Source organism: Microbacterium sp. MTN4-26 (assembly GCF_042846595.1).
GTDB lineage: Bacteria > Actinomycetota > Actinomycetes > Actinomycetales > Microbacteriaceae > Microbacterium > Microbacterium luteum.
Genome location: NZ_BTGO01000004.1, coordinates 165,029 through 219,555, shown reverse-complemented (window position 1 = coordinate 219,555; position 54,527 = coordinate 165,029). Strand labels below are relative to the sequence as shown.

The following is a 54,527-nucleotide window of genomic DNA, read 5'->3' as shown; positions in this document are numbered from 1 at the left end:
TCGCGGAGCGTCCTCGCAAAGAGGGATCTCCTCTCGAAGCGGGGCCGGGGGGACGGGCCCGGCTCGAAACGAAGAAGCGCTGCACCCCTCGGGGAGCAGCGCTTCGTTCGGCGGAGGATAGGGGATTCGAACCCCTGAGGGCTTGCACCCAACACGCTTTCCAAGCGTGCGCCATAGGCCACTAGGCGAATCCTCCCGGGCCCCGAAGGGCCGCGGACCATCCTAACGCACGCGCGGCGCGGGTCTCACGCGCGGGCGCGGGTTCCCGCCCCGGCGAAGGCGCTGCCCGGGCGCATGACGAGCGATCGGGGTGCGACGACGGCGAGGATGCGCCGCGCGACGGGTGCGTTGCGCAGCAGCGCCGCCGACGAGGCGGCGGCCGCGTCCGCGAGCGCGTCGGGGTCTCCGGCGGCGACCGTGCCCGAGGGTGCGTAGCTGGCTCGCTCGAGGGCGTCGGCAAGGGTCGCCATGGCCGCCTCGGGCGCACCGTGGCTCTGCGCGAGGCGCGCAGCCAGAGTGCGCGGGGTCTCGCTCGCGGGAACAGGAATGCCGAGGTCGATCGCCGTGTCCTGCACGACCAGCCACGCCGCGGCCGCGTCTCCCCGCCGTGCGGCGAGCATGAGGCGACGCGCTCGCACCGACCTCAGCGAGGCCGGCGCCGCCAGCAGCAGCACGAGGGCGGCGATCACACCGAGGGTGGGGAGGGCGTCGTCGGTGCCGCTCGTCGTTCCGAGGGCTTCGCCGCTCTCCTCAGCCTGTTCCTCTTCGGGCAGGAGGGTCGGCGTCGGGGTCGGCTCCGTCTCCTCGGTCTCTTCGGTCTCCGTGCCGCCGGACTCCGGACCGGCCAAGGACAGTGCCGCGGAGAAGCTGGTCGGCGTGCCGAGGCTGTTGGTGGGCTCGAAGGAGACCCACCCGAGCCCGTCGAAGTGGACCTCCGGCCAGGCGTGGAGCTGCGACGACGAGACCGAGTAGACCGTCTCGCGCTCGATCGCGTCGGTCGTCGAGGAGCCGGGAAGATAGCCGACCACGATGCGGCTGGGCATGTCGAGGGCGCGGGCCATGAGGGCGAAGGCGCCGGCGTAATGCACGCAGTACCCCTCCTTCTGCTCGAGGAACTGCGCGATCGCCTGCGCGCCCGTGCCGTCGAAACCATCCTCGACCGGCGCATCGAGCGAGTAGCGGAACTCCGGTCCGCGGAACCAGCTCTGCAGCGCGATGAGCGCGTCGTAGTCGTTCGTGGTCCCCTCTGTCACTTCGATCGCGAGGTCTTCGACGATGGCGGGCAGATCGTCCGGCAGCTGGGTCAGCTCCGGGCTGAGCCCGTCGGGGGAGGCCTCGTCGGCGCGGATCTGCTCCCGCGTCGGCCGCGGCACCTGCGTGACGACCTCGTAGTCCTGGTCCTGCGTGCGCGCCCCGTCGCTGACGACGGTGCGGTTGTAGGGCACGGTCGACCAGTCGCCCTCGAGCCCGCTCACACCAACGGCCGGGAACGGCATCGGCAGCCACGTCGAGGAGAGGCTCTGGATCGACACGTCGGTGGTGTACTCCTCCACGCGCACGTCGGGGGGGACCGAGACCGGCTCCATGGCGGTCTCGTCGTCGAGCACGGCCGTCTCGTCCTCGTCGGGAAGCCAGACGGCGCCGTCGAAGGTCGACAGCGTCGTCGCGCGCAGGTACGGCGGCAGCGGAGCGCTGCTGCGCACGCGGAGCACCTCGACCTCGCGGGGCCTGCGCAGGTCGTCGCCGAGCTGCAGCGTCGCATCGATGCCGCTGCCGACGTTCAGGCCGCCGGGGAGGCTCCGGGCGACCGGCTGCGGAAGGGCCGGGGCGACGACGAGCGTGACGACGACCGCGACGGCGCCGATCCCGACCGCGGTGGCGGGGATGCCCGCTCCGCGGGTGGCCGCACGGGCCGCGGGCGCCTGGCGGGAGAGCGTGTCGACGCGCATCAGGAAGAGGATGGAGGCGGCCAGCAGCACGAAGGCGACGACATCGAGGTCGTCGGGCACGACGATCGACGGGATGAGCGAGACCGCGATGAGGGCGATGCCGGCCAGCAGCGGCATACGGGCGGTCACGACCACGTGGTCGACGATCACCGTCAGGAGTCCGACCGAGGCGACGATGAGGAACGCCAGGGCGGGGCCGGCGCGGAGCGGGGCTGCGCCGTACGTGATCTCCTCCGCCGCGGTCGCGAGGAGCTGCACGAGCTCGTCGGCCGTACCGGCGGTGGGGATGATCCACAGCAGCGCGGTGTCGCGGAGGAAGACGAGCATCATGAAGGCCGCCCAGACGCCGGTCTCGATGAGCGTCACCGCGAGCGCGGCCAGGCCCCCTCGGCGCGCCAGGAAACCGGCCGCCAGCACGAGGAGGACGAGGGTGAGCGTTCCGGGCATCCACTGCGCCGGAAGCACAACGCGCGCGAGGGGGAGGAGCGCGGCGACGATCGCCGCGGCGATGCCCAGCGGCAGCATCAGCGCGATCCTCAGCCGGTCGCGACCGGCGACGGTGGACTCAGCCGACACGGTCACCCACCAGCCTCTCGCCGACGGCCGACCACGCCGCGGCGAGGTCCGCGTCCTCGGGGATCGCGGCGGCAAGCCAGCCCGCCTCCTCGGCGCGAAGGAGGACGTCGCCTCGGGGGGTCACCGCCAAGAGCATGGGAAGGGTGCTGTGGTGGGCGATCGGAGCGATGGCGCTCACGTCGGCGGGATCGATCCGACCCACGATCAGCACGACGGGGCCCGTCATCCCGCCGGTGAAGACGGGGGAGAGGCGCGCCAGGTGGTCGTCGGGGCGCGCCAGGAGGCTGGCGAAGCGGGCGGTCATCGCCTCCACCTCGATCACGTCTCCGCTGTCGAGGCGGTCGGTGAGGGTGGCTCCGTCGCTGTCGATGACGTCGACGCCGTAGCCGTCATGGACGAGGCGGGACACGACCGAGACGCACGCCGACACCGCGGCTTCGAAAGCCGGATCCGACCCGGGCGCGGTCATCGCCTCGGGTGACCACCGGAGCACCCCGAGATCGAGCACGACGGTCGCCTCGGGCGTGGACTCCTGCTCCTCCTGCCGCACCATGAGCTCGTCCCGGTGCGCGGTGGCGCGCCAGTGGATGCGCCGCATCGAGTCGCCGGACTGGTACGGCCGGGCGACGAGGTTGTCGGCGCCCTGACCGAGGTGCAGGTCGACCGTGAGTCGGCTCCCGCCGGATGCGCCGCCGGCGTCGGGGATGCCGGGCAGCTCGACGACGGCCGGCGTCACGGTCACCGCGGTGCGCTCGCCGCGCACGGTGCGGCGGCGGGCGAGGCCGAACGGGTCCGTCGTCGTGAGGGCGAAGGGGCCGAGGTCGTGGATGCCTCGGGTGAGGCCGGTGACCGTGTACGACCGCTCGACGGCGCGCTGCGATCCGCGCAGCCCGGAGGCGAGTGCGGGGAAGGAGCCGGTGGCTGTGCCTCCGAGTCCGCGCGGGAGGGTGTCCTCCCAGGTGCCGGGAGGGGTCGGGACCGCCGTGCGCACCGTCACCCGCGCGGTGACGACGGCGGTGTCGCCGACGCCGACCGATTCGGGGATCATGGTGCGCTCGACCGCCCCGGTGCGGCGGGTGAGGAACAGCGACAGCACCGCGGCGACCAGAACGGCGATCAGCAGCACGCCGAAGTAGAGCAGCTCCACCAGGCCGAGTTCGTTCGCGGCGATGAGGCATCCGACGGAGAGGATCAGCGCGCCGGTACCGCGGACGGTGAAGGGCCAGAGACGTCGCACGGTCACCTCATCCGCGTGTCGCCAGAGGCACCCGCACCGACCCGGCGATGGTCTCGAGGATGTGGGCCACCGCGTCGGCGCCGGACCGCGCCCGCGCGCCCCCGGCGGCCCGCGTCGGAATCAGACGGTGCACGAAGACGGGGGCGAGGAGTGCGGTGAGGTCGTCGGGGATCACGAAGCCGCGACCGTCGAGCGCCGCCCACACCTTCGCGGCGCGCACGAGCTGCAGCGTGGCGCGCGGGCTCGCCCCGAGCCGCAGGTCGGGATGGGTGCGGGTGGCGGAGGCCAGAGCGACGGCGTACTCCTCGATCGCCGGAGCGACATGCACGCGCCGGGCCCAGGAGATGAGGTCTTCGACCTGGGCCGCACTGACGACCGGCGTGAGTCCGCGCAACGGGTTCACCGTCTCGCGCTGCCGCAGCATGAGCGCCTCCGACGCGGGGTCGGGATAGCCCATCGAGATGCGCATCATGAACCGGTCGCGCTGGGCTTCGGGAAGCGCGTACGTGCCTTCCATCTCCAGCGGGTTCTGCGTCGCGACGACGAGGAAGGGCTCCTCGAGCTCATGGGACCGGCCGTCGACGGTGACCTGGTGCTCCTCCATCGCCTCGAGCAGTGCCGATTGGGTCTTGGGGGAGGAGCGGTTGATCTCGTCGGCGATGACGATGTTGGCGAAGATCGCGCCCGCCTTGAACTCGAACTCGCGCGCGACCGGATTGAAGACGCTGACCCCGGTGACGTCTCCGGGAAGAAGGTCGGGGGTGAACTGGATGCGCCGCACGCTGGCGTCGACCGACGCCGCGAGGGCGCGGGCGAGCATGGTCTTCCCGACGCCGGGAACGTCTTCGATGAGCAGGTGCCCCTCGGCCAGCAGGCACACGAGCGCGGAACGGACGGCGGCCGGTTTGCCGTCGATCACCCGCTCCACGGAGCCGATGATCGCGCGGGTCGCGTCGGTGAAGCTCTCGGCGGAATCGATCGCGCTCGCACCGGACGCGGTTCCGATGGTGGTCGTGTCTGTCACTGGGACTCCCCTCGCCCGCGGTGCGCGAGCATCCTCGCCCACGGCTCGATCGTAACAATGCGCATCGGCCACGGGGCCGGTCCGGCGCCGACTCGACGCGCGCACGAGAACCGTTAGACTGGGGGCAGCTCTCCGCGAGGCGGCATCCAGGCCAACTCCCCCAGGACGGAAACGTAGCAAGGGTAACCAGGCTCTGCCGGGTTCGCGGAGAGTCTTTCTTTTCCGGTGGGGATCTCCGGCGCGCTCGGCCTGTCTGCTCGGTGGAACATCCAGCGAACTCCGATGACCGCCGCGATGCCCGGCTCTAGGCTGGGAGCGTGGCGCAGAGCATCTACATCACATCCGCCGAGGGACACTCCGGCAAGTCCACCGTCGCCCTCGGAGTCCTCGAGACCCTGGGGCATGCGACCCCGCGGGTGGGGGTCTTCCGCGCGATCGCACGGTCGACCAAGGAGCGCGACTACGTGCTCGAGATGCTGCTCGCGCACGACGGCGTGGATCTCGCCTACGACGACTGCGTCGGAACCACCTACGACGACGTGCGCCGAGACCCCGACGCGGCCCTGTCTACGATCGTCGAGCGCTACAAGGCGGTCGAGGCGAAGTGCGACGCGGTCGTGATCGTCGGGAGCGACTACACCGACGTCGGCAGCCCCGCGGAACTCGCCTACAACGCGCGCATCGCCGCGAACCTCGGCGCCCCGGTCCTGCTCGTGCTCGGAGGACGCGCCGCACAGGGACAGCCCGAGCAGCTCGGCTCGACGGTGCCGCGCACGCCCGACGAGATGGGACAGATCGCCGCGCTCGCCGTCACGGAGCTGCTCCACGAACGAGCCGAGGTCTTCGCCGTCGTGGCCAACCGCGCGGGTGAAGACCTGGTCGCCGAGACCGCTGAGGCCGTACGCGCATCCGTGGCGGCCTCCATCGCCTCGCACCCGCGCGCGGATCAGGCCGCGGTCCCGGTGTGGGCGATCCCGGAGGACCGCTTCCTCGTCGCCCCGTCGATCCGCGGCATCATGCGATCCGTCGACGGCGAGCTGCTGGCCGGAGACCCCGACCTGCTCACGCGGCCCGCCCTCGGCGTCGTCGTCGCGGCCATGTCGATCGTCAACGTCCTGCCGCGTCTGTTCGAGGGCGCCGTCGTGGTGATCCCCGCCGACCGCGCCGAAGTGCTCCTGGCGACGCTCCTCGCGAACGCCTCGGGCACCTTCCCCTCGATCGCCGGCATCGTGCTCAACGGCGGGTTCGACCTCGCCGAACCCGTGCGACGTCTGCTCGACGGCCTCGGCTCGAAGGTCCCGATCATCACCTCCGATCTCGGCACGTACGAAGCGGCCGTGCGCATCATGTCCACGCGCGGGCGCCTCGCCGCCGACTCGCAGCGTCGGTACGACACCGCACTGTCGCTGTTCGAGAACCACGTCGACACCACCGAGCTGCTGCGCGCCTTCGGCGTCGCACGGGCGACCGTGGTGACCCCCCTCATGTTCGAGTTCCAGCTCATCGAGCGGGCGCGCGCCGGGCGCAAGCGGATCGTGCTGCCCGAGGGCGACGACGACCGCGTGCTGCGCGCCGCGGCGACGGTGCTCAAGCGCGGCATCGCCGATCTCGTCATCCTGGGCGAGCCGTTCGAGGTGCGTGCCCGCGCCCTCGAGCTCGGCATCGACATCCAGGCGGCGGAGGTGCTCTCGCCGTTCGATGCCGTGCACGTGCACAAGTTCGCCGACGAGTACACGCGACTGCGCGCGCACAAGGGCATGACCTTCGAACGAGCCGCCGACACCGTCACCGACGTGTCGTACTTCGGCACGATGATGGTCCATGCCGGCCTCGCAGACGGCATGGTCTCCGGAGCAGCGCACACGACCGCTCACACGATCCGCCCCGCTTTCGAGATCATCAAGACCAAGCCCGGCGTGTCCGTGGTCTCGAGCGTGTTCCTCATGGCGCTCGCCGATCGCGTGCTCGTGTACGGCGACTGCGCGGTCATCCCCGATCCGACGAGCGAGCAGCTCGCCGACATCGCCGTCTCCTCGGCGGCGACGGCGGCGCAGTTCGGCATCGAGCCGAAGGTCGCGATGCTGTCCTACTCCACCGGCGAATCCGGAACGGGAGCTGACGTCGACAAGGTGCGGGCCGCCACCGCCCTCGTGCGCGAGCGCGCCCCGGAACTGCTCGTGGAGGGACCGATCCAATACGACGCCGCCGCCGATGCGGCGGTGGGAGCCGCAAAGCTTCCGGGGTCGGAGGTCGCCGGCCGCGCCACGGTCTTCGTCTTCCCCGACCTCAACACCGGCAACAACACCTACAAGGCGGTGCAGCGCTCGGCCGGCGCCGTCGCGATCGGCCCCGTGCTGCAGGGACTGAACAAGCCGATCAACGACCTCTCGCGCGGTGCCCTCGTGCAGGACATCGTCAACACCATCGCGATCACGGCCATTCAGGCGCAGGGGGAATGAGATGACACCCGTCCTCGTCATCAACAGCGGCTCGTCGTCGTTCAAGTACCAGCTGATCGACATGGCGGCCGAGAACGTGCTCGCGGCGGGACTCGTCGAGCGCATCGGCGAGGAGACCGGGTCTGCCACGCACACCGTCTTCTTCTTCGCCGAGGAGGGCCCGGCGCCCGCGGTGCGCAAGGCCACCTCCACTCTCACCGAGCGTATCCCCGACCACACCGCAGGCTTCGACCTGATGATCCGGGCCTTCGCCGAGCACGGGCCGTCGCTCGACGACGAGCCGCCGATCGCCGTCGGCCATCGCGTCGTGCACGGCGGCGCGCGGTTCTTCGAGCCCACTCTCATCACGCCGCTGGTCGAGATCAACATCGACGAGCTGTCGGTGCTGGCTCCGCTGCACAACCCGGCGAATCTTCAGGGGATCACCGCGGCGAAGAAGGCCTTCCCCGAGGTGCCGCACGTCGCCGTGTTCGACACCGCGTTCCACCAGACCCTTCCCGCTGCTGCGTACACGTACGCGATCGACGCGGAGCTCGCCGCCGCGCACCGCGTGCGCCGGTACGGATTCCACGGCACATCGCACAAGTTCGTGAGCGAGGCGGCGGCCGACTTCCTCGAGCGGCCCCTGGAGCAGCTGCGCCAGATCGTCTTCCACCTCGGGAACGGCGCCTCGGTCGCGGCGATCGACGGCGGTCGCTCGATCGACACCTCGATGGGACTGACGCCGCTGGAAGGGCTCGTGATGGGCACCCGCTCAGGTGACCTGGATCCGGCCGTGCTCCTGCACCTGTCACGACGTGCGGGGCTGTCGACGGACGATCTCGACACCCTGCTGAACAAGCGCAGCGGCCTGCTCGGTCTCGCCGGCGCCTCGGACATGCGCGACATCCAGGCCGGCGTCGACCGGGGCGACGAGACCGCGACGCGCGCGTTCGAGGTCTACGTCCACCGCCTGCGCGCCTACGCCGGCGCCTACCTCGCCCAGCTCGGCGGCGTCGACGTCATCGTCTTCACCGCCGGTGTCGGCGAGAATGCGCCGGCCGTGCGCGAACAGGCCCTCGCGACCCTCGGATTCGCGGGCGTGCGCATCGATCCGGAGCGGAATGAGGCGCCCGCGCGCGGCATCCGCACCATCTCCGCCGACGACTCCGCAGTGACCGTGCTCGTCGTGCCCACAGACGAGGAACTCGAGATCGCGCGCCAGAGCCTCGAGGTCGCCCGCGGCTGAGACCGAGGCTGTCTCGGGCGTGCCCCCGATCCCCCTAAGCTGGCCACAGGCGCGAAGGTGTGCCCACCCCGTCCGCCCCCGCGAGGAGGTCCCGTGTCTTCCCCCGCCCTGCCCGACCTGACGACCTACGACGCCGTGCTGTTCGACCTCGACGGGGTGCTCACCCCGACCGCCGAGGTGCACATGCACGCGTGGCGCACCATGTTCGAGGAGCTCTTCGCCCAGTGGGGGATCGAGCCGCCGTACACCGAACGCGACTACTTCGACCACCTCGACGGCAAGAAGCGCTACGACGGTGTCGCCGCGCTCCTGCGCAGCCGTGACGTGGAGGTGCCGTGGGGCGACCCGTCCGACCCGACGTCGGCTGACACCGTGTGCGGCATCGGCAACCGCAAGAACGACGTCTTCGCCCGGGTGCTGCGCGCCGAGGGCATCGCCCCCTACCCCGGGTCGGTCCAGCTGCTCGACGCGCTCGCCGCCGTCGACATGCCGGTCAGTGTCGTGTCGAGCTCGAAGAACGCCGAGGAGGTGCTCACTGCGGCAGGGATCCGCGACCGCTTCCCGGTCGTCATGGACGGCGTGATCGCGGAGCGCGACCACCTGGCCTCCAAGCCCGCCCCCGACGTGTTCGTGACGGCGGCGAGAATGATGCAGGTCGACCCCGCGCGCAGCGTCGCCGTCGAAGACGCCATCAGCGGGGTGCAGTCGGCCGCCGCGGGCGGTTTCGGTCTCGTCGTGGGTGTGGACCGAGGTGCGGGTGAGGATGCGCTGCTCGCCGCCGGCGCCGACGTCGTCGTCTCGGACCTCGCCGAGTTCGTGCCGGAGGTATCCGAATGATCGATCGCGATCGTTTCCCGGCCGATCCGTGGCGTCTCATCGAGACCCGTTTCGACATGTCCGACATCGGGGTCACCGAGACGCTGTTCGCCGTCGGCAACGGCTACCTCGGACTGCGCGGCAACCTGCCCGAGGGGCGGCACGCGCACGAGGACGGCACGTTCATCAACGGCTTCCACGAGACCTTCCCGATTCACCACGCCGAACGCGCATACGGATTCGCCGAGGTCGGTCAGACCATCGTCAACGCCCCCGACGCGAAGGTCATGCGCGTCTACGTCGACGACGAGCCCCTCTCGCTCGACCTCGCCGACGTGCGCGAGTACGAGCGGGTGCTCGACATGCGCGAGGGCGTTCTGCGTCAGCGCATCCTCTGGGTCACGCCCTCCGGCAAGGAGGTGCTCATCGAAGACGAGCGGATGGTGTCGTTCGGCGAGAAGCATCTCGCGGCGATGCGCCGCACGGTCACGGTGCTCAACTCCGACGCGCCGGTCACGATCTCGTGCCAGCTGCTGAACCGGCAGGACGGCGAAGACGTCTACGGTGGAACGCCGAACGCCACGAAGAAGTCGGGATGGGATCCGCGCAAGGCCGAGCGCATCCAGGACCGGGTGCTCCAGCCGCAGGAGTACTGGCAGGACCACAACCGCTCGGCGCTGTCGTTCCGCGTGTCCGAATCCGGGATGACGATCGCCGTCGTCGCCGATCACGTCGTCGAGACCGACAACGAGTACGACGCTCGCCGCCTCATCGAGCCCGACATCGCCAAGAACGTCTTCCGTGTGGACGCTCGGGCCGGCGTGCCGACCACCGTGACGAAGTTCGTGAGCTATCACACCTCCCGCGGTGTGCCGGCTCGCGAGCTCGTCGACCGCGGCCGTCGGGTGATCGACCGCGTGCTCGGGCGCGGGTACGGCGAGCTCATCGACGGTCAGCGCGCATGGCTCACCGACTTCTGGGACCGCTCCGACGTGCGCATCGGCGGCCAGGACGACATCCAGCAGGCCGTGCGCTGGTGTCTGTTCCAACTGGCGCAGGCAGCGGCTCGCGCCGACGGGATGGGCGTTCCCGCGAAAGGCATGACCGGCTCCGGCTACAGCGGCCACTACTTCTGGGACACCGAGGTGTACATCATGCCGTTCCTGGCATACACCACCCCGCTGTGGGCGCGGAACGCGCTGCGGATGCGCTACCTCATGCTGCCGGCCGCACGCCGGCGCGCGCGTCAGCTCAACGAGGCCGGCGCGCTGTTCCCGTGGCGCACGATCAACGGCGAGGAGGCGTCGGCCTACTACGCCGCCGGCACCGCGCAGTACCACATCAACGCCGACGTCGCCTTCGCCGTCGCGAAGTACGTGCGCGCGACCGGCGACGAGGACTTCCTCTACCGCGAGGGCGTCGACATCGCCGTCGAGACGGCGCGGCTGTGGACGACACTCGGATTCTGGCGCTCGAGCAACGGCCACGGCGAGGACTCGTTCCACATCCATGGCGTGACCGGGCCCGACGAGTACACGACCGTCGTCAACAACAACCTGTTCACCAACGTCATGGCGCGGTTCAACCTGCGGTTCGCGGCGCGCACGGTCGAGGAGATGGCCGAGAACGACCCCGACGCCTACCGTCTGATGGTCGAGCGGCTGCGGCTCGACCCGGCGGAGGCGGAGATCTGGGATCGCGCGGCCGAGGCCATGCACATCCCCTACAGCGAGGCGCTGGGCATCCACCCGCAGGACGAGGTGTTCCTGGACCGCGAGGTGTGGGACCTCGAGCACACGCCGCGTGAGCAGCGGCCGCTGCTGCTGCACTTCCATCCGCTGGTGATCTACCGCTACCAGGTGCTCAAGCAGGCGGACGTCGTGCTCGCGCTCTTCCTGCAGGGCAATCACTTCTCGCCCGAGGACAAGCTCGCCGACTTCGAGTACTACGACCCGCTGACCACGGGCGACTCCACGCTGTCGGCCGTCGTGCAGTCGATCCTGGCCGTCGAGGTCGGATATCAGGAGCTGGCGCTGGAGTACTTCGTCCAGTCGCTGTTCGTGGATCTCGCCGATCTGCACCACAACGCCGCCGACGGTGTGCACGTCGCGTCGGCGGGCGGGGTGTGGACCGCGCTCGTCTCCGGCTTCGGGGGCATGCGCGACCACTTCGGCGAGCTGTCGTTCGATCCGCGTCTGCCCGCCGACTGGCCGGAGCTCGCCTACACGCTGCACTGGCAGGGCACACGCCTGGACATCACCGTGCGTCATCACGAGATGCGCGTCGACGCGGGGGAGGGGAGCCCCGTGGCGTTCACCGTGCGGGGCGCGTCCTATGTCATCGAGGGCGGGGGCGTGGTCGTCGTGCCGCTGCCGGATCAGGGGCCGCTCATCTCGGGCCGCCCGTCGTTCCAGAGCTTCCTCGACGCGCGTCGCGAGGACGGCACGCTGATCTCTGCCTCCGTTCCGGCCATGACGACGAGCATCCCGGTCATCGGCGACGAGGAGCAGGTGCCCTCGGAGCACGGCGTCGACGCCTGACAGGCAGCCCATCCCTGTCTCGTCCGCTCTCCCCATCCGCCCGCCCGGTCTCCGATGTCGGAGATTCGGCCCGAGGTCGGAGGATCTGGGCCGAATCGTCCGACATCGGCGCGATTCTCCGACGTTCGCGTGGCGGGCTGTGGCGGGCGCCGACACGATGTCGGAGCGACGCCGTAGGCTGTCGGGGTGACCACCGCCCTCTACCGCCGCTACCGCCCCGAGGCGTTCGGGGAGATGATCGGGCAGTCGCAGGTCACCGAGCCGCTGATGACCGCGCTCCGCGGTGATCGCGTCGGTCACGCCTACCTCTTCTCCGGCCCGCGCGGATGCGGCAAGACGACGTCGGCGCGCATCCTCGCCCGGTGCCTGAACTGCACCGAGGGTCCCACCGACACCCCGTGCGGCACGTGTGAGAGCTGTGTCGAGCTCGGCCGCGGGGGAGGGGGTTCCCTCGACGTGGTCGAGATCGACGCAGCCTCCCACAACGGTGTCGACGATGCGCGCGACCTGCGCGAGCGCGCGATCTTCGCGCCGGCGCGCGATCGCTTCAAGATCTTCATCCTCGACGAGGCGCACATGGTGACCCCGCAGGGATTCAATGCGCTGCTGAAGCTCGTCGAGGAGCCCCCTGACCACGTGAAGTTCATCTTCGCGACGACCGAGCCCGAGAAGGTCATCGGCACCATCCGTTCGCGCACGCACCACTACCCGTTCCGGCTGGTGCCGCCGGCAGCGATGCTCTCCTACGTCGAAGAGCTGTGCGCGAGTGAGAACGTCGATGTCGAGCCTGGCGTTCTGCCGCTCGTGGTCCGTGCCGGCGGCGGCTCTCCCCGCGACACGCTGTCGCTGCTCGACCAGCTCATCGCCGGGTCCGATGTGACGGACGAGCGCGTCGCGGTGCGGTACGAGCGCGCTGTCGCCCTCCTCGGCTATACGCACGGCGAGCTCCTCGACGAGGTGATCCACGCGCTCGGCGCCCGCGACGCGGCGGCCGCCTTCGGGGCCGTCGACCGCGTCGTGCAGACCGGTCAGGATCCGCGTCGATTCGTCGACGATCTCCTCGAACGGCTGCGCGACCTCATCATCATCGCCGCGACCGGCGACGGCGCATCGGCCGTGCTGCGCGGCCTGTCGGGCGAAGAGCTGCAGAACTACACGCGCCAGGCCGACGCGTTCGGTGCGGCCCGCCTCTCCCGCACCGCCGACGTCGTCATCGCCGCTCTCGACGAGATGACGGGAGCCACCTCTCCCCGTCTCCAGCTCGAGCTGATGGTGGCGCGGGTTCTCACCGCCGCAGACGCTGCGGCCGGCGCTGTGGTGAACGGCGCTGTTGCGACCGGTGCTGCCGCTCCCGTCGCGATCGCGGAGGGCCCGGTGGTGCCGGCGCCCGCGTCAGCACCCGCCGTCTCCCCCTCGTCCGGCGTCTCGTCGTCGCCGCAGTCGCCGTCGTCGCAGCCGGTTGCGTCGGCGCCATCCGCGCCGCCGGCACCGGAGCGCGAGCCTGCGCCCGAGCCGCCGTCGGGCCCGATCACCACCGAGGTCGTGCGAGCCCATTGGGATGCGGTCCTCGGCCGTCTCGAGTCGATCAGCCGCTCATCGTGGCTCGTCGTGCTCGGCGCCCGCGTCGCCGATCTCACCGATGACGTGCTGACGCTGGCGTTCACGAGCGCTGCCGACATCAGCCGGTTCAAGCAGCGCACCGCGGGTGCCGGACCCAGCGAAGACCTGCGGCAGGCCATCGTCGCCGTGCTCGGCGTGCGGGTGAAGTACCTCGCGAACCTCGACGACGGTGGTTCCGGCCCCGGCGGCGGGTCGGCTCCCGAACCGTCAGCGCCCCCGGACGGCGATTCCGCGCCGCCGCCTCCCGACCCCGCCGACACGGCACCGCCCCGCTCGCGCGGACCCGCGCCGGCCCGGGCAGCGGCGAGCGCGGTGACCGACTGGGCCGTCGCCCCCATCCCGCGCGACGAGCCCCGGCCCACCGACGCGCCCTCCTCGCACGCGCCGTCGCCGGGCGCGCCGCTCGGCCAGCTCGCCGTCGACGACGACCCCGAAGACGCGCGTGCGGCCACGCGGACCGAGGTCCTCGCTCCCGCGAGGGAGGGCGACGTGCTTCCCCGCGAGGACGTGGCGCCGGTCGCCGACGACGATGGCGACGAAGACGAGCTCGACACCGACGTGCGACCCGACGATGCCCCCGCCCCGCCGATCGTCGTTCCGCGTCTGACGCCGTCGGGCCCGGAGACGACCGCGCGAGCGCGCGTCGGCGGTGGGCAGCGCTACGGCGAGGCCGTCGTGCGGCAGGTGCTCGGCGCGACCTTCGTCCGCGAGGAGCCCTACGACGCACCGACGAGGTTCGCCTGATGTACGACGGCATCGTCCAAGACCTGATCGACGAGTTCGGACGCCTCCCCGGCATCGGGCCGAAGTCGGCACAGCGCATCGCGTTCCACATCCTGCAGACGCCGGGTTTCGACGTCTCGCACCTCGCGCAGCTGCTGTCGGAGGTGCGCGACAAGGTGCGCTTCTGCGAGATCTGCGGGAACGTGTCCGAGCAGGAGCGGTGCGGCATCTGTCGCGACCCGCGGCGCACCCTCAGCGTCATCTGCGTCGTCGAGGATGCCAAAGACGTCGCGGCGATCGAGCGCACGCGCGAATTCCGCGGCCTCTACCACGTGCTCGGAGGCGCCATCAGCCCGATCGCGGGCATCGGACCGGATGACCTGCGGATCACGCAGCTCATGCAGCGTCTCGCCGACGGCACCGTGCAGGAGGTGATCATCGCGACCAACCCGAACCTCGAGGGGGAGGCCACCGCGACCTACCTCAGTCGTCTGCTCCAGACCCTGCAGATCTCCGTCACGCGCCTGGCCTCGGGCCTCCCCGTGGGCGGCGACCTGGAGTATGCCGACGAGGTGACGCTCGGGCGCGCGTTCGAAGGTCGGCGCGCCATCGGCTGACCCAGCGGACCGTCGGCGTCCAGCCGCCGTCCGGGTCAGCGGCGAAGGCGCACCCGAGTCCGAGACACCGAGCCGAGCGAGGCGCGCACCGGTTGGCCGACGTAGATGCCGAGCGAGGCGCCGACCGCCAGGCTGATGCCGACCACCGCGGCGCCCACGAGGTTCTCGAAGCCCACGATCATGAGGGCGCCCTCGTCGCCGGCCTCGACGATGCTGAGGAGGCCCCGGAACACCGCGGCACCGGGCACCATCGGAAGGATCGCGGCCGTGGTGATCGCGATCGAGGGCACGTGCAGGCGGAAGGCCACGACGACGCCGACGAAGCTGCCGACGAAGGCGCCGAACCCGCTCGCCGCGGCCGTCTCCAACCCGACGGCGTCGGCGGCCAGGTAGCCCAGCCAGGCGACGAGACTCAGCCCCGTGCTCACGACGATGATGCGTCGCCCGGCGCCGTTGTAGACGGCGACGGCCACGGCCACCAGCGCGGCTCCGAGGAACTGCAGGGGCACAGGTCCCAGGGGAAGCGCCTCGCTCGGTGGTTCCATCGCCTGACCGACCACGCGCGCGACCTCGAGAGCGGCCAAGATGCCCAGCACCACGCCGAGCGTGTGAGTGATGAGTTCGAGGATGCGGCCCATCGCCGTGAGTGCGAAGCCGTCGATGGCGTCTTGGGCGGCCCCGACGACCGTGAGTCCCGCGAGCATGAGCACGATGCCGGAGGCGACGATCACCGACGGGCGGATCTCCTGTGCGCCGGGGAGCGGCGTCATGGCGAGCAACGGGCTGAAGGCTGCCGTCAGGGTGAGGACGAAGGCGCCCGCGATCTGGCTGAAGAAGTACGGCACACGGGCCTTGGCGAGAGCGTACTGCGTCAACGCGGCGAGGATCGCGGCGACGAAGGCCAGCACGATGACGATCCACGGCGCACCGAACATGACCGCCACGCCGACGGCCAGCATGCCCTGGGCGACGACGACGGCCGGCGGGCGGTATCGGAAGGCGGTGCGCCGGATGCGTCGGTAGCGCTCGGCGGCGGTCTGCGGATCCAGCCCCGCCCGGATGTCGGCCACGAGGGCCTGCACGCGCTGCAGCCGCTCGTAGTCGGGTGCCGCCCCGCGGACGACGCGCATCGAGGTGATCGGCCTCGCGGCTCCCGGGCGGTGGTAGGTCGCGGTGATGGAGTTGTAGGTGACGTCGACGTGCACCTGATCCAGCCCGTAGGTGCCGGTGACGCGCACGATGGTCAGCGTCACCTCGCTCGCCGGGGCGCCGGCGACGAGCATCGTCTCGCCCATGCGGATCGCGAGCTCGACGATCTGAGCGGCGAGCGCGTCGTCGATCACCGGGAGCGCTTCGGTGAGGGTGTCGGTGGGGACGTCGCTGTTGACGAGGTCGCGAAGGCTCGGCAGCAGGCGTCGGCGGCGAGGGGGCATGCGGGTGCATCCTCCGGGTGGTGCGAGGTGTGTGGTGCGTCGATGAATCGGCCGCGTCGATGATTCGGCCGCGTTGGCCGACTCGATCCTAGATCTCGGATGCTGTGCGCGAACAGTGTGCGCCGGGCGGCCGACCGGTGCGTCCGTCACATGGCGAAGAGGGCATGGGCCCGTCCGTAAGATGGTGGGTCGGGCGTGCCTTCGTCCGACCCATTCTTCGTGCCCGCGCAACCCGGGAGATCCAACGTGGCGCTGATCGTCCAGAAGTACGGCGGTTCGTCCGTCGCCGACGCGGAGAGCATCAAGCGAGTCGCCAAGCGCATCGTGGATGCCCGTCGTGCCGGTGACGACGTCGTCGTCGCCGTGAGCGCCATGGGTGACACCACCGACGAGCTCATCGACCTCGCCGGGCAGGTGGCGCCCATCCCGGCGCCGCGCGAGATGGACATGCTGCTCTCCAGCGGTGAGCGCATCTCGATGGCGCTGCTGGCGATGGCCATCCACTCGATGGGCTTCGAGGCGCGCTCCTTCACCGGCAGCCAGGCCGGCATGATCACCACGGCCGACCACGGCTCGGCGCGGATCGTCGACGTCACCCCCATCCGCCTGCGCGAGGCGCTCGATGACGGGGCGATCGTGATCGTCGCCGGGTTCCAGGGTTTCAACCGCGACACCCGCGACATCACGACCCTCGGGCGCGGTGGCTCGGACACGACCGCGGTGGCCCTGGCGGCGGCCCTCGACGCCGACATGTGCGAGATCTACAGCGACGTCGACGGGATCTTCACCGCCGACCCTCGCGTGGTGCCCAAGGCCAGGAAGCTGTCCGTCGTCGGCGCCGAGGAGATGCTGGAGCTCGCCGCCAACGGCGCGAAGGTGCTGTACATCCGCGCGGTCGAGTACGCGCGTCGTCACGGCGTGCTCATCCACGCCCGCTCCACGTTCAGCTCGGGCGTGGGAACCTACGTTCTGGGTCCGGGGATGACCGTTCCCGACGGCGAAGAGGGAGAGACCATGGAAGAGCCGATCGTCGCCGGAGTCGCCACCGACCTCGGTCAAGCCAAGATCACCGTCATCGGCGTGCCCGATGTGCCCGGCAAGGCGGCGGAGATCTTCAAGATCGTCGCGAAGTCCGGTGCGAACGTCGACATGATCGTGCAGAACGTCTCCGCCGCATCGACCGGTCGCACCGACATCTCCTTCACCCTTCCCAAGCCCGACGCCGCCACGGCGATCAAGGCCCTCGCCGGAGAGCAGGACGACATCGGCTTCGCGAGCCTGGTGCACGACGATCAGATCGGAAAGCTCTCGGTCGTCGGCGCCGGGATGCGCACGCACTCGGGCGTCTCGGCGACCCTCTTCGAGGCACTGAGCACCGCGGGCATCAACATCGAGATGATCTCGACCTCCGAGATCCGCATCTCGGTCGTGCTGCGCGGGGACGATCTCGCGGATGCGGCACGCGTCGTCCACACCGCCTACGGCCTCGACGGCGACGCCGACGCGACCGTCTACGCCGGCACCGGCCGCTAAACTCGGCCCTTCCACCCGTTCCGGCCGGATGCGTCCGGCCCTCCCGCTCCCCGAGCTCGACCCGAACCGAGGAACCGTCATGACCCGTATCTCCGATTCCGGACTCTCCGTCGCCGTCGTCGGCGCCACCGGCCAGGTGGGAACCGTGATGCGCGAGATCCTCGCCGAGCGGGCGTTCCCCATCCGTGAGCTGCGCCTGTTCGCCACCGCGCGTTCGGCCGGTCAGGCGATCAACTTCGCCGGCCAGAGCATCGTGGTCGAAGACATCGCGACCGCGGACCCCGCCGGTGTCGACATCGCGCTCTTCTCCGCCGGAGCCACCGGAAGTCGTGCGCACGCGCCGCGGTTCGCCGAGGCCGGTGCGCTCGTGATCGACAACTCCAGTGCGTGGCGCATGGACCCCGAGGTGCCGCTGGTCGTCAGCGAGGTCAACCCGCACGCGATCGACGATGCGGTCAAGGGCATCGTGGCGAACCCGAACTGCACCACGATGGCCGCCATGCCGTTGCTGAAGGCCCTGCACGCCGAGGCGGGTCTGGAACGACTGATCGTCAGCACCTACCAGGCCGTTTCCGGATCGGGTCTCGCGGGGGCACAGGAGCTTCTCGGTCAGATCGAAGGCGTTCTCTCGCAGGGGGACACCCTCCGCCTCGTGCACGACGGTTCAGCCGTGGACTTCCCGCAGCCGGAGAAGTACGTCGCGCCGATCGCGTTCGACGTCATCCCGCTCGCCGGATCCGTCGTCGACGACGGCCTGAACGAGACCGACGAGGAGAAGAAGCTCCGCAACGAGAGCCGCAAGATCCTCGAGCTCCCCGACCTCCGCGTCGCGGGAACGTGCGTGCGCGTGCCGGTCTTCACCGGCCACTCGCTGTCGATCAACGCCGAGTTCGCCCGCGACATCACGCCCGAGCGGGCCCGCGAGGTGCTGGCGGATGCTCCCGGGGTGCGTCTGGAAGAGGTTCCGACCCCGCTGCAGGCTGCCGGTCAGGACCCGAGCTTCGTCGGCCGCATCCGGCAGGATCAGTCCGCCCCCGAAGGCCGCGGTCTCGTGCTGTTCATCAGCAACGACAACCTGCGCAAGGGGGCGGCGCTGAACGCCGTGCAGATCGCCGAGGTCGTCGCGGCCCGTCGCGGCGTCACGGCGTGAGTTCGGCGCTTTCCGCCCGCGCGCCTAGAATCGACGGGTGACCGAACCCGCCGACGTCGTGCTGATCGGTGGTGGCATCATGAGTGCCACCCTGGGCACGCTCATCTCCGAACTGCAGCCCGACTGGAAGATCGTCGTCTACGAACGGCTGAGCGATGTCGCCGAGGAGAGTTCGAACGCCTGGAACAACGCCGGCACGGGTCACGCTGCGCTGTGCGAGCTGAACTACATGCCCGAGGCGAAGGACGGCACCGTCGACCCCGCCAAGGCCATCTCGATCAACGAGCAGTTCCAGCAGAGCCGGCAGTTCTGGACATCCCTCGTCGACGCCGGAGTGCTCGACGCCCCCTCGACGTTCATCAATGCGACGCCGCACATGACCTTCGTGCGCGGCGAGAAGGACGTGGCCTACCTCAAGAAGCGCTACGAGGCGCTGAAGGACCAGCCGCTGTTCGCCGGGATCGAGTACAGCGAGGACTCCCGCGTCATCAATCAGTGGGCGCCGCTGCTGATGGACAAGCGTCGCGCCGGTGAGCCGTTCGCGGCCACGCGCGTCCCCGCCGGAACCGACGTCGACTTCGGGGCGCTCACGCGCCAGATGTTCGCCGCGCTCCGCGAGCGGGGTGTCGAGGTGATCACCAACCGCGAAGTGCGCAAGGTCAAGCGTCGCGGCGACGGCTCGTGGCGCATCCATTGGCGGGACACCATCGGCCGCACCCCCGGCACGAGCGATGCGAAGTTCGTCTTCGTCGGCGCGGGCGGCTGGGCGATCAAGCTGCTGCAGTCCTCGCGCATTCCCGAGATCTCCGGCTACGGCGTGTTCCCGATCGGCGGTCAGTGGCTGAAGACGTCGAATCCGGCGATCGTCGCCCGCCACCGGGCGAAGGTGTACTCGCAGGCCTCCGTCGGCGCACCCCCCATGTCCGTCCCGCACCTGGACACCCGCGTCGTGGACGGTGAGACCTCGCTGCTGTTCGGCCCCTTCGCGACCTTCAGCCCGAAGTTCCTCAAGAACGGACGCTGGTTCGATCTGTTCGCGCAGGTGCGTCCCGGCAACATCCTGCCGATGCTCAAGGTCGCGATCGACAACCCCGGCCTCATCAAGTACCTCGTGAGCGAGCTGCTGAAGAATCACGCGCAGAAGGTGGCGAGCCTGCGTGATTTCATGCCCACAGCCAAAGACGAGGACTGGGAGCTGCTCGACGCCGGCCAGCGCGCCCAGGTGATGAAGAAGGACCCCAAGAAGCTCGGCGTGCTGCAGTTCGGCACCGAGGTCGTCACGAGCGCGGACGGGTCGATCGCCGGTCTTCTGGGAGCCTCGCCCGGCGCCTCGACGGCGGTGTCCATCATGCTCGGGCTGCTGAAGACCTGCTTCCCCGACCGCGTGTCGGAGTGGGAGCCGCGGCTGCGAGAGCTCATCCCGAGCTACGGCGAGACGCTCAACCCCCGCCCGGAGGCGGCGGACGCGGTGCTGGACACGACCGCCCGGGTTCTCGCCATCCAGCGATGATCCGCGCAGCGGGCATGTCCGCAGCGACGGGCACGGTCGGACGCCGGTAGGAGGAGGAGTCGTGGCGAAGCTCTACTTCCGCTACGGGGCGATGAACTCCGGCAAGTCCACCGCCCTGCTTCAGGCGGCGTACAACTACGAGGAGCGCGGTCAGCGCGTGCTGCTGGCCAAGCCTGCCATCGACACCAAAGACGCCGATCGCGTCTCGAGCCGTCTCGGCGTCACGCGGCCGGTCGACTTCCTGATCCGTCCCGATGAGGACCTGCGCGCTCTGTTCGCCGAGCATCGCGCGCGCGTTCAGGCGGAGGCGCGGGAGAGTCTGCTCCCCGATGAAGACCCACCGCGGCGCGCCGACGTGGCGTGCCTGCTGCTCGACGAGGCGCAATTCCTCACCCCGGCTCAGGTCGACGATCTGATGCGGATCGTCGTCCTCGACCGCATCCCGGTTCTCGCCTACGGCATCCGCACCGATTTCCGCACCGAGGCGTTCCCCGGCTCGCGACGCCTCATGGAGCTGGCGCACAGTCTCGAGGAGCTGAAGACCATCTGCCGCTGCGGACGGAAGGCGCTTTTCAACGCGCGCCTGGTGGGCGGGAGGTTCGTCTTCGACGGCGACCAGGTCGCGATTGACGAGCTGACGGCGGACCGCGTGACCTACGAGTCGATGTGCGCGGAGTGCTACCTGGGTGAGTCGGGCGGACGGCTGGACGGACGCTGATCGCCCGCCGGGGCGGTGCTGGCTAGTCTGGAGGCATGCGAGTACTCCTTGCCGGCGGGGCCGGCTACATCGGCGCGCACACCGCCGTCTCCCTGCTCGACGCCGGACACGAGGTCGTGCTGCTCGACGACCTGTCGGGCACGAGCGCCGTCGCGGCGCAGCGCGTCGAGCGGATCACCGGCAAGAGCGCCCCGCTCGTGGTCGGGAACGCCGCCGACGACGAGGTCGTCGAGAGCGCGTTCGCCGACCACGGCCCGATCGACGCCATCATCCACTTCGCCGCCTTCAAGGCGGTCGGGGAGTCGACCCAGAAGCCGCTGGAGTACTACGCCAACAACCTCGACACCACCTTCGCGCTGCTGCGCGTCGGCCTCGCACACGGCATCCGCTCCTTCGTCTTCTCGAGCACCGGAACCGTCTACTCCGACCCCGCCGACCTGCCGTTCACCGAGGAGTCGACCACGAGCGTCGACCTCTCGAACGCCTACAGCAAGTCCAAGCGCATGAACGAGGTCGTGCTGGCGGATGTCGCGCGCGTGAACCCCGACGTCAATGTCACGGTGCTGCGGTACTTCAACCCGGTGGGCGCGCACACGAGCGGCCTGATCGGCGAGGACCCCACCGGCATCCCGAACAACCTCATGCCGTACGTCTCGCGTGTCGCCATCGGAGCACTTGAGCGCATCGGCGTCTTCGGCGATGACTACGACACCCCCGACGGAACGGGACTCCGCGACTACATCCACGTCGTCGATCTCGCCGACGGGCACGTCTCCGCGCTCGAGAAGGCCGCACCGGGATACGCGGTGTACAACCTCGGCACGGGTCGGCCCGTGAGCGTGCTCGAGCTGATCTCCTCCTTCGAGAAGGCCGTCGGGCGCAAGCTCCCCACCCAGATCCTGGACCGCCGCCCCGGTGACGTCGCGGCGACCTACTGCGACCCGGCGAAGGCGGAACGCGAGCTCGGGTGGAAGGCGCGATTCGGCATCGACGAGGCGTCGCGCGACTATTGGACCTGGCAGTCGCAGAACCCGCAGGGATACGCGACCGCCGAGTAGTCACCGCGCCGCCTCGGCAGACGGCTTCCGTGGTCTGACCACAGTGTGTACGATGGTCAGACCACGGAAGGAAAACGTTTCATGGCGGAACCGTCGACGCCTGCACCGTCGCGTGCGTGGCAGGTCGTGCTCGAGAAGATCGAGAACGATCTGCTCGAAGGGCGCCTCGGGCCGGGGGACCGGCTCCCCGCCGAGCGGGAGCTCGCCGGGAGCCTCGGCGTCGGCCGCTCGAGCGTGCGCGAGGCGCTTCGCGTGCTCGAGGTCATGGGACTCATCCGCACCGGCACCGGATCGGGCCCGGCATCGGGCGCGATCATCGTCGCCGCCCCGACGGGCGGCATGCAGGCCCTCCTGAGACTGCAGGTCGCCGCACAGGGCTTCCCCCTCCACGACGTCGTGCGCACGCGGCTCGCGCTCGAGGAAGCCGTCGTCGACACGCTCGCGCGGGACCCGGATCGGAGCATCCGGGAGTCCCGCCGCGTGATGGCGGCGATGGCGGCGACCGATCTGACGCCGGGGGAGTTCCTCGCGCTCGACGCGCAGCTGCACCTGAGCCTGGCCGAGGCATCGGGCAACGTCGTGATCTCCGCGATGATGGCCGGGCTCCGCACATCCATCGAGTCCTACGTTCGCCGGGGCGCCGACAACATCGACGACTGGGATGCGACGGCGGCGCGCCTGCGCGACGAGCACGCCGAGATCCTCGCGGCCGTCGACGACGGCGACCCCGCTCGCGCCCGCCGTCTCGTCAACGAGCACATCTCCGGCTACTACGCCCACGCGGGGCTGTCCCGCTGATCGTCCATCGCAGAAGGAAAAGGAAACCATGGTCCAGCGTCAGCTGCCCAAGCCCGCCGAGCTCCTCGAACTCATGCAGTTCAAGAAGCCCGAGCTGAATCCCACCCGGCGTCGTCTCGAGGGTGCCCTCACGATCTACGACCTGCAGCGCATCGCCAAGAGGCGCACGCCGAAGGCCGCTTACGACTACACCGACGGTGCCGCCGAGGGGGAGCTGTCGCTGGCGCGAGCGCGTCAGGCGTTCGAGGACATCGAGTTCCATCCTGACGTGCTGCGCCCCGCCGAGCACGTCGACACCTCGACCGAGGTGCTCGGGGGACCGAGCGCGCTGCCGTTCGGCATCGCGCCGACCGGCTTCACGCGTCTCATGCAGACGGAGGGCGAGACGGCCGGGGCGGGTGCTGCCGGAGCCGCCGGCATCCCGTTCACGCTGTCGACGCTCGGCACGACCTCGATCGAAGACGTCAAGGCCGCCAACCCCACCGGGCGCAACTGGTTCCAGCTCTACGTCATGCGCGACCGCGACATCTCGTACGGCCTCGTGCGCCGAGCCGCCGAAGCAGGCTTCGACACGCTCATGTTCACGGTCGACACGCCCATCGCCGGCGCGCGACTGCGAGACAAGCGCAACGGATTCTCGATCCCCCCGCAGCTGACGGTCGGCACCATCCTCAACGCCATCCCGCGCCCATGGTGGTGGATCGACTTCCTCACCACCCCCAAGCTGGAGTTCGCGTCGCTGTCGACGACAGGGGGAACGGTCGGCGAACTGCTCAACGCCGCGATGGATCCGACGATCAGCTACGAGGATCTCGAGATCATCCGGCAGATGTGGCCGGGGAAGATCGTCATCAAGGGTGTGCAGAACGTCGCCGACTCCAAGAAGCTCATCGACCTCGGGGTCGACGGCATCGTGCTCTCCAACCACGGTGGCCGTCAGCTGGACCGCGCACCCGTACCGTTCCACCTGCTCCCGCAGGTGGTGCGCGAGGTCGGCAAGGACGCCACGATCATGGTCGACACGGGCATCATGAACGGCGCGGACATCGTCGCATCGATCGCGCTGGGGGCGAAGTTCACCCTCATCGGCCGCGCGTACCTCTACGGCCTGATGGCCGGCGGGCGCGCCGGCGTCGACAAGACGATCGACATCCTGCGCACCGAACTCACGCGCACCATGGCCCTCCTCGGCGTCTCGTCGCTGGAGGAACTCGAGCCGCGTCATGTCACGCAGCTGCAGCGCATGACCCCGATCGCCGCTCCGGGAGCCCGGACCGCACCCCGCACGCGGTCGACGGCGTCGAAGGCCGGCGCGAAGGCTTGACCCCGCCCGCCCGTTCGCAACTCCTCAAGACCGTGCCCGTGGCGGCCCCGTTGGGCGAGTTCGGCGCTCCGCGGCGCGGTTCTTGCGGAGTTGCGAACACGCGCGGCGGCCCTTGGCGGGCCCGGTGGGCCGTCTGTCAGCGCGAGGGAAGGGTGGGGATGAGAGCGTCGAGCACCTCGGCGGTCTCCTCCCACCCGTCCACGGCCTGGCAGGCCACGCCCATGGCGAGCACCGGGTAGTCGTTCCCGTCGGGGTCGAGGCGGTCGCCGATGAAGAGCATGTCGTCCAGGCTGATGCCCGTCTGCTCCGAGAGCCGGCGCATTCCGTACGCCTTGTCGATCCCGCGGTGGGTGATGTCCACCGAGGTCGAGCCGCCCGAGCGCACCTCGAGGTCGGGGATGCGGTCGGCGACGGCCTGACGCAGCGCGTTCTTCTTTTCGCCGGTGGGATCCCAGGCCTTTTTGGCTTCGAGCGGCGCCGTCTGCCCGAGCGCGGAGAAGGTGATCTGCGAGCCGCGGTCTTCGAGGATGGGCCCCCAGGTCTCGCTCTCCCAGAGACCGAGGCGGCGAGCCTCTTCTTCGACGGCGGCGAGGGCGCGGGTCTTCTCGTCGGCGGTCAGGCTGTGTGCGTAGACGGTCTGCACGTCGCCGTCGCGGAGGCGGTAGTACTGGGTGCCGCAGGTGGGCAGCAGGTGCAGGTGCTCGAGCGTCTGCGGGTCGGCCTCCGGCAGGCGTTCGACGACCTGACGGCGGAACTGCGTGAGCTGTCCGCCGGAGATCACGGCGACCTCGACGCGTTCGGCGAGCGCGATCAGCAGGTCGCCGATGCGCGGGTCGATGGCGCTCTTCGAGGGGGCGAGGGTGTCGTCGAGGTCGAAGGCGACCAGTCGGATGCTGTCGGGCACGATTCTCCACATCGTCGATGTTCACCGCACTCGAGGCATGCCGCGCACGCCCCTACAGGAAAGGCCCCACCCGAAGGTGGAGCCTCTCTGCGGTCGGGGTGACAGGATTTGAACCTGCGGCCTCTTCGTCCCGAACGAAGCGCGCTACCAAGCTGCGCCACACCCCGGTGGCAACCCGACGAGTCTACCCTGCTTCGTGCCGTGCTCCCAATCGGGACGGCACTCGTGGCGCGGGCTCAGGAGCGTCGCGCGCGCAGGCCGAGGGCGGCGAGACCGAGGGAGACGAGGCCGATCCCCGCTGCGGCCCACACCTGAACCGGCGCACCCGCGACGGCCGCATCGGCACCGGTCGCGGCGAGGTCGTCGACGATGGTCGCCTCGCCCTCTTCGCCGCATTCGCCGCGGTGCAGCACGATCGGTTCCCCGTCCGACGACGTGGGCCGGTACTGCAGCTGTGCGACCCACTGCACCGTGCCGGATGTCTCCGACACGACCGATGGCGACGTGTACTCGCCGCTGCCCGAGACCGGTACGGGGCTGGTCTCGGTGAGCAGGTCGGTGCAGTCCGGCTCGTCGCCGGTGGCGTGCCGGTAGGCGAAGAAGACCAGCTCGGCGTCGGCCGCCACGTCGAGGCCGGTGACGGTGGCGACGTCGGTGAACTCCTCACCGGTCGCCGCGCGCGGTGTCGCGCGGGTGGTGACAGCGGGCCGTTCGACCACGGTGGTCTCCTCTTCGATTCCACACGCCCCCGTCGAGAGCACGCGTTCTTCGCCTCCTTCCGGCTGCCACCGCAGCTCCTCGACCCAGTAGTACGTCCCCGACGCGTCCGTCGGGACCGCGGGCGAGGTGTGGTCGCCTTCGGCGGTGACGGCGACGGGCTCGGTGACGGCGAGGAGGGCGTCGTCGGTGCATGCGTTCGCCGGCTCCACGCCCTCGCGGGCGAGGTAGAGGCGGAAGACGAGGGAGGTTGCGCCCGTGGTGGGAACGGGGCCCGACACCGTCGCGGTGTCGACGATCGCGGCGCCGAAGCCGGCGGTGGGCTGCGCGCGGGTGACGACGGTCGGCGGGACAGCCGCCCCGGTCTCCTCGGGGATGCCGCAGCGTCCGAGGTGAACGAGCGCACCCTCGGCATCGACGGTCGTCTCCTGCCAGTAGTACGTGCCGAAGTCGGGAACGATCGGTGCCGTGAAGGTGGTCGTGCCCGGCTCGAGGACGTGCTCGGCATCCGATGCCCAGACGAGGTTTTCTTCAGTGCAGGCGTCCTCGGCGGCGACGCCGTCGACGGCGCGGAAGACCGCGGTGCTCACCGAGAGCCCGTCACGGGGGACCGGCGCCGCGACGATCACATCGTCGCTCATGGTCTCGCCCACCGTGAGGTCGGACTCCGCCAGAGAGGACACCGCCGGCACCATCACGGTCTGACTGCGCACCCCGTACTCCTCCTGCCACACGTAGCCCTCCGCCAGACGTTCGCGCACGGGGGCGGATTGGTCCTCCGCCCGGATGCGCCAGACGGCGGTGTAGAAGCCCGGCGCCGTGAGGGGCTCGGACCCCTCGACGCGATAGGTGATCGTCGGTCCGCCGGAGGGGTCCGTCGTCAGAGCGAGGGCGGCGACCGGATCGCCGGGAGCGGGATCGCCCGGGTTCGGCTCGACATCGCTGCGGTACAGGTCCGCCGACGCGCTCACCGGCAGGTAGGCGCCGTCCTCGTCCCGCGGCCAGATACCCGCCCCGACCGAGAACGACACCTCGTCGACGAAGACGCCGTCTGCGACGTAGCGCTCGGCGACCTGTGTGGTGATCGTCGGTGCGAACTCGATGTCCCGCGGATGCTCGTCCGCTCCTTCGACCTCGATCGGGGACGCACCCGCGGGCCCGGCCGTGTCCTGGCCGCCCGGGGTCGTGAAGTATCGCACCGCGGCCAGCGGGGCCGCCGGGAAGGCGCCGACACCGCTCACGGTGACGCTTCCCCCCTCGGCCGACGGGACGACGCGGATCTCATACGTCTCGCCCGCGCGGGCCTTCTCGAGTGTCGTCCCGCCGGACGTGAACTCGGCGCCGGTCAGATCGATACGGCCGGTCCCACCGGCACCGTCCACCTGTGCGGTGACCGTGCCGAGGAGCACGTCATCGGGGTCGGTGGTGAACACGAGGCGGCCGGATCCCTTGGCGGCACCCGCCGAGAGCGCGGTGGCCTCGGCGTAGTACGAGGTCGCGAGTTCCTGCACGCGCTTGTTGTGCTCCGGCGCGAGGGCCGAGAAGGTCCAGTTCACTGCGCCGGCGAGACTGTCGCCGCGGTAGCCGAACGCGTGGAGCGTCTCGTCCCAGTCCGCGATGGCCTTCACCGCCCATCCGACACTCGCCGCCTGCACCGGATCGTCGGTCTGACCGTAGGTGGTCACGAGGTGGTTGATGGCGGTGAGCTGCTTCGCGCTGAGCCCGGCGGCGTCGCTGCGCACCCCGTGATCGGTCGTGGGACCGGTGGGGGCGGCGAGGCCGGGCCGGATGCAGTAGGTGTCGACGTCGCCCACGCGCATGGAGCCGTGCCAGCCGTACTGCGACGTGGGCGCCCACGTGCCGAAGCCGGCCCCCGCTTCGGCCGCTTGCGATGTGGAGGGCGCCAGCCACGACGCGATGACGAAGCCGCCGGAGACGACGGCGATCAGGATCCCGACAAGGAGGAGGGCGCGCTTCATGCTCCGATCGTGCGGGTGCGCCCGTGCCGGAGCGGCGGCGTTCTCCACGCTTGTGGACGGGCCACCGCCGATGGCGTGCTGTGGAGGGGAAGTGGGTCAGGCGCGTGCGGTAAGGGTAACCAGCGATGCCTCGGGGCGGCATCCGAACCGCACCGGCGCGAAGATCGAGTGGCCGATGCCCGCGCTGACGTTGAGGGGCACGTCGCGGCCGGCGCGTGCCCAGCTGCTGAGGCCGCGTGCCTGATCGAGCGGGATGTCGCAGTTGGCCACGAGCGCCGACGCCGAGCCGGGGATGCGCACCTGGCCGCCGTGCGTGTGACCGGCCCACAGGGTGCCTGCGCCGAGATCGACGAACGCGTCCAGCACGTGTCGGTACGGGGCGTGCGTGACGCCGAGGGTGAGGGCCGCCTCCGACCGGTCGCCGAGGGTCTCGAGCGCCCCCGGCAGCGCATCCAGCCGCTCCCAGCCGCGGTGGGCGTCGCTGACGCCGAAGGCGTCGAGGCGCAGACCGCCGACGGCGAGGCTGCCGGCGGCGTTGTTGAGGTCCATCCACCCGAGCTCGTCGCGCAGGTAGGAGTCGAGGGCGTCGGTGTCCAGCGCCACCTCGCGGTGCTTCGTGCGGCTGGGGCCGAGGAAGTACCGGAACGGGTTGCGCGGCGAGGGTGCGCTGACGTCGTTCGATCCGTGCACGAACACACCCGGGATGCCGCGCAGCGAATCGAAGGCGCGACGGATGCCGACAAGGCCCTCGGCGTGGCCGAGGTTGTCGCCCGTGTTGACGACGAGATCGGGCTCCAGGTCGGCGAGGGTCGCCATCCACTGCTGCTTGCGATGCTGCCACGGCGCCATGTGGGCGTCGGAGACGTGCAGTACTTTCAGTGCGCGGCTTCCGGCGGGGAGTACGGCGAGCGTGTGGCGGCGGACGGTGAACAGGTACCGCTCGATGCCGACGCCCCAGACCGCGGCTCCCGCGCCGACCGCCCCCACTGCCGCGAGGGCGGTGAGGGCGGTCTGGCCGGCGCGTCGCGCCACTAGCAGGACTCGGCGCGGTAGTTCACCGAAATGGTGTCGCTGCGGTTGACGAGCTCGCCGGCTCCGGGGCTGGTGCCGGTCACCTGGGTGGTGCCGTTTCCGTCGCCATTCCCGTTGCCCCCGCCGTTGTCATCGTCATCGTCGTCACCGTTTCCGGTCGCCTCGCAGCTGCCCGGCTGGACGCTGCCGAAGCCCGCGGAACGCAGCGAGCTGACCGCATCCTGCAGCGACTGACCCGACACGTCCGGAACCGTCACGCCCTGACCGTTGGACGGGCGGATCGTGACGTTCGTGCCACCGGCCACGCGGCCCGCGCCGGGGCTCTGCTCGGCGATGGTGCCTGCGGCTTCGCTCGAGTCGACCTCGTCACCGACGGTCACGCTGAATCCAGCCTGTTGGAGGGTCGCCGTCGCCTGATCGACCGACATGCCCACGACGTTCGGCAGATCGGTGTAGACCGTGCGCAGCAGGTTCTGGTCGGGAGCGGGGAACTCGCCACCGCCGTACTTCGCGTTCGCCGCCGCCTGCACGCCCTTGCCCAGGGCGTAGCGGTAGTACGCGACGCCGTAGTCGAAGACGTCTTGGAATCCCTCGATGTTGCCGACCCATGCGGCGGTCGCGACCTTCGTGCTCGACTCGACGAGCCACGTCTGCGAGGTTTCGTGCGTTCCGGTCTTGCCGATCACGGGAATGCCGTCGTACGGGTTTCCCTGCGCGCCCGTGCCGCCGTTCATCACGCCCTGAAGAGCGTAGGCAGCGGTCGCTGCAACCGATTCGTCCAGCACCCGCTCGCACGACCGCTCCGGGACGGGGAGCTCATTGCCATCGGAATCGGTCACCCGATCGATTGCCTGCGGCTCGCAATAGACACCACCGTTGGCGACCGTCGCATATGCGCCGGCGACCGAGATCGGCGACACGTTGAGATCACCGAGGACGGAGAAGGCGCCCATCTTGTCGGACTCGGCCGGCTGGCCCGTCTTCGCGTTGACGACGCCCATCTTCGTCGCGTCCGCCTGAATGTCGCACAGGTCGAGTTGCTCGGCCATGGCGAGGAAGCCGGAGTTGAGGGACGCGGCGGTGAACTGCATGGGAGTTCCTACGCGGCCTGGATCCCGTGCGAAGTTGTTGATCGCCTCCGCGCCGTTGTCGATCCACCACCCGCCTTCGACACAACTGTTCTGTAGACGAGTGACCTTGTGCACCCGCCCGTTGAGAACTTCGTTGAGAGAGTTCCCGTTCTCGAGCCAATCGATCAGGGTGAACAGCTTGTACGTAGAACCCGCAGAGAATCCGTTGGACGAGCCAAAGGTCGAGTCACCGGCGTAGACGAGTGACGTCTTCGTCGGGTCGCCGACGTCGTCGGCCCGCTCGCTGAACGTCTTGTTCTGCGCGATCGAGAGGATGCGGCCGGTCTCGGCCTCGATGCTCACGGTGGTCGATCCGAGCTGCATGCCGTCGATCGACTGCGGCACGGTCTCGTTCATGGTCTGCTCGGCGGCGAGCTGCAGGTCGATGTCGAGCGTGGTGTAGATGTTCAGGCCACCGCGGCGCAGGGCGGCGTCGCGCTCATCCTGCGTCTCGCCGAAGGCGGGATCCTTGGCGATGACGTCCTGCACGTACTTGCAGAAGAACGCCGACCCGCCGGCCTCGGCACAGCCGGAGGACGGCACGGTGATGTTCGGCTCGATGGGCGACTTGGCCGCCTCGACGTACTGCTCCTGCGTGATCTTGCCGTCGTCGAGCATGCGGCTGAGCACGTAGAGCTGACGTCCCTTGGTGAGGGTGTAGCCGTCGGCGGCTGCGAGGTACTCCTCTTCGGTGATCGTGCCGTCGGCCAGGAGCGTGTCGAGGGCGGTGATCGTGCCGTCGCCCTCGTTGACCTCGCCGTCGGGCGCGGTGTTCAGTGGCGCGCCCTCGCTGTTGGTGGTCGAGCCGCCGGGCTGGTCGATGCGGTACGTGTTCGGGTTCTGAACGATGCCCGCGAGCGTCGCGGCCTGGGCGACGCTGAGATCGGACGAACTGACATTGAAGTAGTACCGCGCGGCGGCCTCGATGCCGTAGTTGGTGCCGCCGAAGTTGGCGATGTTCAGGTAACCGAGCAGGATGTCGTTCTTCGAGTACTTCTGCTCCAGCGCGATGGCGTAGCGCATCTCCTGCAGCTTGCGCTGGTAGCCCTCGACGCCGGCTGCGGTGGTCGCCTCGGTCCAGCAGGCGAGCTTGGCGGCGGCCTCTTCTTCGGCCGTCTCGCCCTCGGCGTTGCTCTCGCACTGCTGGATGAGGATGTTCTTGACGTACTGCTGGCTGATCGAGGAGCCACCCTGCGTCTCGCCGCCCTGCGCATTGCTGAGGAGAGCGCGCGTGGTGCCGATGAGGTCGACGCCGCCGTGCTGGTAGTAGCGCGGGTCTTCGCTGGAGAGGATCGCGTCGTACATGACCGGGGCGACCTCGTCGTACGTCACCGGCTCGCGGTTCTGGTCGTAGAACTGCGTCAACTCGACGTAGTCCCCGTCGGAGTTCTTGTAGTAGATGGTGGAGGGAAGCATGAGCTTCTCGATCTCCAGCACGCTCGGCAGCTTGTCGAACATCGTGATGGCGCTCGACGCCGCGGCACCGGTCACGGCGATGGCGGGCGTGACCGTGGCGGTGATGAGAACACCGGCGACCGCGCTCAGGCCGACGAGTCCCAGGATCCCCCCGAGCGCACCGCTAGCCGTCCGATTCTTCTGAGGCATAGGCTTGATCGTAGGGGAGGTAGCTGGGGAACCCCTTGACGACCGGCGCCGATCCGCCAAACGCACCGAACCCCCGAGGAGCCTCGATGACGACGTGGGAGTACATGACCACGCCCTTGCTGATTCACAACACCGCCGCCATCTTGAACAACTGGGGCAAGCAGGGCTGGGAGCTCGTGCAGGTCGTTCCCGGTCCCGAGGGCGGCCTGGTCGGCTACTTCAAGCGTCCTTCCGGCGGCGACGGCGCAGCGAACACGGCGGGGCTGGATGCGGCCGCGCAGGCCGCGCGCCAGTTCGACGGAGGTGCGGCGTGAGCGTCTCGGAACGTCTCGCGGACCTGGGGATCGAGCTGCCGCAGGTGGTGCCGCCCGTCGCCGCATACGTGCCGGCGAAGGTGCACGGCGACCTCGTCTACACCGCGGGCCAGCTCCCCATCGTCGGAGGTGCACTGCCCGCCACCGGCAAGGTCGGTGACGGCGAGGGTCTCGTCGCCGCCGCCGATGCCCAGGGCTACGCACGCCAGTGCGCGCTGAACGCCGTCGCGGCAGCAGCGGCTGCGGCCGGAGGCGTCGACCGGCTGAGCGGCGTGCTCAAGGTCGTCGGCTTCGTCTCGTCCGTTCCCGATTTCACCGGCCAGCCCGGCGTCATCAATGGTGCGAGCGACGTGCTCGGGGAGATCTTCGGCGAGTCCGGCCGGCACGCACGGTCGGCCGTCGGCGTGCCGGTTCTGCCCCTGGACAGCCCGGTAGAGGTCGAGGTCGTCTTCACCCTCGCCTGAGGCCCGCAGTTTCGTCTCGTCGCTGCGCTCCTCGCTCAACGACCAGGGCGGTCCCGGCTGCCTTTTCCGGTCGTTGAGCGAGCGGAGCGAGACGAAACGCGGCCGCCCGTCACTCCCGGCCGATGGCGTCACGCACGAGGCGGCGCAGCTGCGGCACCTTCTCCTCGACGAACCACGGGTTCCGCGTGCGCCAGCCGCGCGCGAGGGGCGATGGATGCACGATGGGGTACATCGGCAGGAACGTCTCGGCTGCGCGCACGTTGGCGGTCACATCCGATGACCCGAGATAGCGGCGCTGCGCGTAGCCGCCGATGACGATGCGCAGGCGCACGTCGGCGAACCGCTCGAGGAACATCGGGTGCCAGCGGTCGGCGAAGTCTCGGCGCGGCGGCTTGTCGCCGCTGGTCCCCTTGCCCGGGAAGTAGGCGTCCATCGGCAGCACCGCGACGAGGTCGGGGTTCCAGAACTCCTCGTCGGTCACTCCCATCCAGCTGCGCAGGAGGCGTCCGCTGGGGTCGTCGAAGGCGATGCCGGACGCCTGGGCGAGTCGCCCCGGCGCCTGGCTGAGGATGAGCACGCGCGCCCGCTCGGTGCCGACGATCAGCGGGTCCCATCCGCGCTCGCGCGCCCAGGCGTTGGAGGGATGCTCCGCGACGCGGGCGCGCAACGCGTCGAGAGAGCTCATCGGCCCAGTCTGCCGGGCGGAGCGCGCGGGTGTCGCTATGACGTGATCTTCGCCTGGATCGTGGACATCACCATCGTGTCGGCGAGGGTCGTGGTGTCGCCGACCTCGCGTCCTTCGGCGACGTCGCGCAGTAGCCGCCTCATGATCTTGCCCGACCGGGTCTTCGGAAGCTCGGCCACGATGTAGATGTCGCGCGGACGGGCGATCGGACCGATCTGCTCGCCGACCCAGCGGCGCAGCGTCTCGGCGAGACCCTCGGCCGAGTGGGCGTCGAGGAAGCTCTGCTTGAGGATGACGAACGCCACCACCGCCTGCCCGGTGGTCTCATCCGACGCCCCGACGACGGCGGCTTCGGCGGTCGCTTCGTGCGCGACGAGAGCCGACTCGATCTCCGCGGTCGACAGCCGATGCCCGGAGACGTTCATGACGTCGTCGACACGGCCGAGCAGCCAGACGTCGCCGTCGTCGTCGAGCCGCGCGCCGTCGCCGGCGAAGTAGAACCCGCGATCGGCGAACTTCGACCAGTACGTCTCGACGAACCTGTCGGGATCGCCCCAGATGCCGCGCAGCATGCTCGGCCACGGCTCGGTGACCACGAGCAGGCCGCCGTTGCCGTTCCCCACGTGCTCACCGCTCTCGTCGACGACGTCGACCGCGATCCCCGGGAGGGGCACCTGCGCCGATCCCGGTTTGGCCTCGGTGACCCCGGGAAGGGCCGAGATCATGATCGCGCCCGTCTCGGTCTGCCACCAGGTGTCCACGATCGGTGCGCGGCCCGACCCGATGATCTCGCGGTACCACATCCACGCCTCGGGGTTGATGGGTTCACCGACCGACCCGAGCAGACGCAGACTCGACAGGTCGAACGACTGCGGCACGGTGCGGCCGATCTTCATGAACGAGCGGATGGCGGTCGGTGCGGTGTAGAGCACCGTGACGCTGTACTTCTCGACGAGCTCCCACCAGCGCCCCGGATGCGGCGTGTCCGGCGTGCCCTCGTACAGCACCTGGGTGGCGCCGTTGGCGAGCGGGCCGTAGGTGACGTACGAGTGACCGGTGATCCATCCGATGTCGGCGGTGCACCAGTAGACGTCGGTGTCGGGATGGATGTCGTGCACGACCCGGTTGGTGAAGGCCGCCTGGGTGAGGTAGCCCCCCGATGTGTGCAGGATCCCCTTGGGCTTCCCGGTGGTGCCGGAGGTGTAGAGGATGAACAGCGGCGTCTCGGCGGGGAAGGCCTCCGCTTCATGGTCGGCCGAGGCCGCGGGGACGACGTCGTGCCACCAGAGGTCGCGCTCGGCGTTCCATTCGACGTCGTTGCCGCCGCGGCGCACCACCAGCACGTGCTCGACCGTCTCTTGCGGACCGCTGCCGTTGCGGTCGGCGAGGGCGGCGTCGACCGCAGGTTTCAAGGCCGACACCTTTCCCTTGCGATACCCGCCGTCGGCGGTGATCACGAGCTTCGCGCCGGCATCGTCGATGCGTGCGCGCAGACTGTCGGCGGAGAAGCCGCCGAAGACGACCGAGTGGATGGCGCCGACGCGCGCGACGGCGAGCATCGCGGCGATCGCCTCGGGGATCATCGGCAGATAGATCGCGACGCGGTCTCCCCGGCCGACGCCGAGATCGGTGAGCACGTTCGCGACGCGCTTGACCTCGTCGGTGAGCTCCGCGTAGGTCACGCGTCGTTCATCGCCGGGCTCGCCCTCCCAGAGCAGGGCGACCCGGTCGCCGTGGCCGGCTTCGACGTGGCGGTCGAGGCAGTTGTAGGCGACGTTGAGCTCACCGTCGGCGAACCACTCCGCGAACGGCGGATTCGACCAGTCGAGGGTCGTGGTGAACGGCGTGTGCCAGTGGAGCAGGTCGCGGGCCTGCTCGGCCCAGAACGCCGGCCGGTCGGCCTCCGCCCTCGCGTAGAGCTCGGCGTCGCCGACGGCTGCGGCGGCGAACGCGGGGGAGGGGGAGAATCGCCGATCCTCGCTCAGCAGGTGGTCGATCTGACTGCTCATCGGGGCTCCTTCGCATCGGTGCGGGCGGCGCATGCGGCCGTCCGAGTCGCAGCAAATCTAGCCAGCGGGGGCGCGTCGGACCACCCCCGAGAGGAGGTATCGAGAACGCGCGCAGGAGATATCGAGAACATCACCGATATATCGGAAGGAAAGCGCTCAGAAGGCACTTTCCGCCCCGCCGGGCCACGTACACTCGTCTCGGCCGAACATCGATTCTGGCATCGCGACCCCCGACACCCCCCAACTCCGGGCGGTCGCACACGGCGGCATCCCATTCCCCCCATGGGATGCCGCCTTCTCTCTTTCCGGGACTCCTCCTCCACATCCCGCTACCCGCGCTCGGGCATCCACCGCAGCGTCGCCGGAGCCGTTCCGCTGCTCAGGGTCTCTCTACCGTCGGGGCATGGCCGCTCCTTTCGTCGTCGCTCGTCGAGGCGAGCCGCGCCCTGTTTCGGTGGAGACTCCGGGTGCCTCTGTCGCCGTCGCGGCGACGCCTCCGGTCGTGCGCGCCGAGGCGACCTCGCCCGAGGTGATGCGCCCGTTCGACCGTGTGCTCGAGGACCCGAGTGTGACCGACCTCTTCGTCAGTGCCGCGCGCGGCCTGCACGTCGACCGTGGCGGCGGCGCGCGCCCCGAACCGGGCTGGCGCCTGACCGAGGAAGAGGTGCGCAATCTCGCGATCGCGCTGATCGGAGCGGGGGACCGGCACATCGATGACGCCCACCCGTGCATCGACGTGCGGCTCGCCGAGGGCATCCGGGTTCATGCGGTGCTTCCGCCCATCGCCCTCGCCGGAACCGAGATCTCGATCCGGATCCCGCGCGTGGCTCGTCCGGGGCTCGACGAGCTCGAGCGCTCGGGCATGTTCGACGCGCCCGTTCGCGCCTGGCTGGAGAAGATCGTGGGCGAGCGCCGGAACATCCTCGTCACCGGGGCTGCGGGTGCGGGCAAGACGACGCTGCTCGCCGCGCTGCTGTCGGCGGCCGCGCACACGGAGCGCATCGTCACGGTCGAGGACGTTGCCGAGCTGAGAGTGGGGCATCCGCATCACGTGCGCCTGGAGGCGCGGCAGGCGAATCTCGAGGGTGCCGGGGCGATCGACCTTGCGCGGCTCGTGCGCGAGGCGCTGCGCATGCGCCCGGATCGTCTCGCGGTCGGCGAGGTGCGCGGTGCGGAACTGCGGGATCTGCTGGGGGCGCTGAACACCGGCCACGACGGCGGCGCGGGCACGGTGCACGCGAACGGCATCGCCGAGGTCGCCGCCCGACTCGAGGCCCTCGGCGCGCTCGCCGGCTGGGACGATCGCACTCTCGCTCGACAGACCGTCAGCGCGGTCCATCTCGTGATCCACGTCGCCCGATCCGGCGACGGCGCCCGGCGCATCGCGGCCGTCGGCCGGCCGACCCTCGAGGAGTCGGGTCGTCTTCGCGTGGAGGAACTGACGTGGCCGCCCGCCTGATGCGCCGTCGCGTCCAGCCCGACCGGGCCGATCCGGCGGGGACGGTGCTGCGGCTCGCGGTCATGCTGCAGGCCGGTGTGGGTCCCGCCCGCTCGTGGGAGATGCTCGCGGCCGCCGGCGACATCGCGGCGGTCCGCGTCATGGCCGCCGTCTCCGACGGAGGCGATCTGGCCACGGCGATCGCCTCGTCGGCGGCCGGACCGCCGCATCGGCGCCGAGACCCCGGGGCGTCGGAGCGCGCGGCGGCATGGGGTGATGTGGCGGCCGCGTGGCGCGTCGCGACGACGGTCGGAGCACCGCTGGCCGCGAGCCTGCGCGGATTGTCCGTCGCCCTCCGCGACGCCGAGGAGGCGGCCGACGACGTGCGCGTCGCCCTGGCGGAGCCTCGCGCGACGGCGAGGCTGATGGGATGGCTTCCCGCGGTCGGCGTCGTGCTGGCCGCGGCCTTCGGATTCGACACGTTCGCCGCCCTCACCCGCTCGCCCCTGGGCGCCGTGTGTCTCGTGGGCGGTCTGCTGCTCACCCTGGCGGCGCACCGGTGGAACGCGGTCCTCGTGCGTAAGGCCGGCGGCGCATCCCACATCCCCGGCATGGGGGCGGAGCTGTTCGCCATCGCCTTGAGCGGAGGGGTGTCGATCGCACGCGCGCAGGCACTCGTCGCCTCGGCCTCGGCACTCACGGAAAGCGCCGAGGAGCGCGACGTCGCCGAGCCGGCACTCGAACTCTCCCGTCGGGCGGGCGTACCCGCGGTCGAGATGCTGCGCGCATCGGCGGCTCTCGCGCGACATCGCGCCCGCGTCGACGGACGCCTGCGCGCCGCCCACCTCGCCTCGCGCCTTCTCGTACCGCTCGGGGTGTGCACGCTGCCGGCGTTCCTGCTGCTCGGTGTCGCCCCGATGATGCTCGGCGTGCTCGGGGCCGTGCCGCTCGATCTCCCATCCGCCCCGCCCTGACCCGACAAGCGTGCCCCGAAGAAACCACCGCAAGAGATGGAGTATCCGATGTCCTTTCCGACCCTCACCACTGCCCGAGCCCGACGTCTGTTCGCTGACGACAGCGGGGCTGCGACCGCCGAGTACGCGATCGCCACCATGGCAGCCGTCGCCTTCGCGGGACTCCTGGTGGTCATCATGAGATCCGACGAGGTGCGCGGCATCCTCACCGACCTGGTCCGCCGCGCCCTCACGGTCGAATGAGGCGCGGCGTTCTCGGCGGCGGGTTCCCGACCGACGACCGCGGGGCCGTCGCCGCCGAGTTCGCCGTCGCGCTGCCGGCCCTGGTTCTGGTGATCGCGCTGGGGGTCGGCGCGTTGAGCGCCGGCTCCCGGCAGGTGCGCCTGCAGGATGCCGTCGCCGACGCGGCGCGTCTGGCAGCCCGCGAGGAGGATCCCGGGCGGGCGGCCGGCGCCGTCACCTCGGCGGTCCACGGCGCCTCGGTCGAGATCACGGCGCGGGGCGATCTCGTCTGCGTACGCGCTGCGATCGACGCCGCGCCGCTGCCGATCACCCTGCGGGCGGAAGGCTGCGCGCTGGCGGGCGGACTCTGATGCCAGGCACCGCAGCCACGGTCGGCGCGATCGGTGCCGCAACGACCCTCATCGGAGCGCTCGCCGTCGTCGGCATAGCGTCCGGCGCCGCCCAGCGACTCGCCGGGGCCGCCGACGCCGCGGCCCTCGCCGCCGCCGATGCCGCCTCGGGCGCGGCGACCGGGGTGCCCTGCGAGCGAGCCGCGGAGGTCGCCGAAGCGAACGGCGTCACCGTGGCATCGTGCGACCTCGCGGAGCTCATCGCGACCGTGACGCTGTCGTCGACATTCGCGGGGATGCCCTTCCACGCGTCGGCGCGAGCCGGCCCACCGCCGTGACGGGTGGTTCTCAGCGACACGCAATCGGGCGGTGTGTATGGTGTGCATCGACGAAAGGACCCCCCGTTGGCCACAGGCAAGAAGCTCGTCATCGTCGAGTCGCCGACCAAGATGAGGTCGATCCAGGGATACCTGGGCGATGACTACGAGGTGCTCAGCTCGGTCGGGCACATCCGCGATCTCGCGGACAAGAAGCAGATCCCGGCGGAGAAGAAAGAGGCCTACGGCAAGTACTCCATCGACGTCGAGAACGGCTTCGATCCGTACTACGTCGAGAGCGAGCGGGGGCGCAAGACGGTCACCGAGCTCAAGCGGGCGCTGAAGCAGGCCGATGAGCTTTTGCTCGCCACCGATGAAGACCGCGAGGGCGAAGCCATCGCGTGGCACCTTCTGGAGACGCTCAAGCCGAAGGTTCCGGTCAAGCGCATGGTCTTCCACGAGATCACCAAGGACGCCATCCGCGCCGCGGTGCAGAACACCCGCGAGCTCGACCTCGCGCTCGTCGACGCGCAGGAGACCCGCCGCATCCTCGACCGGCTCTACGGCTGGGACGTCAGCCCCGTGCTGTGGTTCAAGGTTCAGCAGGGAACCTCCGCGGGTCGCGTCCAGTCGGCCGCGACGCGCCTGGTCGTCGACCGCGAGCGCGAGCGCATGGCGTTCGTCTCGGCGTCGTATTGGGGGATCGACGCGACGGCGGTCACCCTGCGCGAAGCCACCGACCCCGAGAAGTCCTTCTCAGCCCGTCTGGTGCGCATCGACGGGGGAACCCTCGCGCGCGGCACCGACTTCGACGACCGCGGTGAGCTCAAGAAGGCGGTTCTCGTTCTCAGCGAGACCGAGGCGAACGATCTCGCCGAGGCCATCCGCACCGCGTCTCGCGCATCCGTGTCCCACCTCGAGGCGAAGCCGGGAACCCGCAGCCCCAAGGCCCCGTTTACGACCTCCACGATGCAGCAGGAGGCCGGTCGCAAGCTCTCGATGAGCGCGAAGCACGCGATGAGCGTGGCGCAGCGCCTGTACGAGAAGGGGTTCATCACCTATATGCGAACGGACTCGACGGCGCTGTCCAAGCAGGCGGTCGAAGCAGCTCGTGCGCAGGCCGTGAGCCTCTACGGCGACAAGGCCGTGCCGGCCAACCCCCGGCTGTATCGCAGCAACTCCAAGAACGCGCAGGAGGCGCACGAGGCGATCCGTCCTTCGGGCGATGACTTCCGCACTCCGTCGTCGGTGGCCGGCGAACTGGACCGCGACGAGCAGCGCCTGTACGACCTCATCTGGAAGCGCACCATGGCCAGCCAGATGGCCGACGCCAAGTACGAGACCACCACGGTCACGCTCGAGGTCGACGCCGACGGGCGTCGTGTGGAACTGACGGCCTCGGGAACGGTCTACACCTTCAAGGGCTTCCTCGAGGCGTACGAAGAGGGCAGTGACGAGAAGCACGGCGACGCCGACAAGGCGGCCGACCAGTCGCTGCCGCAGCTGGCGGTCGGAGACGTGCTGCGCCTGTCCGAGGTCGAGCCGAAGGGTCACGCCACCTCTCCCAAGCCGCGCTACACCGAGGCGAGCCTCGTCAAGGCGCTCGAGGAGAAGGGGATCGGGCGCCCCTCGACGTTCGCGAGCATCATCGACGTCATCCTCAACCGCGGATACGTCTCCAAGCGCGGGCAGGCGCTCATCCCGAGCTGGCTCGCCTTCAGCGTGGTGCGGTTGCTCGAGCAGCACTTCGCCGATCTCGTCGACTACGACTTCACCGCGGCGCTCGAGGACGACCTCGATGCGATCGCCCGCGGCGAGCAGAAGCGCGTCGACTGGCTGCACGAGTTCTACTGGGGATCCGACGCGCACGTCGGACTGCGCAACATCGTCGACAACCTGGGCGAGATCGACGCCCGCGCGCTGAACTCCACGCCCATCGGCGACGTGGCGACCCTGCGCTTCGGCAAGTACGGGCCGTATCTGGAGGTGCCGAACGCCGAGGACCCCGAGGGCGAGCCGCGACGGGTCAACATCCCCGAAGACCTGGCCCCGGATGAGCTCACCGTCGAGAAGGCGACCGAGCTGATCGAGGCGCCCGTCGCCGGCGACCGCGTGCTGGGCGTGAACCCCGACACCGGCAAGCATATCGTCGTGAAGGACGGGCGCTACGGGCCGTACGTGCAGGAGCTCGAGCCGGAGCCCGAGGAGCCGGCGGCTCCCGCCGAGGCCGAGGCCCCGAAAAAGCGCGCGACCAAGAAGAAGGACGCCCCCAAGCCGCGCACCGCGTCGCTGTTCAAGTCGATGTCGGTCGACACCGTCGATCTGGAGACCGCGCTGCGGCTGCTGTCGCTCCCGCGCACCGTGGGCGAGGACCCGGAAAGCGGCGAGCCCATCACCGCGCAGAACGGGCGGTACGGTCCGTACCTCAAGAAGGGCACCGACTCGCGCACGCTGGAGAGTGAGCAGCAGCTCTTCGACGTCACCCTCGAGCAGGCACTCGAGATCTACAAGCAGCCGAAGTACGGCGCGCGCCGCGCCGCCAGTGCGCTGAAGGAGTTCGAGGCCGACCCGACCTCGGGCAAGCCGATCAAGCTGCGCGACGGCCGCTTCGGGCCGTATGTCACCGATGGCGAGACGAACGCGACCATTCCCCGCGGCGAAGATGTCGAGGCGGTCACCTTCGAGCGTGCCGTGCAGCTCCTCGCCGACAAGCGCGCCAAGGGCCCGGCCCCCAAGCGCAAGCGGGCGACGACGACGCGCAAGACGACCTCGAAGAAGTCGTGACCCGCGGACTCTTCGTCACCCTCGAGGGCGGCGACGGCGCCGGCAAGACGACACAGGCCCAGCTGCTCGCGGAATGGCTCTCCGATCGCGGGGCGAGCGTGGTCCGTACCCGGGAACCCGGCGGCACGGAGGTGGGCGCCCTCATCCGCGACATCGTGCTGCACCATCGGGGCGAGGTCGCCCCTCGCGCCGAAGCGCTCCTCTACGCCGCCGACCGTGCGCACCACATCGCCACGCTCGTGCGGCCCGCGCTCGAGCGAGGCGATGTGGTCATCCAGGACCGCTACCTCGACTCGTCGGTCGCCTACCAGGGCGCCGGGCGCGTGCTCGGACGCGACGAGGTGCGCGACCTGTCCCTGTGGGCGACCGAGGGGCTCCTGCCCGACCTGACGGTGCTCCTCGACCTCGATCCCCACCTCGCGCGCAGTCGGCTGGATGCGGACGACAAGCCCTTCGATCGCCTCGAGGCCGAGAAGGAGGTCTTCCACGCCGCGGTGCGCGCCGAGTTCCTCGCGCTGGCCACCGCCGAGCCGGACCGCTTCCTCGTCGTGGACGCCATGCGCCCCGCCGGGGAGATCGCCGGTGCAGTCCGCGACCGGGTGGCAGTCCTCCTCGAGGCGCGTTCCGGCGACGTCGGCGCGGCGGATTAGGCTGACGACCATGGATGCGACGGCCGACCCGGTGTCTCCCGTCGACGTCGTCGATCCCGCACCGCTTCCCTGGGACGCCGTGTGGGGCCAGCCCGACGCCGTGGAGATCCTGCGGGCCGCGGCGGCGGATCCCACGGCGATGACGCACGCGTGGCTCATCACCGGACCCCCCGGCTCCGGGCGCTCGACCCTCGCCTACGCGTTCGCGGCGGCGCTGATCGCGGAGCCCGGCGACGAGACGGTGATGCGGCAGGTGCTCGCCCGCACCCATCCCGATCTGACGGCGCTGCGCACGGAGCAGGTCATCATCCGCATCGACGAGGCGCGCAAGCTCGTCGAACGCGCCTTCTACGCGCCGTCGCTCGGTCGGCACCGCGTGATCGTCGTGGAAGACGCCGATCGCATGGCCGAGCGCACCTCGAACGTGCTGCTGAAGGCCCTCGAGGAACCACCCGACCACACGGTGTGGGTGCTCTGCGCGCCGAGCGACGCCGATCTGCTCCCGACCATCCGCTCGCGGGTGCGCACCCTGCGGCTCCGCGACCCGGAGGTCGACGACGTCGCCCGCCTGATCGTGCAGCGCACCGGCGCCGATCCCGGGGTCGCCGAGCAGTCGGCGCGGCACGCCCAGCGGCACATCGGCATGGCGCAGCGTCTGGCGACCGACGTGGCCGCCCGAGCGCGACGCGAAGAGACCCTGCGCGGCGTGCTCGGGGTGCGCGGGGTCGGCGACGCGGTCGAGGTCGCCGCGCGCATCGTGCAGGCGGCCACCGACGACGCGAAGGCGCTCACCGCGGAACGCGACGAGGCCGAGCGCGCCGACCTGCGGCGCACGCTCGGAGTCGCCGACGGTGCCGCCCTGCCGCCCGCCGTGCGCTCCCAGGTGACCGCGCTCGAGGATGAGCAGAAGCGTCGCGCGACCCGGAGTCTGCGCGACGGCATCGACCGCGTGCTCACCGATCTGCAGTCGATGTACCGCGATGTCGTGATGCTGGCCTTCGAGCGCGAGGCGGACATGATCAACCGCGAGCTCGAGTCGGAACTGCGCGCGCTCGCTCAGACCTGGGGCCCGCGGCGCGCCCTGGTGGTACTGGATCGCATCGCCGAGACGCGGCGCAACCTCGAACAGAACGTCAACCCCACCCTGGCCCTCGAGAGCTTGCTGGTCACCGTCGCCAGCGGGAGGACACCGTGAAGACCACCCTGATGCGTCGCGTCGGCGCCGTCGTCGGCGGGATCGCCGTCGCGAGCCTCACGCTCACCGGATGCCTGTACGCGATGATCCCCGAGGAGGGCGGCGTCGCCGCCCCCACCACGAGCGCGGCTCCCGACACCGACGGCGTGGCGGCCGAGCTGCTGCCGTTCTACGAGCAGACACTCGACTGGGCCGCGTGCGGCTCGGAGTTCGACTGCACGACCGTCGCCGTGCCGCTGGACTGGGACGACCCGACCGTGGGCGAGATCGAGCTGTCCGTCATCCGCCACCGGGCGACCTCGGGAGACCCGATCGGGTCGCTGCTGACCAATCCCGGCGGGCCGGGGTCGAGCGGCGTCTCGCTGATCCGTGACTCGCTGACCTTCGCCGTGGGCGAAGAGGTGGTGGATGCCTACGACGTCGTCGGATTCGACCCGCGCGGCGTCGGCGCGTCCACGGCGGTGACCTGCTTCGACGCGGCCGAGATGGATGCGTACCTGTACGACATCCCGGAGGATCCGCGCGGAAGCGATGGCTGGACCGCGGAGCTCGAGGAGCGCAACCAGGAGTTCGCGGATGCATGCGAGGCGGGCAGCGACGGCATCCTGCCCTACATCACCACCGACAACGCCGCTCGCGACATGGACGTGCTCCGGGCCGTGCTGGGCGACGCGCAGCTGAACTATCTCGGGTATTCCTACGGAACATTCCTCGGGGCGACGTACGCCAAGCTCTACCCGGAGAAGGTCGGGCGCCTCGTGCTCGACGGCGCGATCGATCCCTCCATCTCCGGACTCGAGGTCGGCACGACGCAGGCCCTCGGTTTCGAGTCCGCGCTGCGGGCGTACATGGCCGATTGCCTCGATGGTCAGGAATGCCCCTTCCGAGGCTCGGTCGACGATGCCATGGCCGACCTCGGAATCCTGCTCGCCGCCGTCGACGCCGAGCCCCTGCCCGCGGCGGACGGGCGGCAGCTGGGCGCGGACTCGCTCATGACCGGGATCATCGCCGCCCTGTACTCCCAGGACAGCTGGCCCTTCCTCACCCAGGCGCTGACCGACGCTCTGGCCGGCGACCCGACCCTCGCGTTCACGCTGGCCGACTTCTACAACGGCCGGGAGGGCGGCGAGTACACCGACAATTCCGCCGAGGCCTTCCGCGCTTACAACTGCCTGGACTACCCCGACGACGCCACCGACGCGGAGGAGCAGGCGGCGGAAGACCTCATCGCCGCCGAAGCGCCGACGATCGCGCCGTACTGGTCGGGCCCCGACCCCTGCGATGCGTGGCCGGCCGCTCCGACCGGGGTGCGCGAGGAGATCACCGCGGACGGCGCGGCGCCCATCCTCGTCGTCGGCACGACCAACGACCCCGCGACCCCGTACGAATGGTCGGTGGCGCTTGCCGATCAACTGTCGTCCGGCGTTCTGATCACGCGCGTGGGTGAGGGTCACACGGGCTACAACAAGGGGAACGCCTGCGTGGATGACGCCGTCGACGCGTATCTCCTGAACGGCACCGTCCCCGACGGCGACATCACCTGCGAGTGACCCGGCGCCGATGGTTCGCGGCGGCGTTCACGAGGCTGTAAGATCGTTGATCGTGCATCGCGCAAGCGGGGCGCGCCACCTTAGCTCAGTCGGCAGAGCGATTCACTCGTAATGAATAGGTCAAGGGTTCGATTCCCTTAGGTGGCTCAGACGCGAAGGGGGTCGCATCCGCGGCCCCTGTCGCCCTCTCCACCGGAGGATCGCCGATGCACGGAGCGGTCGACACAGTCGCCGAGATCTTCGCGTGGCTCGGATTCGGTGTCGGCACTCTGGTTGCCGGGCTCGCGCTCATCCTCTATCTCGTCGACGGCACGTGGCGACCCGTGCGCATCGTCATCGACGACGCACCCGAGGGTCGGGTCGCTCGCTGGTTCGGCGATGACGGTGTCGGTCAGGCCGTGCTGACCGCGGAGCAGGAGCAGGCGATCGGTCACGACGACACCGCCGACGCCTTCGCCCGCCAGGGGAGCCGTGACCGCCTGCGCCTTACCGCGCATTCGCCGCTCGTGCGGGCCGTGACCTGGTTCGCCGTGGGGTTCCTCGGCGTCGGCGTCGTGTCGCTCGGCGTCTCGATCGCGCTGATCTTCGTGCGCGGGTGACCGCGTCAGCCGACCGCGAGCATCCCGCCGGCGACGAGCGCCAGAACGAGGCCGATCCACTGCACGCCCGCGACGCGCTCCCGGAGCACGAGCGCGGCGAGGAGGATCGTGCCGGCGGGGTAGAGCGCCGTGAGGGCGGAGACCACCGCGAGGTCCCCCGATCGCAGCGCCACGAGGGCTGCGACGTTCGCTCCCACGTCGAGCAGCCCGCATCCGATCGCCAGCCACCAGGGTGAGATCTGCGGACCGCGCCCAGCCGCCGTCGGGGCCCCGCCGGCGTGCTCGAGGTCGACGTGGCCGCTCGGCGCGGCACCCACGCGCGCGCCGACGGGCAGAAGAGCGTGCGTCGCCGGCCGCCCGCGCCGCCGGGCGATGACGACCATGCCGAGCACCACGGCGCCGGTGATGACGGTGCTCGTCGCGCGGTTGACGACGAGGGGAACGAGACCGCTCGCCTCGCTGGTCTGATCGAGCGCGATGAGGAACGCGCCGATCGCGGCGCCGGCGCCCAGGGCCATCAGGAGGCCGCGGAGGCTCGGGCGGACCACCTTCTCGCCGGGGATGAATCCCACCAGGATGACCGCGACGAGCGCGATCGCGAGCCCGGCGTAGCCCAGGGCGCTGAAGGCCTCGCCCTGAACGAGCAGCCCCCACGACATCGGGGCGATCGCCGTCACGACGGCCGTCAGCGGAGAGAGGATGCTCATCGGCCCGATCGCGAGGCACGCGTAGAGGAGCACGATGGCGACGACGCCGAGCATGCCGGAGAGCAGTCCCCACATCACATCGGTGCTCAGCCAAGCGCCGCCGACGAGCGGCAGGGCGGCGAGGAGGGCGAGGAGACCGGTGGCGGCCGCGACCGCGGTGACGACGATGGAGCGCAGCCGTCGCGCGGCGAGACCACCGAGGAAGTCGGCGGAGCCGTAGACGAGGGCCCCGGCGAAGGCGATCAGCGCGGCGAACATCGGGATCAGCCTACGGGCGTCCGTCCGGGGACGGATATCGCTAGATAGGCTAGCTATATGCCCTCGCCGCAGCACGTCCGCCGTACGCCCCCACGCTGGGCGCGGATCGGCATCCCGATCGTCCTCGTCCTCGTCTGGCTGGTCGGAGGCTCCATCGGGGGCCCGTACTTCGGAAAGGTCGACGAGGTCGCCACCAACGATCAGTCCAGCTTCCTCCCCGAGAGCGCCGACGCCACGCAGGTCTCGGAACGGCTGCCGGAGTTCCTCGGCGACGACACCATCCCGGCCGTCGTGGTCGTCACCGGCGACGGCGCCCTCTCCGACGACGACCTCGCGGAGATCACCGAACTTTCCGACGAGATCGCGGACCTTCCCGGCGTCGTGGACGGCGTCTCCCCGCCGATCGTCTCGGAGGACGCGGAGGCGGCCCAGATCTTCGTGCCGATCGACTCCTCGGGCGAGGTGCGCGAGACGGTCGAGGAGATCCGCGACCTCATCGAGGCCGACCTCTCCGACGGCATGCAGGGCTGGGTCACCGGTCCGGCCGGGTTCACCTCGGATCTGACCGAGGGCTTCCTCGGCATCGACGGTCTGCTCCTCGCGGTCGCCCTCATCGCGGTCTTCGTGATCCTCGTGATCGTCTATCGGTCGCCCCTGTTGCCGATCCTCGTGCTGCTCACGAGCGTGTTCGCGCTGTGCGTCGCGCTGCTGGTCGTGTGGTGGCTCGCGTTCGCCGACGTCTTCGTGTTGAACGGCCAGGTGCAGGGCATCCTCTTCATCCTCGTGATCGGCGCGGCGACCGACTACGCGCTGCTGTACGTCGCCCGCTTCCGTGAGGCCGTGGGCGAGGGACTCGGACGCTGGGATGCGGCCCTCCGGGCGTGGCGGGGCGCGTTCGAGCCCATCCTCGCGTCCGGCGGCACCGTGATCGCCGGACTCCTGTGTCTGCTGCTCAGCGACCTCGCGACTAACCGCGCCCTCGGCCCGATCGCCTCCATCGGCATCGTCTTCTCGATGCTGTCCGCTCTGACCTTCCTGCCCGCGCTGCTGGCGCTGTTCGGTCGAGCCGCCTTCTGGCCGTTCATCCCGAAGAACCCACCCGCGCAGATCCCCGACGATCTGACCCGGCCGGTCGCCGGATTCTGGCAGCGGCAGGCGCGCCTGGTCGCGCGTCACGCGCGCCCCGTCTGGATCATCAGCACCGTCGTCCTCCTCGCCGCCGCCGTGGGCGTCACCCAGCTGAAAGCCGACGGCGTCGCCACCAGCGACCTCGTGCTCGGCGCCTCCGAGGCGCGCGATGGTCAGGACGTGCTCGCCGAGCACTTCCCGGCGGGGTCGGGAAGCCCGGTGTACGTGATCGTCCCCGAGTCCGATCTGGCCGCGGCCGCCGAGGTGCTCGATGAGAACGAGGGTGTGGATGCCGTCGCCGTCGCGAGCGACGATTCGCCCACCGGTCAGGCGAGCGTCGTCGTCAATGACGGCGAGGCGACGATCGAGGCGTTCGGACCCCCGGGATCCGCGGCGCCCGAGCCGACCCTCTCCGACGGCGACGTGCTCCTGATCGGAACCCTCACCGATGCGGCGGACTCGGTCGCTGCCGAGGACACCGTGCGCGAGCTGCGCATCGCGTACGACCAGGAGCTGGGGGAGGGAACGGTCCTCGTCGGCGGGGTGACGGCGACCGACATCGACTCGAACGACACCTCGATCCGGGACCGGACCGTGATCATCCCGGTCGTGCTGGCGGTGATCCTCATCATCCTCATGCTGCTGCTGCGGGCGGTGCTCGCCCCGGTGCTGCTGGTGGCGAGCGTCATCCTCTCCTTCGGGTCGGCCCTCGGCGTGTCGGCTCTCGTCTTCAACGGCGTCTTCGCCTTCCCGGGCGCCGATCCGGCAGTGCCGCTGTACGGATTCGTCTTCCTCGTCGCCCTCGGCGTGGACTACAACATCTTCCTCATGTCGAGAGTGAGGGAGGAATCGCTCGTCCACGGCACCCGGCGCGGAATCCTGCGCGGACTCGTCGCCACCGGCGGGGTGATCACCTCCGCCGGGCTCGTTCTGGCGGCGACGTTCGCCGCGCTCGGGGTCATTCCGATCCTGTTCCTCGCGCAGATCGCCTTCATCGTGGCGTTCGGCGTGCTGCTGGACACCTTCGTCGTGCGCTCCCTGCTCGTGCCGGCCCTGTCGTACGACATCGGCCGGGCGATCTGGTGGCCGTCGAAACTCGCGCGACGGGAGGACTCGGCGCGCGGCGGCGCATCCGGAGCGGGATCGTCGGATGACGGGCAGCCGGCGGAGGAACTCAGGGCCGATGACGGCCACGCCCTGACACGAGCGGAGTACCGGCGTACGCTCGAAGAATGAGCACGGCCCTGTTGATCGTCGACGTCCAGAACGATTTCACGGAGGGTGGTGCCCTCGGGGTGGAAGGCGGTGACGACGTCGCCCGCCGCATCAGCGAGCATGTCGCCGCCCATCGCGACGACTACGCCATCGTCGTCGCGTCGCGGGACTGGCACGACGGCGACAACGACAACGGCGGTCACTTCGCCGACGGCGAGCCCGATTTCATCGACACGTGGCCCGTCCACTGCGTCGCGGGTACGGCGGGCGCCGAGTACGACGACCATTTCGACACGACCGGCGTGACCCACCATCTCAAGAAGGGCAGGGGGGAGCCCGCGTACTCGCTGTTCGAAGGCGAGACCGACGACGGCCGCACCGTCGTGCAGCTGCTCGAAGAGCACGGCGTGCTCGACATCGACGTCGTCGGCATCGCCACCGACTACTGCGTACGTGCTTCCGCCCTGGACGCCATCGCGGCCGGTCGGCGCGTGAGGGTGCTCACGGACCTGGTCGCCGGGGTCGCGCCCGACTCGAGCGATCGCGCCCTCGCCGAGATCGCCCACGCGGGTGGCGCGCTGGCCGCGTCTGTGGATTGATCCACCAGCGGGTGCGCGTGCCGCGTAGTCTCGAAGAGTGACCGACGACGAGCCGGAAGCCTCCGCCCCCGACCGCGTGACCAATCCTGTCGCCGTGGCCGGCCTCGTGCTCGCGATCGTGGCGATGCTGCTCAGCGTGATCAGCCCCGGCCTGTCGATCCTCGTCGGCGTCCCCGCCGTGGCGTGCAGCGCATTCGGATTCCGCCTGCATCAGCTGGGGCGCGGAGGGCGCTTCCCGGCCGCAGCAGGGCTCGTCGTCGGCGCGGCGGCCGTCATCCTGCCGATCGCCCTCCTCCTGGCGCTCTGACCGGCGTGGAGAACGTCGATCCCTCTGACGCGCCCTCCGCAGATCGCGTGGATGACGCGCGCCCTCGCCCGACGCCGCTCTGGGCGCTGCTGTCGCGGTGGCTCCTGTCGACCGAAGCCTGGCTGAGATCGCACGGCGGCGCGAGGCTGCGCTGGACGCTGCGCGGTGGCTGGGCGCTGGTCGCCGCGGTGGGCGTGCTCCTGCTGGTGGGTCCCGTCATCAACCCGCCGTTGACGCTGGATGACCTGCTCGATTCCGCTGAGAGCGCCACCGACAGCTGGATCGCCCGCGAGTTCGACGCCGCCTACACGCTGCTGCCGCAGAGCGACGGCCGTCTGGATGCCGAGGTCACCGAGACCATCACGGCGCTCTTTCCCGACGATCTCGATCAATCGACGATCGAGCGCACGCTGCCGACGCAGTACGAGGGGCATGATCTGCGCACGGAGATCATCGAGGTGACGCTCGACGACGTAGCGGTGACACCCGCGGTGCGTGACACCGGCGATCAGCTGCGCGTGCAGGTCGATGCCGGCCGAGAGCTGTCCGGTGATCACACCCTCGTGCTGCGCTATCGCCCCCACGACCTCGCGTTCTCGGGGATCGACGCGGCGACGGGCCGCGACGCCGACCTCGTCGAGTGGAGCGTGCTCGGTCCGGACTGGCCGCACGGCATGGCGGTGTTGAACGTGAGCGTCACGCTGCCCGACCACCTCGATTCCGAGCTCGTGCGCAGCCCGCGAGGGGCGGCCGCGTGGAGCCTCGTCGGCGGCGGGGAGTGGCTGGAGCCGGAAGCGGACTCCCCGCCGTCGAGCGTGACGTACGCGTTCACGCTCGAGCAGCACATGCCCCCGCACTCGCAGGCATGGTTCACCCTCGTCTTCCCCGCCGGCACCGTCGCGATGCCTCCGCCCTCGCCCCTCTTCCTCGTCCAGTCGTTCGGGCCTCTCGTTCCGCTCGCGGTCCTTCTCGTCTCGCTCCTGTTCGCCCTTGCCGCCCGGGCGGTCGCCTGGAGCGATGCCCGAGGGCGGCCGTGGTACGTCGCTCAGCACGATCCGCCGGAGGGTGTGGATGTGCGCACCGCGGCTCAGCTCCTGGGTGCGGTCCGCACGCGCGAACTCGCCCTCGCGATCGATCGCCTCGGTGGCGGCCGCCGCACCGAGCACCTGGCGGCGGTGGGGCGTGCGGCTGCGCGGACGGGTCGATTCGGCGACCGCTTCCGGGCGGCGGCCGCTTTCCGGCTCGATCCCGCCCGCGGTGCGCAGCTGAGGGAGGGATACCGCCGCATCCCCCGAGGGTTCGTGCGCGACGCGTTCCTGAGTGCTCCGCCGGCGCTGTCACTCCTGCAGCTGGGACTGATCCGGCAACTCTCCCACCAGGCCACGCTCGCGATCGTGTGGTGGCCGGTCGCCTTCGTCGCCCTCTCGCTCGTGCTCACCGCGGCGATCTTCTGGATCGCGCTGTCGGCGCGCCCGCTGACTCGTCGAGGCGCCCTCGTGAGGCAGCATCTGCTGGGCGTGCGTCTTCAGGCCGAACGAACGGAGCTGATCGCGCGCTCGCCGCTGAGCGATCGACTCGTTCCCTACGCCGTCCTCACCGGCGATCCGAGGCCGACCGGCGAGGTCGTCTTCTCGCGCGTGGCCGACGAGCTCGGCGCCGACGATCTCCGGCGGTGGCGCACGCGCGACTTCGTGACCTGGCCGAGGCTTCTCGTGCGCGCTCTGGCGGTGCTGGCCGTCGCCGGGGCTGTGGCCGTCGTCGCGGTCGTGCCCAACCCCTATGAGCGTGGAGGCACGAGTGCGTCGTGGGACTTCGCCGCGGCCGGCACCCTCTACACGCAGGTGAGCGCCGTCGACATCGACGCGACGATGGAGCTCGTCGCCGGGGATCCGGTCCTGGCCGTCACGGAGCGCGTCGACGTGACGTTCGAGGAGGGGGCCGCGCGCGTCCCGCAGTTCGCTCAGCGATTCCCGGCCGAGGTGGACGGCCAGGACATCGGTTTCGAGGTCGCCGCGGTGCGCGTCGACGGCGACGCCGTCGACTACACCGCCTCGCGGGTGGGTGCCCAGATCGAGGTCTCGACGGCTCTGCCGCGGGTGTTGGAGGGCGAGCACACGGTCGAGATCGCGTACGCGATCGAGCATCCGGTCACCGTCGGCGTCGGATCGCCGGTGTCGGGACACGACGAAGAGACGGTGCAGCGAATCCGCTGGAGTGCGCTGCTGGACGGATGGGAGAGCGGATGGGCGCACCCGTCGGCGCCGTCGGCACGCGTCTCGATCGCCATCCCGGATGACCTCGCCCAGACAGCACTGTCCGCCGGATGGCTGCGGGAGGACCCGGACACCGCCGAGGAGGCGCGGGACTGGCGGGAATCGGGATTCCCGTTCGGTACGGCCGTCGAGGAGCTGGAGCGTGGGCTCCCGGACTCCGACGCCAGCGGGACTCTGACCGAGGAGCAGATCAGGGACGGGTCCGTGGTCACTCACGTGCTCGAGACAGCCGAGGGGGAATACGGATATCCCACCTCCGGCACCTACTCCGACCTCGGTGTCCTGCTGGAGTTCCCCGCCGGGTCCTTCACCGTCGACCGGGCCGGGTGGACGCAGCATCGCCTGTCCCAGGTGTTCCCGATCGTGCTCGTCGGCGTCCTCACCGCCGCGGCTCTCGCACTCGCGGTGCTGGCCGCGGTTGTCGTCCGTGTCCGCCGATCCCGTCGGTTTTCCCGCGGCACGTTCCGCGAGGCGATGTGGGTGCTCCCCCCGGCGTTCGCGGTCGCCGCCCTGATCGTGTTCTTCTGGGCGACGGCCGACATGCCGTCGGACTGGCGGGAGTTCCCGGCTCTCGCGGGGGGAGCGCTCACGGCGATCGCCGCGAGCGTGGCCGGCTGGATCCTCGTGCGCCCGGAGGCCTCCCGCGCTCGCGCTCGGACCGACGCGGACGTCAGAGCGGAGTGACGTCGTCTCCGACCCGGATGGTCCCGCCACCGTGTCGGGGGAGCAGGAGAACACCCAGGGTCGGCTCCGATTGGGCGAACTCCTTCGTGAGCAGGCCGAGGAGGCGCGCATCCCGAACGCCCGTGTCGGGATTGACGGTGATCGCCGCACAGCGGCCGATGGGCCGCTCGATGTCGAACTCCATCCCGCCGATGCGCAGCGATCCGCGCCAGCTCAGCTCCTCCCAGGCGTGGGTGTCTCCGATGACGATGTTCGATCGAAAACGGCGATCGTCGATGGCGACCGGCGCGGCATCCGCCACCGCGTGCACCGACGCGGCTCCGTGCAGCGACACATATCCGCGGGCGCGGTCCTGGAAGCGCGAGGTCAGCCCGTCGCCGATGAGGTGGAGGGGCATGACGCCGTCCGCACGGAGAAGACGGGCGTCGGCGGTGCGGGTGAGCCACCCGCCGATCGCATCCGCCGCCTCTCGGCGACCCTCATCGTCGAGGACCGTGTCGAGCACGAGGCCTTCCTCGTCGTCGTGGATGCGCAGGCGCCGCTCTGCGGCGTCGAACGTCGTGCGCAGCCTCGCGAGAGAGGCGAAGCGCATGAGCGAGAGGCCGCGCGCCTTCGGCCAGTGATCGAGCCCGCCGTCGGAATCGGGCGTCACGGCGTCGGCGAACCGGAAGGCCAGTACCCGATCGCCTCGCACGCGACCGTCGGCGTCGATCTCGAGAGCGGTCAGCGCCTCGGGTGTGAAGCCCTTGACCGGGTAGCGGAAGAGAGCGGTGACCGTGGGCACGCCTCATCCTCGCACGCGGTGGCCGGGGCCTCTTCGCATGACGAGGTTGGTGGGCCCCGTGGGGCTCGAACCCACGACCCGCGGATTAAAAGTCCGATGCTCTACCGACTGAGCTAGAGGCCCGTGAACCTCCAGCCTAATGGGCGACGCGGCCGCCGACGCACCTCGCATAGCGTCGACGACCGCGTCGTCTTGGTCGCGGCCGGCCCTCCCCCGAGTCCGGCCGCCGGCGGTTCGAGCCTTACGGCATCAGAACCGAGTCGATGAGGTACACGGTCGCGTTGGCGGTCTGAACGCCACCGCAGATGACCATCGCGTCGTTGACCATCAGCTCGTCACCCGAGCCGGTGACCTCGACGTCGCCACCCTGGACCGTGGTCTGGGTTCCGACGACCTCGTCGGGGCTCAGCTGCCCGGGAACGACGTGGTACGTGAGGATCGAGGTGAGCAGCTCCGAGTCGGTGGAGAGCGTCTCGATCGTGGCGTCGTCGACCTGAGCGAACGCGTCGTCGACGGGCGCGAAGACGGTGAACTCGTCGCCGTTCAGGGTGTCGACGAGGTTGACGTCGGGGTTCAGCTCGCCACTGACGGCCGCGGTGAGCGTGGTCAGGAGCGGGTTGTTCGACGCGGCGACCGCGACGGGGTCCATGGCCATGCCCTCGACCGAGCCCGCGCCGTCCGGAACGGCCTCGGCGTAGTCGGCGCAGCCCGGGCCGACGAGCATGGCGGCGGGGTCCATGGTGTCTTCCTCCATGGCGTCGTCCTCCATGGGGGCGGTGGTCTCTTCCGTGGGCATGTCCTCGTCCATCGTCTCCGACGACGTGGAGCCGGAACAGGCCGACAGCGCGAACGTCGCGGCGACGGCGAGCGAGAGACCAGCAGTGATGTGCGACTTCTTGGTGAGCATGACTTTTACCTCCGGTGTAGGTGGCCGCGAGGGCCGGATCGTCGTCCGCAGAAGCGGCGTACACAGGCTCTTCGGAGCACCCGGGCGGGTGGATTGGAGATTCTCGGATCCGGTCTCTCCGCAGCCGCTCACAGCCGTCGACACACGTCAAGCGGACCGTACCGATACCGGATTCCTCGCGCGCGTGAGGCATGCTGGAGCGTATGGTCATTGACGGCGTCGACGTCCCCGAGGACGGCAGCGACCGCACCGATCACGTCGCCGAACTCCTCGAACGCATCGCCGGAGGCGACCAGAGCGCGTTCACCGCGCTGTACGGCATGCTCTCCTCGCGCGTTTTCGGTCTCATCCTGCGTGTGCTCGTCGACCGATCGCAGAGTGAAGAGGTCCTTCAGGAAGTGTTTCTGGAGGTGTGGCAATCCGCCGCGAAGTTC

Annotated in this window: 43 protein-coding genes, 4 tRNA genes and 1 other RNA gene (1 of these 48 cut by a window edge); 32 read left to right on the top strand and 16 right to left on the bottom strand. The window is 70.2% G+C overall.

Translation table 11 applies throughout. The features are described 5' to 3' along the window. Positions 1 to 111 precede the first annotated feature (111 nt). The 4 genes from ACGG9C_RS05235 to ACGG9C_RS05220 all read right to left on the bottom strand — a co-directional run bounded on the left by ACGG9C_RS05235 (position 112) and on the right by ACGG9C_RS05220 (position 4,786). Positions 112 to 196: transfer RNA gene (locus ACGG9C_RS05235), tRNA-Ser, on the bottom strand. Positions 197 to 245: 49 nt separating this feature from the next. Next, a complete protein-coding gene (locus ACGG9C_RS05230) occupies positions 246 to 2,531 on the bottom strand; it encodes a DUF3488 and transglutaminase-like domain-containing protein (protein ID WP_194384773.1) in 2,286 nt (761 codons plus the stop codon). Then, the gene (locus ACGG9C_RS05225) at positions 2,515 to 3,762 is read right to left on the bottom strand and encodes a DUF58 domain-containing protein (protein WP_194384774.1); all 1,248 of its coding nucleotides are present in this window, start codon (positions 3,760 to 3,762) and stop codon (positions 2,515 to 2,517) included. Before ACGG9C_RS05225 ends, ACGG9C_RS05230 begins: the two co-directional genes overlap by 17 nt. Before the next feature lie 7 nt (positions 3,763 to 3,769). Then, a complete protein-coding gene (locus ACGG9C_RS05220; RefSeq protein ID WP_390178366.1) occupies positions 3,770 to 4,786 on the bottom strand; it encodes an AAA family ATPase in 1,017 nt (338 codons plus the stop codon). A gap of 123 nt (positions 4,787 to 4,909) precedes the next feature. Between ACGG9C_RS05220 and ffs the strand changes: the two genes are divergently transcribed. The 7 genes from ffs to recR all read left to right on the top strand — a co-directional run bounded on the left by ffs (position 4,910) and on the right by recR (position 14,789). Further along, an RNA gene (ffs, locus tag ACGG9C_RS05215) (signal recognition particle sRNA small type) lies at positions 4,910 to 5,006 on the top strand. Between the two features lie 97 nt (positions 5,007 to 5,103). Continuing rightward, positions 5,104 to 7,245 (top strand): phosphate acetyltransferase, encoded by a 2,142-nt coding sequence (pta, locus tag ACGG9C_RS05210; protein ID WP_194384775.1) that lies wholly within the window; start codon positions 5,104 to 5,106, stop codon positions 7,243 to 7,245. 1 nt (position 7,246) lies between these two features. Next, entirely contained in the window at positions 7,247 to 8,473 is a 1,227-nt protein-coding gene (locus tag ACGG9C_RS05205; RefSeq protein ID WP_194384776.1) for an acetate/propionate family kinase, read from the top strand. 93 nt (positions 8,474 to 8,566) lie between these two features. After that, positions 8,567 to 9,310, top strand: a complete 744-nt coding sequence (locus ACGG9C_RS05200; protein WP_194384777.1) for an HAD family phosphatase — start codon at positions 8,567 to 8,569, stop codon at positions 9,308 to 9,310. Further along, the gene (locus tag ACGG9C_RS05195; RefSeq protein ID WP_194384778.1) at positions 9,307 to 11,829 is read left to right on the top strand and encodes a glycoside hydrolase family 65 protein; all 2,523 of its coding nucleotides are present in this window, start codon (positions 9,307 to 9,309) and stop codon (positions 11,827 to 11,829) included. Before ACGG9C_RS05200 ends, ACGG9C_RS05195 begins: the two co-directional genes overlap by 4 nt. A 186-nt stretch (positions 11,830 to 12,015) precedes the next feature. Then, positions 12,016 to 14,193, top strand: a complete 2,178-nt coding sequence (locus ACGG9C_RS05190; RefSeq protein WP_194384779.1) for a DNA polymerase III subunit gamma and tau — start codon at positions 12,016 to 12,018, stop codon at positions 14,191 to 14,193. Next, the gene (gene recR, locus ACGG9C_RS05185) at positions 14,193 to 14,789 is read left to right on the top strand and encodes a recombination mediator RecR (RefSeq protein WP_071044406.1); all 597 of its coding nucleotides are present in this window, start codon (positions 14,193 to 14,195) and stop codon (positions 14,787 to 14,789) included. The genes ACGG9C_RS05190 and recR overlap by 1 nt, the downstream gene beginning before the upstream one ends. A 35-nt stretch (positions 14,790 to 14,824) precedes the next feature. On the opposite strand, the gene ACGG9C_RS05180 is transcribed toward recR, so the two are convergent. After that, positions 14,825 to 16,222 carry a threonine/serine exporter ThrE family protein gene (locus ACGG9C_RS05180; RefSeq protein WP_194384780.1) on the bottom strand — a complete coding sequence of 466 codons (1,398 nt, stop codon included), beginning with the start codon at positions 16,220 to 16,222 and terminating at the stop codon, positions 14,825 to 14,827. A gap of 246 nt (positions 16,223 to 16,468) precedes the next feature. Between ACGG9C_RS05180 and ACGG9C_RS05175 the strand changes: the two genes are divergently transcribed. The 7 genes from ACGG9C_RS05175 to ACGG9C_RS05145 all read left to right on the top strand — a co-directional run bounded on the left by ACGG9C_RS05175 (position 16,469) and on the right by ACGG9C_RS05145 (position 24,313). After that, positions 16,469 to 17,755: an aspartate kinase gene (locus tag ACGG9C_RS05175; protein WP_071044408.1), complete on the top strand. Its 1,287-nt coding sequence runs from the start codon at positions 16,469 to 16,471 to the stop codon at positions 17,753 to 17,755. A gap of 79 nt (positions 17,756 to 17,834) precedes the next feature. Continuing rightward, on the top strand, positions 17,835 to 18,905 hold the full coding sequence (locus tag ACGG9C_RS05170) for an aspartate-semialdehyde dehydrogenase (protein ID WP_194384781.1): 1,071 nt from the start codon (positions 17,835 to 17,837) through the stop codon (positions 18,903 to 18,905). A gap of 37 nt (positions 18,906 to 18,942) precedes the next feature. Further along, positions 18,943 to 20,415 carry a malate:quinone oxidoreductase gene (locus ACGG9C_RS05165; protein ID WP_194384782.1) on the top strand — a complete coding sequence of 491 codons (1,473 nt, stop codon included), beginning with the start codon at positions 18,943 to 18,945 and terminating at the stop codon, positions 20,413 to 20,415. A 61-nt stretch (positions 20,416 to 20,476) separates the two neighbouring features. Continuing rightward, positions 20,477 to 21,133 (top strand): thymidine kinase, encoded by a 657-nt coding sequence (locus tag ACGG9C_RS05160; RefSeq protein WP_194384783.1) that lies wholly within the window; start codon positions 20,477 to 20,479, stop codon positions 21,131 to 21,133. Positions 21,134 to 21,168: 35 nt separating this feature from the next. Beyond that, positions 21,169 to 22,191 carry a UDP-glucose 4-epimerase GalE gene (gene galE / locus ACGG9C_RS05155; protein WP_071044412.1) on the top strand — a complete coding sequence of 341 codons (1,023 nt, stop codon included), beginning with the start codon at positions 21,169 to 21,171 and terminating at the stop codon, positions 22,189 to 22,191. An 81-nt stretch (positions 22,192 to 22,272) separates the two neighbouring features. Further along, positions 22,273 to 22,989, top strand: coding sequence for a FadR/GntR family transcriptional regulator (locus ACGG9C_RS05150; protein ID WP_194384784.1), 717 nt, complete (start codon positions 22,273 to 22,275; stop codon positions 22,987 to 22,989). Positions 22,990 to 23,017: 28 nt separating this feature from the next. After that, entirely contained in the window at positions 23,018 to 24,313 is a 1,296-nt protein-coding gene (locus ACGG9C_RS05145; protein WP_194384785.1) for an alpha-hydroxy acid oxidase, read from the top strand. Between the two features lie 136 nt (positions 24,314 to 24,449). Here the strand turns inward: ACGG9C_RS05145 and ACGG9C_RS05140 are convergent, their stop codons facing one another. The 5 genes from ACGG9C_RS05140 to ACGG9C_RS05120 all read right to left on the bottom strand — a co-directional run bounded on the left by ACGG9C_RS05140 (position 24,450) and on the right by ACGG9C_RS05120 (position 31,680). Next, entirely contained in the window at positions 24,450 to 25,229 is a 780-nt protein-coding gene (locus ACGG9C_RS05140; protein ID WP_194384786.1) for an HAD-IIB family hydrolase, read from the bottom strand. Between the two features lie 81 nt (positions 25,230 to 25,310). Then, positions 25,311 to 25,384 (bottom strand) — tRNA-Pro (locus tag ACGG9C_RS05135). Positions 25,385 to 25,453: 69 nt separating this feature from the next. Then, on the bottom strand, positions 25,454 to 27,913 hold the full coding sequence (locus tag ACGG9C_RS05130) for a hypothetical protein (RefSeq protein ID WP_194384787.1): 2,460 nt from the start codon (positions 27,911 to 27,913) through the stop codon (positions 25,454 to 25,456). 96 nt (positions 27,914 to 28,009) lie between these two features. Further along, positions 28,010 to 28,945: a metallophosphoesterase gene (locus ACGG9C_RS05125; protein ID WP_390178365.1), complete on the bottom strand. Its 936-nt coding sequence runs from the start codon at positions 28,943 to 28,945 to the stop codon at positions 28,010 to 28,012. Next, positions 28,945 to 31,680, bottom strand: coding sequence for a transglycosylase domain-containing protein (locus tag ACGG9C_RS05120; protein WP_390178364.1), 2,736 nt, complete (start codon positions 31,678 to 31,680; stop codon positions 28,945 to 28,947). Before ACGG9C_RS05120 ends, ACGG9C_RS05125 begins: the two co-directional genes overlap by 1 nt. Positions 31,681 to 31,766: 86 nt before the next feature. On the opposite strand from ACGG9C_RS05120, the gene ACGG9C_RS05115 reads away from it, so the two are divergent. Further along, positions 31,767 to 31,994, top strand: a complete 228-nt coding sequence (locus ACGG9C_RS05115; protein WP_071044419.1) for a DUF4177 domain-containing protein — start codon at positions 31,767 to 31,769, stop codon at positions 31,992 to 31,994. After that, positions 31,991 to 32,458: a RidA family protein gene (locus ACGG9C_RS05110; RefSeq protein WP_071044420.1), complete on the top strand. Its 468-nt coding sequence runs from the start codon at positions 31,991 to 31,993 to the stop codon at positions 32,456 to 32,458. Before ACGG9C_RS05115 ends, ACGG9C_RS05110 begins: the two co-directional genes overlap by 4 nt. A 109-nt stretch (positions 32,459 to 32,567) precedes the next feature. On the opposite strand, the gene ACGG9C_RS05105 is transcribed toward ACGG9C_RS05110, so the two are convergent. Beyond that, positions 32,568 to 33,143, bottom strand: coding sequence for a uracil-DNA glycosylase family protein (locus tag ACGG9C_RS05105; protein ID WP_390178363.1), 576 nt, complete (start codon positions 33,141 to 33,143; stop codon positions 32,568 to 32,570). Between the two features lie 35 nt (positions 33,144 to 33,178). Continuing rightward, on the bottom strand, positions 33,179 to 35,152 hold the full coding sequence (acs, locus tag ACGG9C_RS05100; RefSeq protein ID WP_194384792.1) for an acetate--CoA ligase: 1,974 nt from the start codon (positions 35,150 to 35,152) through the stop codon (positions 33,179 to 33,181). 403 nt (positions 35,153 to 35,555) lie between these two features. On the opposite strand from acs, the gene ACGG9C_RS05095 reads away from it, so the two are divergent. From ACGG9C_RS05095 to ACGG9C_RS05045, 11 genes are all read left to right on the top strand, one after another. Next, positions 35,556 to 36,611, top strand: coding sequence for a TadA family conjugal transfer-associated ATPase (locus tag ACGG9C_RS05095; protein WP_194384793.1), 1,056 nt, complete (start codon positions 35,556 to 35,558; stop codon positions 36,609 to 36,611). Then, positions 36,596 to 37,564, top strand: a complete 969-nt coding sequence (locus ACGG9C_RS05090; protein WP_349675991.1) for a type II secretion system F family protein — start codon at positions 36,596 to 36,598, stop codon at positions 37,562 to 37,564. The genes ACGG9C_RS05095 and ACGG9C_RS05090 overlap by 16 nt, the downstream gene beginning before the upstream one ends. Before the next feature lie 48 nt (positions 37,565 to 37,612). Further along, positions 37,613 to 37,807 (top strand): DUF4244 domain-containing protein, encoded by a 195-nt coding sequence (locus ACGG9C_RS05085; RefSeq protein WP_143003687.1) that lies wholly within the window; start codon positions 37,613 to 37,615, stop codon positions 37,805 to 37,807. Continuing rightward, positions 37,804 to 38,157: a TadE family type IV pilus minor pilin gene (locus tag ACGG9C_RS05080; protein ID WP_390178362.1), complete on the top strand. Its 354-nt coding sequence runs from the start codon at positions 37,804 to 37,806 to the stop codon at positions 38,155 to 38,157. The genes ACGG9C_RS05085 and ACGG9C_RS05080 overlap by 4 nt, the downstream gene beginning before the upstream one ends. Further along, entirely contained in the window at positions 38,157 to 38,474 is a 318-nt protein-coding gene (locus ACGG9C_RS05075; RefSeq protein WP_390178361.1) for an Rv3654c family TadE-like protein, read from the top strand. Before ACGG9C_RS05080 ends, ACGG9C_RS05075 begins: the two co-directional genes overlap by 1 nt. Before the next feature lie 66 nt (positions 38,475 to 38,540). Continuing rightward, positions 38,541 to 41,237 (top strand): type I DNA topoisomerase, encoded by a 2,697-nt coding sequence (topA, locus tag ACGG9C_RS05070; protein ID WP_075807105.1) that lies wholly within the window; start codon positions 38,541 to 38,543, stop codon positions 41,235 to 41,237. Further along, positions 41,234 to 41,887 (top strand): dTMP kinase, encoded by a 654-nt coding sequence (gene tmk, locus ACGG9C_RS05065; RefSeq protein ID WP_071044425.1) that lies wholly within the window; start codon positions 41,234 to 41,236, stop codon positions 41,885 to 41,887. Before topA ends, tmk begins: the two co-directional genes overlap by 4 nt. A 10-nt stretch (positions 41,888 to 41,897) precedes the next feature. Then, on the top strand, positions 41,898 to 43,082 hold the full coding sequence (locus tag ACGG9C_RS05060; protein ID WP_071044426.1) for a DNA polymerase III subunit delta': 1,185 nt from the start codon (positions 41,898 to 41,900) through the stop codon (positions 43,080 to 43,082). Between the two features lie 11 nt (positions 43,083 to 43,093). Beyond that, a complete protein-coding gene (locus ACGG9C_RS05055) occupies positions 43,094 to 44,632 on the top strand; it encodes an alpha/beta hydrolase (RefSeq protein ID WP_071044557.1) in 1,539 nt (512 codons plus the stop codon). A gap of 74 nt (positions 44,633 to 44,706) precedes the next feature. Then, positions 44,707 to 44,779, top strand: a tRNA-Thr gene (locus ACGG9C_RS05050). A gap of 59 nt (positions 44,780 to 44,838) precedes the next feature. Next, positions 44,839 to 45,231, top strand: a complete 393-nt coding sequence (locus tag ACGG9C_RS05045; RefSeq protein ID WP_071044427.1) for a hypothetical protein — start codon at positions 44,839 to 44,841, stop codon at positions 45,229 to 45,231. Positions 45,232 to 45,236: 5 nt separating this feature from the next. Here the strand turns inward: ACGG9C_RS05045 and ACGG9C_RS05040 are convergent, their stop codons facing one another. Continuing rightward, positions 45,237 to 46,196, bottom strand: coding sequence for an EamA family transporter (locus tag ACGG9C_RS05040; RefSeq protein WP_390178360.1), 960 nt, complete (start codon positions 46,194 to 46,196; stop codon positions 45,237 to 45,239). Between the two features lie 57 nt (positions 46,197 to 46,253). Between ACGG9C_RS05040 and ACGG9C_RS05035 the strand changes: the two genes are divergently transcribed. Genes ACGG9C_RS05035 through ACGG9C_RS05020 form a run of 4 tightly spaced genes read left to right on the top strand, consistent with a single transcriptional unit; the run spans position 46,254 to position 52,402 of the window. Beyond that, positions 46,254 to 48,560, top strand: coding sequence for an MMPL family transporter (locus ACGG9C_RS05035; RefSeq protein ID WP_390178359.1), 2,307 nt, complete (start codon positions 46,254 to 46,256; stop codon positions 48,558 to 48,560). Next, positions 48,557 to 49,138, top strand: a complete 582-nt coding sequence (locus tag ACGG9C_RS05030) for an isochorismatase family protein (RefSeq protein WP_390178358.1) — start codon at positions 48,557 to 48,559, stop codon at positions 49,136 to 49,138. Before ACGG9C_RS05035 ends, ACGG9C_RS05030 begins: the two co-directional genes overlap by 4 nt. 37 nt (positions 49,139 to 49,175) lie before the next feature. Further along, a complete protein-coding gene (locus ACGG9C_RS05025) occupies positions 49,176 to 49,445 on the top strand; it encodes a hypothetical protein (RefSeq protein WP_390178357.1) in 270 nt (89 codons plus the stop codon). 47 nt (positions 49,446 to 49,492) lie between these two features. Continuing rightward, positions 49,493 to 52,402 carry a DUF2207 domain-containing protein gene (locus ACGG9C_RS05020; RefSeq protein ID WP_390178356.1) on the top strand — a complete coding sequence of 970 codons (2,910 nt, stop codon included), beginning with the start codon at positions 49,493 to 49,495 and terminating at the stop codon, positions 52,400 to 52,402. Here ACGG9C_RS05020 and ACGG9C_RS05015 read toward each other — a convergent pair. The 3 genes from ACGG9C_RS05015 to ACGG9C_RS05005 all read right to left on the bottom strand — a co-directional run bounded on the left by ACGG9C_RS05015 (position 52,389) and on the right by ACGG9C_RS05005 (position 54,093). Continuing rightward, positions 52,389 to 53,186 carry an MOSC domain-containing protein gene (locus tag ACGG9C_RS05015; protein WP_390178355.1) on the bottom strand — a complete coding sequence of 266 codons (798 nt, stop codon included), beginning with the start codon at positions 53,184 to 53,186 and terminating at the stop codon, positions 52,389 to 52,391. The two genes, ACGG9C_RS05020 and ACGG9C_RS05015, sit on opposite strands and share 14 nt — an antisense overlap. Positions 53,187 to 53,233: 47 nt before the next feature. After that, a tRNA-Lys gene (locus ACGG9C_RS05010) sits at positions 53,234 to 53,309 on the bottom strand. A gap of 118 nt (positions 53,310 to 53,427) precedes the next feature. Further along, the gene (locus ACGG9C_RS05005) at positions 53,428 to 54,093 is read right to left on the bottom strand and encodes a fasciclin domain-containing protein (protein WP_390178354.1); all 666 of its coding nucleotides are present in this window, start codon (positions 54,091 to 54,093) and stop codon (positions 53,428 to 53,430) included. A gap of 191 nt (positions 54,094 to 54,284) precedes the next feature. Here ACGG9C_RS05005 and sigK point away from each other — a divergent pair, with 191 nt between their 5' ends. Beyond that, a protein-coding gene (gene sigK, locus ACGG9C_RS05000; protein ID WP_176759402.1) for an ECF RNA polymerase sigma factor SigK crosses the window boundary here: on the top strand, positions 54,285 to 54,527 show its start. 360 nt of this gene lie beyond the right edge of the window; 243 of the gene's 603 nt are visible here — the first part of the coding sequence; its start codon is at positions 54,285 to 54,287; the stop codon falls past the right edge of the window.

What these genes read in the sequence shown, in the direction of transcription:
- ACGG9C_RS05205 (WP_194384776.1), top strand. Translation starts at nt 7,247, where the DNA reads ATGACACCCGTCCTCGTCATCAACAGCGGCTCGTCGTCGTTCAAGTAC.
- ACGG9C_RS05195 (WP_194384778.1), top strand. Translation starts at nt 9,307, where the DNA reads ATGATCGATCGCGATCGTTTCCCGGCCGATCCGTGGCGTCTCATCGAG.
- recR (WP_071044406.1), top strand. Translation starts at nt 14,193, where the DNA reads ATGTACGACGGCATCGTCCAAGACCTGATCGACGAGTTCGGACGCCTC.
- ACGG9C_RS05180 (WP_194384780.1), bottom strand. Translation starts at nt 16,222, where the DNA reads ATGCCCCCTCGCCGCCGACGCCTGCTGCCGAGCCTTCGCGACCTCGTC.
- ACGG9C_RS05170 (WP_194384781.1), top strand. Translation starts at nt 17,835, where the DNA reads ATGACCCGTATCTCCGATTCCGGACTCTCCGTCGCCGTCGTCGGCGCC.
- galE (WP_071044412.1), top strand. Translation starts at nt 21,169, where the DNA reads ATGCGAGTACTCCTTGCCGGCGGGGCCGGCTACATCGGCGCGCACACC.
- ACGG9C_RS05150 (WP_194384784.1), top strand. Translation starts at nt 22,273, where the DNA reads ATGGCGGAACCGTCGACGCCTGCACCGTCGCGTGCGTGGCAGGTCGTG.
- ACGG9C_RS05145 (WP_194384785.1), top strand. Translation starts at nt 23,018, where the DNA reads ATGGTCCAGCGTCAGCTGCCCAAGCCCGCCGAGCTCCTCGAACTCATG.
- ACGG9C_RS05140 (WP_194384786.1), bottom strand. Translation starts at nt 25,229, where the DNA reads ATGTGGAGAATCGTGCCCGACAGCATCCGACTGGTCGCCTTCGACCTC.
- ACGG9C_RS05130 (WP_194384787.1), bottom strand. Translation starts at nt 27,913, where the DNA reads ATGAAGCGCGCCCTCCTCCTTGTCGGGATCCTGATCGCCGTCGTCTCC.
- ACGG9C_RS05120 (WP_390178364.1), bottom strand. Translation starts at nt 31,680, where the DNA reads ATGCCTCAGAAGAATCGGACGGCTAGCGGTGCGCTCGGGGGGATCCTG.
- ACGG9C_RS05115 (WP_071044419.1), top strand. Translation starts at nt 31,767, where the DNA reads ATGACGACGTGGGAGTACATGACCACGCCCTTGCTGATTCACAACACC.
- ACGG9C_RS05105 (WP_390178363.1), bottom strand. Translation starts at nt 33,143, where the DNA reads ATGAGCTCTCTCGACGCGTTGCGCGCCCGCGTCGCGGAGCATCCCTCC.
- acs (WP_194384792.1), bottom strand. Translation starts at nt 35,152, where the DNA reads ATGAGCAGTCAGATCGACCACCTGCTGAGCGAGGATCGGCGATTCTCC.
- ACGG9C_RS05095 (WP_194384793.1), top strand. Translation starts at nt 35,556, where the DNA reads ATGGCCGCTCCTTTCGTCGTCGCTCGTCGAGGCGAGCCGCGCCCTGTT.
- ACGG9C_RS05085 (WP_143003687.1), top strand. Translation starts at nt 37,613, where the DNA reads ATGTCCTTTCCGACCCTCACCACTGCCCGAGCCCGACGTCTGTTCGCT.
- ACGG9C_RS05080 (WP_390178362.1), top strand. Translation starts at nt 37,804, where the DNA reads ATGAGGCGCGGCGTTCTCGGCGGCGGGTTCCCGACCGACGACCGCGGG.
- ACGG9C_RS05075 (WP_390178361.1), top strand. Translation starts at nt 38,157, where the DNA reads ATGCCAGGCACCGCAGCCACGGTCGGCGCGATCGGTGCCGCAACGACC.
- ACGG9C_RS05060 (WP_071044426.1), top strand. Translation starts at nt 41,898, where the DNA reads ATGGATGCGACGGCCGACCCGGTGTCTCCCGTCGACGTCGTCGATCCC.
- ACGG9C_RS05055 (WP_071044557.1), top strand. Translation starts at nt 43,094, where the DNA reads ATGCGTCGCGTCGGCGCCGTCGTCGGCGGGATCGCCGTCGCGAGCCTC.
- ACGG9C_RS05045 (WP_071044427.1), top strand. Translation starts at nt 44,839, where the DNA reads ATGCACGGAGCGGTCGACACAGTCGCCGAGATCTTCGCGTGGCTCGGA.
- ACGG9C_RS05040 (WP_390178360.1), bottom strand. Translation starts at nt 46,196, where the DNA reads ATGTTCGCCGCGCTGATCGCCTTCGCCGGGGCCCTCGTCTACGGCTCC.
- ACGG9C_RS05035 (WP_390178359.1), top strand. Translation starts at nt 46,254, where the DNA reads ATGCCCTCGCCGCAGCACGTCCGCCGTACGCCCCCACGCTGGGCGCGG.
- ACGG9C_RS05030 (WP_390178358.1), top strand. Translation starts at nt 48,557, where the DNA reads ATGAGCACGGCCCTGTTGATCGTCGACGTCCAGAACGATTTCACGGAG.
- ACGG9C_RS05005 (WP_390178354.1), bottom strand. Translation starts at nt 54,093, where the DNA reads ATGCTCACCAAGAAGTCGCACATCACTGCTGGTCTCTCGCTCGCCGTC.